Source organism: Mycobacterium sp. smrl_JER01, from assembly GCF_048513595.2.
Lineage (GTDB): Bacteria > Actinomycetota > Actinomycetes > Mycobacteriales > Mycobacteriaceae > Mycobacterium.
In genome coordinates this window covers 3,606,280-3,663,186 of sequence record NZ_JBLXXK020000001.1, presented here as the reverse complement: position 1 = coordinate 3,663,186, position 56,907 = coordinate 3,606,280, and the positions used below count along the sequence as shown (strand labels likewise).

Annotated in this window: 54 protein-coding genes and 1 pseudogene (2 of these 55 cut by a window edge); 41 read left to right on the top strand and 14 right to left on the bottom strand. The window is 68.4% G+C overall.

Annotation, left to right across the window (positions count from 1 at the left end; all coding sequences use genetic code 11):
* From ctaC to ACNUDN_RS17255, 4 genes are all read left to right on the top strand, one after another.
* Window positions 1–545, top strand: the 3' portion of a protein-coding gene (gene ctaC, locus ACNUDN_RS17270; protein WP_419123036.1) for an aa3-type cytochrome oxidase subunit II. It extends 490 nt beyond the left edge of the window; the window shows 545 of its 1,035 coding nt (coding positions 491–1,035); its start codon lies off the left edge, out of view; the stop codon is at window positions 543–545.
* Between the two features lie 9 nt (window positions 546–554).
* Window positions 555–974 carry a cytochrome c oxidase subunit 4 gene (locus tag ACNUDN_RS17265; protein ID WP_419123035.1) on the top strand — a complete coding sequence of 140 codons (420 nt, stop codon included), beginning with the start codon at window positions 555–557 and terminating at the stop codon, window positions 972–974.
* 170 nt (window positions 975–1,144) lie between these two features.
* Window positions 1,145–2,029, top strand: a complete 885-nt coding sequence (locus ACNUDN_RS17260) for an MmpS family transport accessory protein (RefSeq protein ID WP_419123034.1) — start codon at window positions 1,145–1,147, stop codon at window positions 2,027–2,029.
* Window positions 2,030–2,044: 15 nt separating this feature from the next.
* Window positions 2,045–2,725: a DUF2561 family protein gene (locus ACNUDN_RS17255; RefSeq protein WP_419123033.1), complete on the top strand. Its 681-nt coding sequence runs from the start codon at window positions 2,045–2,047 to the stop codon at window positions 2,723–2,725.
* Between the two features lie 297 nt (window positions 2,726–3,022).
* On the opposite strand, the gene qcrB is transcribed toward ACNUDN_RS17255, so the two are convergent.
* Genes qcrB through ctaE form a run of 4 tightly spaced genes read right to left on the bottom strand, consistent with a single transcriptional unit; the run spans window position 3,023 to window position 7,413 of the window.
* Window positions 3,023–4,696: a cytochrome bc1 complex cytochrome b subunit gene (gene qcrB / locus ACNUDN_RS17250; RefSeq protein WP_419123032.1), complete on the bottom strand. Its 1,674-nt coding sequence runs from the start codon at window positions 4,694–4,696 to the stop codon at window positions 3,023–3,025.
* Complete coding sequence (gene qcrA, locus ACNUDN_RS17245) at window positions 4,693–5,949, bottom strand: cytochrome bc1 complex Rieske iron-sulfur subunit (protein WP_419123031.1); 1,257 nt, start codon at window positions 5,947–5,949, stop codon at window positions 4,693–4,695. Before qcrA ends, qcrB begins: the two co-directional genes overlap by 4 nt.
* Window positions 5,946–6,767 carry a cytochrome bc1 complex diheme cytochrome c subunit gene (gene qcrC, locus ACNUDN_RS17240; protein WP_419123030.1) on the bottom strand — a complete coding sequence of 274 codons (822 nt, stop codon included), beginning with the start codon at window positions 6,765–6,767 and terminating at the stop codon, window positions 5,946–5,948. The genes qcrA and qcrC overlap by 4 nt, the downstream gene beginning before the upstream one ends.
* Window positions 6,768–6,801: 34 nt before the next feature.
* A complete protein-coding gene (gene ctaE / locus ACNUDN_RS17235; protein ID WP_419123029.1) occupies window positions 6,802–7,413 on the bottom strand; it encodes an aa3-type cytochrome oxidase subunit III in 612 nt (203 codons plus the stop codon).
* Between the two features lie 69 nt (window positions 7,414–7,482).
* On the opposite strand from ctaE, the gene trpD reads away from it, so the two are divergent.
* The gene (gene trpD / locus ACNUDN_RS17230) at window positions 7,483–8,577 is read left to right on the top strand and encodes an anthranilate phosphoribosyltransferase (protein ID WP_419123028.1); all 1,095 of its coding nucleotides are present in this window, start codon (window positions 7,483–7,485) and stop codon (window positions 8,575–8,577) included.
* On the opposite strand, the pseudogene ACNUDN_RS17225 reads toward trpD, so the two are convergent.
* A pseudogene (locus tag ACNUDN_RS17225) lies at window positions 8,515–10,305 on the bottom strand (DEDD exonuclease domain-containing protein); the annotation flags it as partial. The gene trpD and the pseudogene ACNUDN_RS17225 overlap by 63 nt on opposite strands.
* Before the next feature lie 154 nt (window positions 10,306–10,459).
* Here ACNUDN_RS17225 and ACNUDN_RS17220 point away from each other — a divergent pair.
* From ACNUDN_RS17220 to ACNUDN_RS17205, 4 genes are all read left to right on the top strand, one after another.
* Window positions 10,460–10,702, top strand: a complete 243-nt coding sequence (locus ACNUDN_RS17220; RefSeq protein ID WP_419123026.1) for a hypothetical protein — start codon at window positions 10,460–10,462, stop codon at window positions 10,700–10,702.
* A 151-nt stretch (window positions 10,703–10,853) separates the two neighbouring features.
* Window positions 10,854–11,990 carry a peptidoglycan hydrolase RipC gene (gene ripC, locus ACNUDN_RS17215; RefSeq protein WP_419123025.1) on the top strand — a complete coding sequence of 379 codons (1,137 nt, stop codon included), beginning with the start codon at window positions 10,854–10,856 and terminating at the stop codon, window positions 11,988–11,990.
* Window positions 11,991–12,038: 48 nt separating this feature from the next.
* Window positions 12,039–12,839, top strand: a complete 801-nt coding sequence (locus ACNUDN_RS17210) for a peptidase (protein ID WP_419123024.1) — start codon at window positions 12,039–12,041, stop codon at window positions 12,837–12,839.
* On the top strand, window positions 12,836–13,972 hold the full coding sequence (locus ACNUDN_RS17205) for a glycosyltransferase family 4 protein (RefSeq protein WP_419123023.1): 1,137 nt from the start codon (window positions 12,836–12,838) through the stop codon (window positions 13,970–13,972). Before ACNUDN_RS17210 ends, ACNUDN_RS17205 begins: the two co-directional genes overlap by 4 nt.
* A 6-nt stretch (window positions 13,973–13,978) precedes the next feature.
* Here ACNUDN_RS17205 and ACNUDN_RS17200 read toward each other — a convergent pair whose 3' ends face one another.
* Complete coding sequence (locus tag ACNUDN_RS17200) at window positions 13,979–15,781, bottom strand: AMP-dependent synthetase/ligase (RefSeq protein ID WP_419123022.1); 1,803 nt, start codon at window positions 15,779–15,781, stop codon at window positions 13,979–13,981.
* A gap of 95 nt (window positions 15,782–15,876) precedes the next feature.
* Between ACNUDN_RS17200 and ACNUDN_RS17195 the strand changes: the two genes are divergently transcribed.
* From ACNUDN_RS17195 to ACNUDN_RS17175, 5 genes are all read left to right on the top strand, one after another.
* On the top strand, window positions 15,877–16,266 hold the full coding sequence (locus tag ACNUDN_RS17195; protein WP_419123021.1) for a polyketide cyclase / dehydrase and lipid transport: 390 nt from the start codon (window positions 15,877–15,879) through the stop codon (window positions 16,264–16,266).
* A gap of 73 nt (window positions 16,267–16,339) precedes the next feature.
* Complete coding sequence (locus ACNUDN_RS17190; RefSeq protein WP_419123020.1) at window positions 16,340–16,777, top strand: SRPBCC family protein; 438 nt, start codon at window positions 16,340–16,342, stop codon at window positions 16,775–16,777.
* The gene (locus ACNUDN_RS17185) at window positions 16,770–18,059 is read left to right on the top strand and encodes an ArsA family ATPase (RefSeq protein WP_419125195.1); all 1,290 of its coding nucleotides are present in this window, start codon (window positions 16,770–16,772) and stop codon (window positions 18,057–18,059) included. Before ACNUDN_RS17190 ends, ACNUDN_RS17185 begins: the two co-directional genes overlap by 8 nt.
* Window positions 18,056–18,457, top strand: coding sequence for a hypothetical protein (locus ACNUDN_RS17180; RefSeq protein WP_419123019.1), 402 nt, complete (start codon window positions 18,056–18,058; stop codon window positions 18,455–18,457). The genes ACNUDN_RS17185 and ACNUDN_RS17180 overlap by 4 nt, the downstream gene beginning before the upstream one ends.
* 87 nt (window positions 18,458–18,544) lie before the next feature.
* A complete protein-coding gene (locus ACNUDN_RS17175) occupies window positions 18,545–19,270 on the top strand; it encodes a lysophospholipid acyltransferase family protein (RefSeq protein ID WP_419123018.1) in 726 nt (241 codons plus the stop codon).
* A gap of 41 nt (window positions 19,271–19,311) precedes the next feature.
* Here the strand turns inward: ACNUDN_RS17175 and ACNUDN_RS17170 are convergent, their stop codons facing one another.
* Window positions 19,312–20,595 carry a glycosyltransferase 87 family protein gene (locus tag ACNUDN_RS17170; protein ID WP_419123017.1) on the bottom strand — a complete coding sequence of 428 codons (1,284 nt, stop codon included), beginning with the start codon at window positions 20,593–20,595 and terminating at the stop codon, window positions 19,312–19,314.
* Between the two features lie 84 nt (window positions 20,596–20,679).
* Between ACNUDN_RS17170 and ACNUDN_RS17165 the strand changes: the two genes are divergently transcribed.
* Genes ACNUDN_RS17165 through ACNUDN_RS17155 form a run of 3 tightly spaced genes read left to right on the top strand, consistent with a single transcriptional unit; the run spans window position 20,680 to window position 23,530 of the window.
* On the top strand, window positions 20,680–21,570 hold the full coding sequence (locus ACNUDN_RS17165; RefSeq protein WP_419123016.1) for a hypothetical protein: 891 nt from the start codon (window positions 20,680–20,682) through the stop codon (window positions 21,568–21,570).
* 1 nt (window position 21,571) lies between these two features.
* Window positions 21,572–22,090 (top strand): polyadenylate-specific 3'-exoribonuclease AS, encoded by a 519-nt coding sequence (locus tag ACNUDN_RS17160; protein WP_419123015.1) that lies wholly within the window; start codon window positions 21,572–21,574, stop codon window positions 22,088–22,090.
* Between the two features lie 33 nt (window positions 22,091–22,123).
* On the top strand, window positions 22,124–23,530 hold the full coding sequence (locus tag ACNUDN_RS17155) for a class II 3-deoxy-7-phosphoheptulonate synthase (protein WP_419123014.1): 1,407 nt from the start codon (window positions 22,124–22,126) through the stop codon (window positions 23,528–23,530).
* A gap of 50 nt (window positions 23,531–23,580) precedes the next feature.
* Here the strand turns inward: ACNUDN_RS17155 and ACNUDN_RS17150 are convergent, their stop codons facing one another.
* Entirely contained in the window at window positions 23,581–24,858 is a 1,278-nt protein-coding gene (locus ACNUDN_RS17150) for a protein kinase domain-containing protein (protein ID WP_419123013.1), read from the bottom strand.
* 92 nt (window positions 24,859–24,950) lie between these two features.
* Between ACNUDN_RS17150 and ACNUDN_RS17145 the strand changes: the two genes are divergently transcribed.
* Window positions 24,951–25,352 (top strand): Rv2175c family DNA-binding protein, encoded by a 402-nt coding sequence (locus ACNUDN_RS17145; RefSeq protein WP_419123012.1) that lies wholly within the window; start codon window positions 24,951–24,953, stop codon window positions 25,350–25,352.
* On the opposite strand, the gene ACNUDN_RS17140 is transcribed toward ACNUDN_RS17145, so the two are convergent.
* From ACNUDN_RS17140 to ACNUDN_RS17125, 4 genes are all read right to left on the bottom strand, one after another.
* Entirely contained in the window at window positions 25,273–26,859 is a 1,587-nt protein-coding gene (locus tag ACNUDN_RS17140) for an alpha-(1->6)-mannopyranosyltransferase A (protein WP_419123011.1), read from the bottom strand. The two genes, ACNUDN_RS17145 and ACNUDN_RS17140, sit on opposite strands and share 80 nt — an antisense overlap.
* A gap of 4 nt (window positions 26,860–26,863) precedes the next feature.
* Window positions 26,864–27,943, bottom strand: a complete 1,080-nt coding sequence (gene idsA2 / locus ACNUDN_RS17135; RefSeq protein WP_419123010.1) for a bifunctional (2E,6E)-farnesyl/geranyl diphosphate synthase — start codon at window positions 27,941–27,943, stop codon at window positions 26,864–26,866.
* Between the two features lie 85 nt (window positions 27,944–28,028).
* A complete protein-coding gene (locus ACNUDN_RS17130; RefSeq protein ID WP_419123009.1) occupies window positions 28,029–28,718 on the bottom strand; it encodes an LppM family (lipo)protein in 690 nt (229 codons plus the stop codon).
* Between the two features lie 31 nt (window positions 28,719–28,749).
* The gene (locus tag ACNUDN_RS17125; protein WP_419123008.1) at window positions 28,750–29,340 is read right to left on the bottom strand and encodes a GNAT family N-acetyltransferase; all 591 of its coding nucleotides are present in this window, start codon (window positions 29,338–29,340) and stop codon (window positions 28,750–28,752) included.
* A 240-nt stretch (window positions 29,341–29,580) separates the two neighbouring features.
* Between ACNUDN_RS17125 and ACNUDN_RS17120 the strand changes: the two genes are divergently transcribed.
* The 20 genes from ACNUDN_RS17120 to ACNUDN_RS17025 all read left to right on the top strand — a co-directional run bounded on the left by ACNUDN_RS17120 (window position 29,581) and on the right by ACNUDN_RS17025 (window position 51,290).
* A complete protein-coding gene (locus ACNUDN_RS17120; protein ID WP_419123007.1) occupies window positions 29,581–29,982 on the top strand; it encodes an SCO2097 family morphological protein in 402 nt (133 codons plus the stop codon).
* A gap of 328 nt (window positions 29,983–30,310) precedes the next feature.
* Complete coding sequence (locus tag ACNUDN_RS17115) at window positions 30,311–30,745, top strand: division/cell wall cluster transcriptional repressor MraZ (RefSeq protein WP_419123006.1); 435 nt, start codon at window positions 30,311–30,313, stop codon at window positions 30,743–30,745.
* Window positions 30,720–31,856: a 16S rRNA (cytosine(1402)-N(4))-methyltransferase RsmH gene (rsmH, locus tag ACNUDN_RS17110; protein ID WP_419123005.1), complete on the top strand. Its 1,137-nt coding sequence runs from the start codon at window positions 30,720–30,722 to the stop codon at window positions 31,854–31,856. The genes ACNUDN_RS17115 and rsmH overlap by 26 nt, the downstream gene beginning before the upstream one ends.
* Before the next feature lie 2 nt (window positions 31,857–31,858).
* Window positions 31,859–32,962, top strand: a complete 1,104-nt coding sequence (ftsL, locus tag ACNUDN_RS17105; protein ID WP_419123004.1) for a cell division protein FtsL — start codon at window positions 31,859–31,861, stop codon at window positions 32,960–32,962.
* A gap of 32 nt (window positions 32,963–32,994) precedes the next feature.
* Window positions 32,995–34,887, top strand: coding sequence for a peptidoglycan D,D-transpeptidase FtsI family protein (locus ACNUDN_RS17100; protein ID WP_419125194.1), 1,893 nt, complete (start codon window positions 32,995–32,997; stop codon window positions 34,885–34,887).
* Window positions 34,888–34,950: 63 nt separating this feature from the next.
* The gene (locus ACNUDN_RS17095) at window positions 34,951–36,486 is read left to right on the top strand and encodes a UDP-N-acetylmuramoyl-L-alanyl-D-glutamate--2,6-diaminopimelate ligase (protein ID WP_419123003.1); all 1,536 of its coding nucleotides are present in this window, start codon (window positions 34,951–34,953) and stop codon (window positions 36,484–36,486) included.
* Complete coding sequence (locus ACNUDN_RS17090; protein WP_419123002.1) at window positions 36,483–38,006, top strand: UDP-N-acetylmuramoyl-tripeptide--D-alanyl-D-alanine ligase; 1,524 nt, start codon at window positions 36,483–36,485, stop codon at window positions 38,004–38,006. Before ACNUDN_RS17095 ends, ACNUDN_RS17090 begins: the two co-directional genes overlap by 4 nt.
* Window positions 38,003–39,082, top strand: a complete 1,080-nt coding sequence (gene mraY / locus ACNUDN_RS17085; protein WP_419123001.1) for a phospho-N-acetylmuramoyl-pentapeptide-transferase — start codon at window positions 38,003–38,005, stop codon at window positions 39,080–39,082. The genes ACNUDN_RS17090 and mraY overlap by 4 nt, the downstream gene beginning before the upstream one ends.
* A 1-nt stretch (window position 39,083) precedes the next feature.
* The gene (gene murD / locus ACNUDN_RS17080; protein ID WP_419123000.1) at window positions 39,084–40,535 is read left to right on the top strand and encodes a UDP-N-acetylmuramoyl-L-alanine--D-glutamate ligase; all 1,452 of its coding nucleotides are present in this window, start codon (window positions 39,084–39,086) and stop codon (window positions 40,533–40,535) included.
* Window positions 40,536–40,548: 13 nt separating this feature from the next.
* On the top strand, window positions 40,549–42,150 hold the full coding sequence (gene ftsW / locus ACNUDN_RS17075; protein ID WP_419122999.1) for a putative lipid II flippase FtsW: 1,602 nt from the start codon (window positions 40,549–40,551) through the stop codon (window positions 42,148–42,150).
* Entirely contained in the window at window positions 42,147–43,298 is a 1,152-nt protein-coding gene (gene murG, locus ACNUDN_RS17070; RefSeq protein WP_419122998.1) for an undecaprenyldiphospho-muramoylpentapeptide beta-N-acetylglucosaminyltransferase, read from the top strand. The genes ftsW and murG overlap by 4 nt, the downstream gene beginning before the upstream one ends.
* Window positions 43,295–44,737, top strand: coding sequence for a UDP-N-acetylmuramate--L-alanine ligase (gene murC, locus ACNUDN_RS17065; RefSeq protein ID WP_419122997.1), 1,443 nt, complete (start codon window positions 43,295–43,297; stop codon window positions 44,735–44,737). Before murG ends, murC begins: the two co-directional genes overlap by 4 nt.
* A complete protein-coding gene (locus ACNUDN_RS17060; protein ID WP_419122996.1) occupies window positions 44,737–45,696 on the top strand; it encodes a cell division protein FtsQ/DivIB in 960 nt (319 codons plus the stop codon). Before murC ends, ACNUDN_RS17060 begins: the two co-directional genes overlap by 1 nt.
* Before the next feature lie 178 nt (window positions 45,697–45,874).
* Window positions 45,875–47,047, top strand: coding sequence for a cell division protein FtsZ (gene ftsZ / locus ACNUDN_RS17055; protein ID WP_419122995.1), 1,173 nt, complete (start codon window positions 45,875–45,877; stop codon window positions 47,045–47,047).
* Window positions 47,048–47,060: 13 nt separating this feature from the next.
* On the top strand, window positions 47,061–47,771 hold the full coding sequence (gene pgeF / locus ACNUDN_RS17050) for a peptidoglycan editing factor PgeF (RefSeq protein ID WP_419122994.1): 711 nt from the start codon (window positions 47,061–47,063) through the stop codon (window positions 47,769–47,771).
* Window positions 47,768–48,595 (top strand): YggS family pyridoxal phosphate-dependent enzyme, encoded by an 828-nt coding sequence (locus tag ACNUDN_RS17045; protein WP_419122993.1) that lies wholly within the window; start codon window positions 47,768–47,770, stop codon window positions 48,593–48,595. The genes pgeF and ACNUDN_RS17045 overlap by 4 nt, the downstream gene beginning before the upstream one ends.
* Window positions 48,592–49,236, top strand: coding sequence for a cell division protein SepF (locus tag ACNUDN_RS17040; protein ID WP_419122992.1), 645 nt, complete (start codon window positions 48,592–48,594; stop codon window positions 49,234–49,236). Before ACNUDN_RS17045 ends, ACNUDN_RS17040 begins: the two co-directional genes overlap by 4 nt.
* Window positions 49,237–49,482: 246 nt before the next feature.
* Window positions 49,483–49,773, top strand: a complete 291-nt coding sequence (locus ACNUDN_RS17035; protein ID WP_419122991.1) for a YggT family protein — start codon at window positions 49,483–49,485, stop codon at window positions 49,771–49,773.
* A 194-nt stretch (window positions 49,774–49,967) separates the two neighbouring features.
* Window positions 49,968–50,774 (top strand): DivIVA-like cell division protein Wag31, encoded by an 807-nt coding sequence (gene wag31 / locus ACNUDN_RS17030; protein ID WP_419122990.1) that lies wholly within the window; start codon window positions 49,968–49,970, stop codon window positions 50,772–50,774.
* Window positions 50,775–50,804: 30 nt separating this feature from the next.
* Window positions 50,805–51,290: a hypothetical protein gene (locus tag ACNUDN_RS17025; protein ID WP_419122989.1), complete on the top strand. Its 486-nt coding sequence runs from the start codon at window positions 50,805–50,807 to the stop codon at window positions 51,288–51,290.
* Window positions 51,291–51,300: 10 nt separating this feature from the next.
* Here ACNUDN_RS17025 and ACNUDN_RS17020 read toward each other — a convergent pair whose 3' ends face one another.
* The gene (locus tag ACNUDN_RS17020) at window positions 51,301–51,972 is read right to left on the bottom strand and encodes a phosphoribosyltransferase (RefSeq protein WP_419122988.1); all 672 of its coding nucleotides are present in this window, start codon (window positions 51,970–51,972) and stop codon (window positions 51,301–51,303) included.
* A 102-nt stretch (window positions 51,973–52,074) separates the two neighbouring features.
* Here ACNUDN_RS17020 and ACNUDN_RS17015 point away from each other — a divergent pair, with 102 nt between their 5' ends.
* A complete protein-coding gene (locus ACNUDN_RS17015; RefSeq protein WP_419125193.1) occupies window positions 52,075–53,424 on the top strand; it encodes a TIGR01777 family oxidoreductase in 1,350 nt (449 codons plus the stop codon).
* On the opposite strand, the gene ACNUDN_RS17010 is transcribed toward ACNUDN_RS17015, so the two are convergent.
* Complete coding sequence (locus ACNUDN_RS17010) at window positions 53,406–54,128, bottom strand: type 1 glutamine amidotransferase (RefSeq protein WP_419122987.1); 723 nt, start codon at window positions 54,126–54,128, stop codon at window positions 53,406–53,408. The genes ACNUDN_RS17015 and ACNUDN_RS17010 overlap by 19 nt on opposite strands.
* A 338-nt stretch (window positions 54,129–54,466) precedes the next feature.
* Here ACNUDN_RS17010 and ACNUDN_RS17005 point away from each other — a divergent pair, with 338 nt between their 5' ends.
* Window positions 54,467–55,282, top strand: coding sequence for an alpha/beta fold hydrolase (locus ACNUDN_RS17005; protein ID WP_419122986.1), 816 nt, complete (start codon window positions 54,467–54,469; stop codon window positions 55,280–55,282).
* Between the two features lie 120 nt (window positions 55,283–55,402).
* Window positions 55,403–56,907 carry the 5' portion of a GMC family oxidoreductase gene (locus ACNUDN_RS17000; RefSeq protein ID WP_419122985.1) on the top strand. Its footprint extends 34 nt past the window's final position, so 1,505 of the gene's 1,539 nt are visible here — the first part of the coding sequence; its start codon is at window positions 55,403–55,405; its stop codon lies off the right edge, out of view.

Here is a 56,907-nt window from a genome sequence, read left to right as displayed (position 1 = left end):
GAGAAGCCATGGCGTCGCGTCCCGAGGGCGGCGACGGGCACGGCGGGGATCAGGTCGGTGCGATCTACGGCGCCAACCCCGAGGACCGCTCGTACCTGAACTTCAACGAGATCGAGACCCTGGGCACGTCGACCGAGATCCCGATTCTGGTGGTTCCCGTCGGCAAGCGCATCGAATTCCAGATCGCCTCGGCCGACGTGATCCACGGATTCTGGGTGCCGGAGTTCCTGTTCAAGCGGGATGTGCTGCCCAACCCCCGGGAGAACAACTCCGACAACATCTTCCAGATCAGTGAGATCAACCAGACCGGCGCGTTCGTCGGGCGGTGCACCGAGATGTGTGGCACCTACCACGCGATGATGAACTTCGAGCTGCGGGTCGTGGAGCCCAACGACTTCAAGGCGTATCTCGACCAGCGCAGCGCAGGCCGGTCGAACGCCGAGGCGCTGGAGGCCATCAACCAGCCGCCGCTGGCGGTCACCACACAACCGTTCGACACCCGTCGCGGAGAGCTGGCGCCCCCGTTGCCCCAGGCGAGCAGGTAAGGACAGCAGATGCATATCGAAGCCAGGTTGTTCGAGTTCCTGACGGCGTTCTTCGCGCTGTCCACCGTGGTTTACGGCGTGCTGACGCATATGTTCGCCAACGGCGTCATCGAGTGGGCGGGCACCACAGCGCTCGCACTGACCACCGGGTTGACCTTGATCACGGGCACGTTCTTCCGGTTCGTGGCCCGCCGCCTCGATACCCGGCCCGAGGACTACGAGGACGCCGAGATCGCCGACGGCGCCGGTGAGCTCGGCTTCTATCCGCCGCACAGCTGGTGGCCGATCTTCATCGCGCTGGCCGGTTCGATCACCGCGGTCGGTATGGCGATGTGGCTGCCGTGGTTGATCGTGGCTGGTGTCTGCATGGTCCTGGCCACCGTGAGTGGATTGGTGTTCGAATACCACACGGGACCTGAGAAGCACTGACCCGGTGCCGGCGCCGTGACGCGAACAAGGTCACAATCAGGGCATGAGTTCGTCGTCATGGGGCTTCGAGCCGTCCGATCGGGTGCTGGCGTTGGGTAGTGTTGCCGAGGCGCCATGAGCCGCTGCGGCAACCGCCGGCGCCGAGAAGCAGTCGAGAAGGATAGACGTAGATGAGCGGGCCGAATCCTCCCGGGCGGGACTCTGGCGACTCCGGTCTCCCGGACGAGGAGCCGGCTGGTCGGCAGGCCCCCGATGACGCCACCCAGGCAGCCGACACCCCCGACACCGGTCAAACCGACTTCTACTCCCGCGCCTACTCGGCACCCGAGTCCGAGCAGTTCGTCAGCCCGCCCTACGTACCCGCCGATGCGGCTCTGTTCGACTATGACAGCTACGACGCCGGCACCGCTGATCCGGTCGATAGCGGCCCTCCTCCGCGCTGGCCGTGGGTGGTCGGTGTGGTCGCCATCGTCGCCGCGATTGCCCTGGTGGTGTCGGTGTCGGTGCTGGTGACGCGCTCCGACACCGACAACCTCGCCACCCCCGAGACGACGACCAGCAGTCCGGTGCCGCCTGTGCAGGACGCGATCACCACCACGACTCCACCGCCTCCACCGCCACCCCCGACCACCGAGCCGCCGCCACCCCCGCCGCCGGAGACTGTCACCGTGACCGAGCCGCCTCCTCCACCGCCGGAGCCCACCGAGGCGCCTCCTCCGCCGCCACCACCCGCCACCACCGAGCCGCCGCCACCACCGCCGCCGACCACGACGACGCCGGCCGGCCCGCGACAGGTCACCTATTCGGTGACCGGCACGAAGGCGCCGGGCGACATCATCACCGTCACCTACATCGACGCGTCGGGACGCAGCCGCACCCAGCGCAACGTCTACATCCCGTGGTCGCTGACGGTCACCCCGATCTCTCAGTCCGAAGTCGGTTCGGTTCAGGCCTCCAGCCTGTTTCTGGTGAGTCGACTGAACTGCTCCATCACCACCAGCGACGGGACGGTGTTGTCCTCCAACACCAGCAATTCCGCGCAGACCAGCTGTTAGGCACCGACACCGCCGATGTCGAATCGCAATGACACGTCCGCAGCGCCGGTGGGCTTCGAGATATCCGCGCTCGACCGCACCGACCGCATCCTGCTCGGTGGCTGCATCGTCGCCTGGCTGGCTGCCCTTGGTGCCGGCGTCGCCGCGGCTGTGGCGCTGGTCGATCTGGCCCGCGGGCACACCGAATCAGCCGCCGACTCCGGTACACCGTGGGTGCTCTACACCATCATCGGCGTCTCTGCCGCGGTGATCGTCGTTGCCGTACCGCTGCTGCTACGTGCCCGCCGCGCCGCGGACCGGGATGTCGCCCCGTCGCCGCCGGCGGCGGCCGACCAACCGGTGCCGCCGGCGGCGGCCGACGAACCGGTGCTGCCGGTGCGGGGCGTGGACGCGCCCACGGAGAAGCTGCGCGCCGCGCGCCCGACCGAGGTCAGCGGTCCGTTGCCGCGTCCGCAGCGGACACCTGCAGCAGCGGTGTCGCCGGTCACCGACCGGGTTTGGTTGCGCTGCACCGCGTCCCTGGTCTGCGCGATGGGGGTGGCCACCCTGCTCATCGCGGTGGCCACCTACCTGATGGCGGTGGAGAGCGACACCGTCGCCTGGGTGCTCTACGGCGTTGCCGGAGTCGTCACGGTCGCCATGGGTGCCATCCCGTGGTATTACCTGCGTGAATTGCGCCCGGACACCGAAGACTGAACCTCGCGGCCGGCAGCACCGATTGCCGGGTCGATTGCCGCAGGACGCGTGGTCGCCCCCGGCGTGCCTGCGGGGGAGGGCTGGCCGTCCGGGGGCTGCCGCGTCAGCGTGGTGGGCCCGCCGTACACGCGATACCCGCATCGAGCCCCAGCGGTACGCGCCTTGAGACGGCCCCAGCGGTGCACACGATGAGACGGCCTGGTAGGCGCGACGAGGCCGCCCGGGGCATGCCCACAAAGAAATGATCCGCCCCGGCCAAGCCGGCCGGGGCGGATCATTTCCGATCTGATCTACCTGTCAGTGGTGTCCGTTCCCGTTCGACGAACCATGCCCATTGGACGAGCCGTTCGTCGCGCTGCTGCGCTCCTGGTGCTCGCGCAGGGCCGTCAGCGCCCGGTGCTCGGCGGCGTGTGCCGCATCGGTGAGCGCCTCGTGCTCGGACAGCGGGTCGCCCTTGAGGAAGCTGCCGGTGCCCGGGGCGCCTGCCGAACCCAGCTTGTTCATCCGCTTGGGCAACGCTGCGCCCTGGTACTCCAGCGGGATCGCGTGACCGTGCTCGTCCACAGGGCCGAGCGGCTGGTGCAACTCGACGTAGGCGCCGTGCGGCAACCGCTTGATGATGCCGGTCTCGATTCCGTGCTCCAGCACCGCGCGGTCACTGCGCTGCAGGGCCACCGCCCAGCGGTAGGTCACGAAATAGACGATCGCGGGCAACAGCACCATGGCCACGCGGCCGATCCACGTCGTCGCGTTGAGCGAGATGTGGAACTTCAGCGCGATGATGTCGTTCATGCAGGCGAAGGTCAGCACGATGTAGAAGGCGATCGCGGCCGCGCCGACCGCGGTGCGGGTCGGAGCGTCACGCGGGCGCTGCAGCAGGTTGTGGTGAGCGTCATCACCGCTGAGCTTCTTCTCGATGAAGGGGTAGAGCGCCAGCAGGGTGAAGATCAGGCCCATCGCCACCGCGACCCACACGCCCTGCGGAATGGTGTGCCCGAATGGGTAGAACTCCCACGCCGGCCACAATCGGATGAGGCCGTCGGTCCACATCATGTAGAAGTCCGGCTGGCTACCCGCGGACACCTGGGACGGTTTGTACGGGCCGATCGTCCATACCGGGTTGATCTGGAGCAGACCACCCATCAGGCCGAGAATGCCGACCGTCATCGCGAAGAACGCACCCGACTTCACCGCGAACACCGGCATGACGCGCACGCCGACCACATTCGTCTCGGTGCGGCCCGGGCCGGGGAACTGGGTGTGCTTCTGGAACCACACCAGCGCCAGATGGACGCCGATGAGCGCCAGGATGATCCCTGGGATCAGCAGGATGTGCAGCGCGTACAGACGCGGAATCAGGATCTCGCCGGGGAAGTCGCCGCCGAACAGCGCCCAGTGCAGCCAGGTGCCGACGATCGGGATACCCATCGTGATGCCGGACAGTGCGGCACGAACACCGGTACCCGAGAGCAGGTCGTCGGGCAGGGAGTATCCGAAGAAGCCCTCGAACATCGCCAGGATCAGCAGCAGCGAGCCGATCACCCAGTTCGCCTCGCGGGGGCGGCGGAACGCGCCGGTGAAGAAGATACGGGCCAGGTGCACCATGATCGACGCGGCGAACAGCAGGGCCGCCCAGTGGTGGACCTGACGGACGAACAGACCGCCGCGCACCTCGAAGCTGATGTCGAGTGTCGTCTCGTAGGCGCGTGACATCGCCACCCCGCGCAACGGCTGATAGACGCCGTCATAGGTGACGTGGGCCATCGACGGATCGAAGAACAGCGTCAGGTACACGCCCGTGATGAGCAGAACGATGAAGCTGTACAACGCGATCTCGCCGAGCAGGAACGACCAGTGCGTCGGGAAGACCTTGTTGAGCTGCCGACGCACCGCAGCCGACGGGTGGTATCGCGAGTCGATCGCGTCGCCCTGTTTGGCCGCGATCTCGGCTGCGTCTAGACGTGGGCTCATGACTTCCGCTCCCAGAATGCCGGTCCGACGGGTTCGATGAAGTCGCCGTTGGCGACCAAGTAGCCGTCCTGGTCGATGGTGATCGGCAGCTGCGCCAGCGCGCGTGCCGCCGGACCGAAGATCGGCTTGGCGAAGTGCAACGCGTCGAACTGCGACTGATGACACGGGCACAGGATGCGGTAGGTCTGCTGCTCGTACAGCGAGGACGGGCAGCCCAGGTGCGAACACACCTTGGTGTAGGCGAACAATTCACCGAAGTTGAAGCTCTCCTGGCCGCGGCGCTTGACCACTCGCGACATGTCGCCGGGCTTGATGCGGATCAACATGACCGGGTTCCGCACGCCCATCGAGATCTCGAAAATATGGTGCTCGGATTCGACCGTGGTTCCGTCGCCGTCGGATTCGCGCCACGGGTACACCGTCTCCATGCCGCCGGCGTCGATGTCCTCCGGGCGCATCTTGATGAACGGGGATTCGCCGGGCTTTCCGGTCGCCCGGGCCAGGAAGATGGTCTCGCCTTCGAACCGCGGGGTCCATCCCGAGGTCCACAGCTCGGCCTTCATGCCCTCGGCGGTCGGGACCACCGGCTTCCACGGGTTCTTGATGAGGCCACCGATGAACGCGACCGCGGTACCGAGGCCGAACGCACCGAACCCGATGCCCAGCGAAAGGCCGATCATCTTGCGCCGCTTGAGCGTCGAGCCATCCAGGGCGTTACCGAGGTTGGCCGCCACGGTCTTGCGGTGCAGTTCCGGGGAGGCCCCGTCGTGGCGGTCCTGGATCGAGATTTCCTCGGGGATGAACTTCTTCTGGAACAGCACCGCGCCGACACCGATGGCAAGCACCGACAGGCCGAAGGTCAGACCGTAGAGCGGGGTGGTCAGCGAGTACACGAATTCGCCGCCGGAGCCGAACGGCTGGTACTCCCAGGGCCAGAACAGGAAGATCAGCAACAGCGCCAGACCGGAGAAACCGGCGAGCAGGAACCAGTACGCGACCGCACGCTCGGCGCGCTTCTCGGCTTTGGTGCCCGGCACCGGCCAGCGCGGTTCCTTGTAGACGATCTCGACGCCGTCGAGTTTGCCGCCCAGCTCCAGAAGCTCTTCCTGAGACATCTGCGCCAGCTCGGCGTCGGTGGGCTGTCCCGGTTCGCCCTTGTGGCCGGGAACGTCAGTGCCCTTCACATCACCCGTCGCACCGCCGGTCGCACCGCTCTTCGCGTCGCGGTTGGCGTCGTCGTGCCCGTCACTCATGCCCGTGCTCCGATCCAGAGAGCGGCGGCGATGATAGCCACCATACCGACGATCCACGCGACCATGCCTTCGGACGTCGGTCCGAAGCCACCCAGCCCGAGACCTCCGGGCGTGGGCGTCTCAGCCGCTTCGCGCACGTAGGCCACGATGTCGCGCTTCTCTTCCGGAGTCAGCTGCCGATCGGAGAACTTCGGCATGTTCTGCGGGCCGGTCAGCATCGCGGTGTAGATCTGTGCTTCGTTGGCGTCGCCGAGGTCGGGTGCGTACTTACCCGACGACAACGCGCCGCCCTTGCCGGTGAAGTTGTGGCAGGACGCGCAGTTCAACCGGAACAGGTCACCGCCGCGGGCGACGTCGTTCCCGATCAGCGACTGGGAAGCGATCTGCCCGTTCTCGTCGCGGGGGACGACCGGGCCGCCGCCGTTGGCCTGGATGTAGGCGCCCAACGCGTCGGTCTGGGCCTCGTCGAAGTGCGGTGGCTTGGCCGGGGCCTGCGCCTCACCGCGCATCGCGGGCATACGTCCGGTGGACACCTGGAAGTACACGGCTGCCTCGCCGACGCCGATGAGGCTCGGGCCGCGGTCCGCGACGCCTTGCAGGTTCACTCCGTGGCAGGTGACGCACGAGGTGTCGTACAGCTCCTGACCGGTGCGCAGCATCGCCGACGCCGCTTCGTCGGCGACCGCGACCTGCGGTGACGGAGTCAACGTGGCCGCCAGTCCACCGGCCATCACCAATCCGCTCAGCAGCAGCAGGGCTGCCGTGACACGGCGGCGTAACCGTCGGCGCGACTTGCTGGTCATTGAACCCCTTCTCATCGCTTGGTTCCCGTGGTTTTCCGGTCAGGTCGAGTCATCGCACGAAGTAGATGACGGCGAACAGCGCGATCCACACGATGTCGACGAAGTGCCAGTAGTACGACACCACGATCGCGGCGGTGGCCTGCGCGGGCGTGAATTTGCTCATCCGGGTGCGGATCAACAGCAGGACGAACGCGATCAGGCCACCGACGACGTGCAGACCGTGGAAACCGGTCGCGAGGTAGAAGACGGTGCCGTAGGCGCTGCTCGAGATGGTGGTGCCGTGATCAACCAGGTGGATGTACTCATAGGCCTGACCGCAGACGAAGAAAAAGCCCATCGCGAAGGTCAGCGTGTACCAGCGGCGCAACCCGAACACGTCGCCACGCTCGGCGGCGAACACCCCCATCTGGCACGTGAACGACGAGGCGATCAGCACCAGCGTGACCGGCACGGCCAGCGCGAGATTCAGCTCGGTGGGTTCCGGCGGCCAGTCACCATGGGCCTGCGCGCGCGCCGTGAAGTACATCGCGAACAGTCCAGCAAAGAACATCAACTCGCTGGAAAGCCAGACGATGGTGCCGACACTGACCATATTTGGCCGATTCAGCGAATGCACGCGCGACGTGATTGCGGTTCCCGACGTCCCTACAGCGCTCGTCACAGGAGCAAGTATGACGCTTTGTAGTTGTTGAACTCCACCCGGGTCGAGCAATTCGTCATAATCGTGTCCGTGCCTACCCCTTCGCCTCAGTCCCTTTCGCCGCAGAACGCCGCTGGAACTGTTCCCACGTGGCCCCAGATTCTCGGCAGGCTGACCACCATGCAGGGGTTGCTGCCCGGTCAGGCCGGGTGGGCGATGGACCAGATCATGACCGGGTCCGCCACACCGGCGCAGATCGCGGCGTTCGGCGTGGCGATGAAGATGAAGCGCCCGACCTCGGCCGAGGTCGCCGAGTTGGCCGACATCATGCTCAAACACGCGCGGCGGGTGCCGACAGAGGGCATCGGTACCGCGACCGTCGACGTGGTCGGGACCGGTGGCGACGGTGCCAACACGGTCAATCTGTCCACCATGGCCGCCATCGTGGTTGCCGCGGCCGGTGTGCCCGTCGTCAAGCACGGTAACCGTGCCGCGTCCTCGTTGTCCGGTGGCGCAGACACCCTGGAAGCACTGGGGGTGCGGATCGATCTGGGCCCCGACGAGGTCGCCCGGTGCGTCGCCGAGGTCGGCATCGGCTTCGCGTTCGCCCCTCAGTTCCATCCCTCGCTGCGGCATGCCGGCGTGGCGCGTCGGGAGATCGGTGTCCCGACGGTGTTCAACCTGCTGGGTCCGCTGACGAACCCGGCGTCGCCGCGGGCGGGCCTGATCGGCTGTGCGTGGAGCGACCTGGCCGAGGTGATGGCCGAAGTCTTCGCCACCCGCGGTGCGAGCGTGCTGGTCGTCCACGGTGACGATGGGCTCGACGAGCTGACCACGACGACGACGAGCACGATTTGGCGGGTTCAGGCGGGTACCGTCGACCGGCTCAGGTTCGACCCTGCAGCGTTCGGGTTCGCCCGAGCCGACATCTCCGAACTCGTCGGTGGCGACGCCGAGGCCAACGCCGAGTCCGCCCGCGCGGTGCTCGGCGGCGCCACCGGCCCGGTGCGTGATGCGGTGGTGCTCAACGCGGCGGGTGCGCTGGTGGCGCATGCCGGGCTATCCAGCGACGCCAAGTGGGTCCCGGCCTGGGAGTCCGGTCTCACGCGGGCCAAGGATGCGATCGACTCCGGGGCGGCCGAACAGTTGCTCGCGCGTTGGGCGCGGTTCACCCAGGACCTCTGAACCGTCGCAGTGTTCGGCGAGTTGCTCGGCAGCCACCCGCGCCGAGCGTGCGGTCGCGGCCCATGTCGAGAATCTCCCCGCGGCGCCGACCGGAGAGCAGTAGCCGGTGTCGGCGCGCACGATCCGTACGCCCGGCTGTGCCAGCCAGCGCGCGATCAGGGCGGTCTCCTCGACCAGTGCGCCGCCCAGCGGGCCGGTGGTCGGCAGCACCGTCTGCGCCGCGACGGTCAGGGCGTCGACCACCGGCATGGGCGGTACACCGCGGGCCGCGTTGCCGGCGGCCGCCAGCTGCCCGTGCCGGACGACCGCCAGCCGCCAGCCCCGGTTCCCGTCGGGTTTGGCGGCCACCAGTTCCGGGATCGCCGACAGCGCCCGAAGCCGCTGGCCCCGCCACAGCACATCGATCGTGGCGGCCGTGCGGTCGCGCAGCCGGGCGGCGCTCTCGTACCGGTTGCGCTCGGCGAGGTCGGCGATCTGGGCCACTGCTGCCGAGAGCGGCCGGCTGCACCGGCCGTCGATGAGCGCCAGCGCGACGTGCGCGGCGGCGGCGTACGCCCCGGCATCGGCTCCCCTAACGGCCGGGCACGGCGAGACCTCACGTTCCGGGCAGGCCGGTCCGTGGACCGCGGACCGGCCCAGCCGGTTGGTGCAGGTTCGGATACCGGTGAATCGCGCCATCAACGCCGCGGCTTCGGAGGCATCGGATCGGGTCCGGAACGGGCCCACCGCGCTGTCGGTGGCGGGCGAACGCACCGTCGAGAACCGCGGGAAGGCTTCGGCGGTCAGGATCACCCACCACCAACGGTGCGGAAACTTCGACCGACGGTTGTAGGGCGGTGCGTGGGCGGCCAACAACCGCAGTTCCCGGACGCCGGCCTCCAGGTCATGGGCACACTCCACGTGCTCCACCGCGGTGGCCAGCGCGGTCATCTCCTTGATGCGGGTGCGGGGATCGGCGCCGTTGAAATACTGCGAGACCCGACGCCGCAGGTCGACCGCCGTGCCGACGTAGAGCACCTCCGCGGACGGGCCGCGGAACAGATATACACCCGGGGTGCGCGGCAGAGCCCGGGCCAGGTGACGCTTGCCGCGCTGCGCGGGTGTGACATCAGGCAGATACGAGCGCAATTCGGCGTAGGTGTGCACCCCCTGATTGCCGACCCGCTCGATGAGCCCGTGCAGCACGTCGACAGTGGCGCGGGAATCGTCGAGGGCGCGGTGGGTCGGGGTGGTGGAGGCGCGAAACAATCGCGCCAGCGCCGAGAGACGCACGCTGGGGGCCTCGTCACGGGTGAGGACCCGGCGGGCCAGCGTGACCGTGCACAGCACCGGAGGTTTCGGCCAGGGCAGCTGATTGCGTTCGGCGGCCGCGCGCAGGAACCCGATGTCGAAGCCCGCGTTGTGGGCCACCAGCACCGCGCCCCGGCAGAACTCCAGGAAAGCGGGGAGCACCGCGTCGATCTTCGGGGCGTCGTACACCATCGCCGAGGTGATGCCGGTGAGCGCGACGATCTGCGGTGGTATGGCGCGTCCGGGGTCGACCAGCGTCGCGAACTCGCCGAGAATCTCGCCGCCGCGCACCTTCACCGCGCCGATCTCGGTGATCGCGTCGTGCCGCTCGCCGGAGGCCCGTCCGCCGGTGGTCTCCAGATCGACGACGACAAACGTGGTCTCCCGAAGTGTGGGGTCAGCCGAGGCGTCCACGTCGGCGAAGCTGAGCTGACCCATGCGCCGAAGGTAAGCGCCCGCGGTGACAAGTCCGCAGAGGCGGCGCCGAACGCCGTGAGGCCGTGTCGGGTGCCGTGTCCCAGCCCGTGTCCGATGCCGCTGTCGGTGGCCGCGGTTACCGTGCGCCTGACTGCGATCGAGAGGAACAGGTGCGATGGCACAGGACCAGGGCCCGGCGGGCGAACGTCCCGATACCGGGACTGTGAGGATCGACTGCGACGACTGCGCCGTCCGTGGGCCGGGCTGCCGGGATTGCGTGGTGAGCGTGTTGCTCGGAGTGCCGGAGACGTTACGTGTCGACGAACGCCGTGCGCTGGAAGTGCTGGCCGAAGTGGGTCTGGCGCCGAAGCTGCGGCTGGTCCCGATCCACCGGCGGGGCGACTCCGGGGTGGCGTGACGACACGCGGCCGCGCTCATTTGGGCGTGTCCGGGAGGCGACTGTTAAATTTGCGTCTTCTGTTGGACAAGGCCGATGCCGTTTCGTAACCTATCTGAGACCTAAGAGAGTTCGAGGCGGCTCGTTACGGCAGTTGAAGGACACATAGATCTTGAGGCTCGACCGCGCGCACAGGAGCACCAGTCTTACTCGGCAACTCTTCATCAGTGCGATAGCCGGCTTGGTCGGTATCGGTGTCATGCTCACCGGACATGCGTATGCCGACCCTGCCGAAGATGCGCTGGCCAAGTTGACCGAGCTCTCACGGCAGGCCGAGCAAACCACCGAGGCGATGCATTCGGCCCAACTGGATCTCGACAACAAGCTGGCCGTCCAGCAGGCGGCGGACGCCAAGCACGCCAGCGATATGGCCGCCTTGGAGGCGGCCAGCAGCCGGCTCTCCGACTTCCAGGGCAAGGTCGACAACCTGGCCGCCGCGCAGTACATGGGTGGACGGCCGTCGGGCTTCGAGGCCATGTTGACCGCCTCTTCACCGCAGGGCCTGATCGATCAATTGTCGATCCAGCGGGTGATGGCAACCGAGATGCAGGCGCAGATGACCAGCTTCCGGGAGGCCGGCCGGCAGGCCGAGGTCGCCGAGCAGGCCTCGGCCGCGTCGGCTGCCGAGGCCAAGACCGCCGCCGAACAGGCCGCCGCCGTTCGGGCCGATCTGCAGTCCAAACAGAGCCAGCTGCAGGTCCAGATCGCCATAGTCAAGGCCCAGTACGAGGCACTGACCCCCAACCAGCGCGAAGCGCTCGCCGCGGCCCCGCCGCCGCCCCCGGTGCCCGCCGCCGCGCCCGGTCCGCCGCCGCCGGGCGAGGATCCCGCCGTCCTGGCCGCGCCGCCGGCGCCGCCCCTGCCCGGAGCCATCCCGCCCGGAGATGTTGCACCGCCCGGATCGCCGGTGGCCACGACGGTCATCCAGGCCGCGCTGAGCCGTATCGGCTCTCCCTATTCCTGGGGCGGCTCCGGTCCCGGCGCGTTCGACTGCTCCGGTCTGGTGATGTGGTCGTTCCAGCAGGCCGGTATCGCGTTGCCGCACTCCAGCCAGGCGCTGGCCCGTGGTGGACAGCCGGTGTCCAGGGAACAGATGCAGCCGGGCGACCTGGTCACCTACTACTCCGATGCATCCCATGTCGGGATCTACATCGGCGACGGCATGATGGTGCACGCGTCCACCTACGGCACACCGGTGCGTGTTGCGCCGGTGGACAACGCGCCCATCTACAACGTCCGCCGGTACTGAGCGCTGTCCGTCAGCTCTGAGCACTCTCGCTCCGCGGCACGACGCCGGGTGGGCGTCGTGCTCGGTGCCGAGTTCATCTGCGCCGCGCTGCTGGTGGCGGGCCCCGGTGCGGGACCCGCCGGTCCCGGCGTCGCAGCAGTTCACGACGCCCAGGCGTTCCAGACGCACCCGTCCCAGACCCAGGAGACGTCCCCGGCAGTCGCGCACACCGTGCGGACACCGGACGGCCGGTCGGCACAGTTGATCGATCTGGGCGCCCCCGGTGGGGACGCATTGCTGGAGCGCATCGCCACCGAACTGCCCGCGGCGACGTCGGCGGTCACGGCGTTCTGGGGACCGCGGTGGCGAGAGGACATCGCCATCGTCGTGGCGGGTTCGCCCGAGCAGTTCGCCGTCCTGGCGGGTGGGGATGCCGACATCGCCGCCACCACCACCGTCGATCGAATCACGTTCTCGCCCAGGGCGGCCGGGATGAGCCAAACCGATCTGCGGACGGTACTGCGCCACGAACTGTTCCACTACGCAGCCCGCGCCGACACCGCCCCCGACGCGCCGGTGTGGCTCACCGAGGGTGTCGCGGACTTCGTGGGCAGACCGGCGCCGGCCGTGCCGCCGACTGCTCCTCCGACACCGCCGACGGACGCCGAGTTGGCCACGCCCGGGCCCGGACGGTCGGCCGCCTACGACAGGGCATGGGAGTTCGCGACCTACATCGCCCACACCTACGGTGTGGACAAGCTGCGTGCGTTCTACATTGCCGCGGGTGGTCACGACCGCACCGACGCCCGCACCGCCGCCCGGGACGTGCTGGGCGCGGACCTCGTCGGATCCCGGGGTGCCGCCCGGTGACCCGGACCTTACTGGTGACCAACGACTATCCGCCCCGGCGCGGTGGTATCCAGTCCTACCTGGAAGCCCTGGTCGGGAATCTGGTGGCGTCGGGCGCGCACCACCTGACGGTGTACGCCCCGACGTGGAAGGGAGCCGAGGACTACGACTCGGTGGCCGCGGACCTCGGTTACGAGGTCATCCGGCATCCGGGAACATTGATGGTGCCCGAGCCGACCGTGGCGATCCGCATGCGGCGGCTCATCCAGGACCGCGACATCGACACCGTGTGGTTCGGCGCCGCGGCACCGCTGGCACTGCTGTCCCCGTTGGCCCGGGCCGCAGGCGCGGACCGGGTCATCGCCAGCACACACGGCCACGAAGTCGGCTGGTCGATGCTGCCGCTGGCGCGAACCGCGTTGCGCCGCATAGGGAACGACACCGATGTCGTCACCTACATCAGCTCCTACACGAGGGGACGGTTCGCGGCGGCGTTCGGTGCGAACGCGGCGTTGGAGCATGTGCCGCCAGGGGTGGATACCGACCGTTTCGTCCCCGACGAGGTCGCCAGGGCCGAACTGCGTGCCCGGTACCGCCTCGGGCAGCGCCCGGTGGTGGTGTGTGTATCACGACTGGTTCCTCGCAAAGGCCAGGACATGTTGATCAGGGCGTTGCCGGCCATCCGGCAACGGGTTCCCGGAGCCGCACTGGTCATCGTCGGAGGGGGGCCGTACCGAACCTCGTTGCACCGACTGGCCCACACCTTCGGCGTGTCCGAGGATGTGGTGTTCACCGACGGTGTTCCCGCCGACGAACTGCCTGCCCATCACGCGATGGCCGACGTGTTCGCGATGCCGTGCCGCACCAGGGGTGCGGGGCTGGACGTCGAAGGACTCGGGATCGTCTACCTGGAGGCCTCCTCGACCGGGGTTCCGGTGGTGGCGGGTCGGTCCGGTGGAGCCCCGGAGACCGTCGTCGACGGCGAGACGGGCCTCGTCGTGGACGGCTGGAACGTCGGTGCGATCGCGGCCGCCGTCACAGACCTGCTGGCCGACCCGGCCCGTGCCGCCGCGATGGGCGCGGCCGGCAGGCAGTCGGTGCTGGACAACTGGAAGTGGAGCAGGCAGGCCGAGAAGCTGGCCCGCCTGCTCTAGCCCGTCTCAGTCCTTGGCGTAGAGACCCTCGATCTCGGCGGAGAACTTGTCGGCGACGACCTTGCGCTTGACCTTCAGCGTCGGTGTCAGCTCACCGGTGAGAACGGTGAAATCGACCGGCAGGATCCGGAACTTGCGGATCGCCTCCGCTTTGGACACCGCCTGGTTGGCGTTCTTCACGGCCAGATCGATCTCGCCGACCAGGTCGGGGTCGTCCATCAGGTCCGCGACCGAGGCGGCCGCCGACTTCCCGTGGTGCTGTTTCCACACCTCGAAGGCTTCGGGGTCGATCGCGATCACCGCAGCGATGAACGGTTTGGCGTCACCGACAGCCATTGCCTGACTGATCAACGGGTGGGCACGCAGCTGATCCTCCAGGATCGCGGGGGCGACGTTCTTGCCTCCGGCGGTCACGATGATCTCCTTCTTGCGGCCCACGATGGACAGGAATCCCTCGTCGTCGACGCTGCCCAGGTCACCGGTGTGGAACCAGCCGTTGACGATCGCCTCGTTGGTGGCGGTCTCGTTGCGCCAGTAGCCCCCGAACACCACACCGCCGCGGACCAGCAGTTCGCCATCGTTGGCGATCGCCATGCTGTTGCCCGGCAACAACTTTCCGACCGAGCCGACCTTCAGCTCGCCGATCCGGTTGGCGGTGATCGCGGCGCTGGTTTCGGTCAGGCCGTACCCCTCGTAGATGGTCAGGCCGATACCGCGGTAGAAGTGTCCCAAGCGGGCGCCCAGCGGCGCCCCGCCCGAGATGGAGGCACGGCAGTCGCCGCCGGTGGCCGCCCGCAGCTTGGTGTAGACCAGCCGGTCGAAGACGGCGTGCTTGATCCGCAGCAGCAGCCCCGCACCGCCGGTGTCCTGGGCCTTGCTCCACTCGATGGCCGTCTGTACCGCCCGGGTGAAGATGGCACCCTTTCCGGCGTCTTGTGCGTTCAGTTCGGCGGTGTTGTAGACCTTCTCGAACACCCGGGGGACCGACACGATGACCGTGGGTTTGAACTGGCCGAACATCGGGACCAGGTTCTTGATGTCGCTGGTGTAGCCGATGGTGACCCCGTTGGCGAACGCGGTCATCGACAACGCGCGGGCCAGCACGTGCGCCAGCGGCAGGAACACCAGCAGCCGCTCGCCTTTGCGCAGCAAGCTCGGGAAGCAATCCGTCGCCCCGCGGGTCTCGTAAAGCAGGTTCGAGTGTGTCAGCTGGCAGCCCTTGGGCCGTCCGGTCGTGCCCGAGGTGTAGATCAACGTGGCCGGATCGGCGCTGCGGATGGCCGCCAGCCGGCGGTCCACCTCGGTGGGGTCCACGGCGGCACCGGCGATGGTCAACTCATCGAGGGCCGCCGGCGCGGTGGTGTCGATGACGGCCACCTTGCGCAACGCAGGCAACTCAGCGAGCAGTTCCTTGACCATCAACGCGTGCGCCTCGAGTTCGACGAACGCCAGCACCGCGCCCGAGTCCTCCAGCACCCAGCGCACCTGCTCGGGCGAAGATGTCTCGTAGATGGGGACCGTCACCGCACCGATCGACAGGATCGCGTAGTCGAGGATCACCCATTCGTAGCGCGTCGCCGACAGCAGTGCGACCCGGTCACCCGGCTGCACACCTTCGGCGATCATCCCCAGCGCCGCCACCCGGATCTGCTCGGCGGCCTGCCTGCATGTCACATCCACCCAGGCACCGTCCACCTGGCGCTGGAAGATCACGTGGTCGGGGTTGTCGCGCTCGTGGGAGTAGACGACGGCGGCGACATTGTCCAGCTCGCCGACGGTGAAGGATGCGGGAACGCTGAACTCACGCACGATGGTGCCCCTCTCGAGATAACGGCGGCAGTGCCGCGTACAGCGTAGACGGCCAAGGTGGGCCGGTGCCGCGGCATATGTGAAGCTTGTCAGCCATGAACAGCATCCAGATCGCCGACGAGACCTTCGTCGCCGCCGATCCCGTCGCCGTCGGTGAGGCCGTCGCCGACAGGGCGAGCTGGGCGCGTTGGTGGCCGGATCTGCGGTTGACGGTCGTCGAGGACCGCGGCGAAGCCGGACAGCGCTGGACGGTGACCGGCGCGCTGACCGGGACCATGGAGGTCTGGCTGGAGAAGATGCTCGACGGCGTGATCCTGCACTACTTCCTGCATGCCGAGCCGTCCGGTGCGGCGGCCCGGGACCTCGCCCGGATGAATCTGCCGAAGATCAATCACCGCAGGCGAGTGGCGGGCAAGGAGATGGCGTTCGAGGTCAAGCGGCGGCTGGAGGCGCATCGACCGGTCGGAGTGTCCCGGCTGGCCTGAAGTATGGCGACCTCACCCGGCGCAGAAGAGTAGATTTCTGGCCAGCGACCAGACCATAGCGGGGAAGGTTCCAGTGGCGGACAAAACGGCGCAGACCATCCATATCGATGCCGATCCCTCGACAGTGATGGACGTCATCGCCGACATCGGCTCCTATCCGGATTGGGTCGCGGAGTACAAGGAAGCCGAGGTCCTCGAGGTCGATGATCAGGGTTACCCGAAGGTGGCCAGGCTGGTTCTCGACGCCGCGGTGCTCAAAGACAGTATGGTGCTGGCCTACCAGTGGCCCGCCGATCGCAATTCGGTGACCTGGTCATTGGTCTCCAGCAACTTGCTCAAAGCGCTCGACGGTGCATATCGCTTGGCGCCGAAGGGATCTGGCACCGACGTGACCTACGAGCTGTCTGTCGACCTGATGATTCCGATGATCGGCCTGCTCAAACGCAAGGCCGAACGGCGTCTCACCGACACCGCACTGAAGGATCTGAAGAAACGAGTCGAGGCTGACTGAGCGTAGAGCCGTCGCGGACGCGGACGCAGCGCCCCCCGAGGGGACCCGGATCAGTCTGTTCGTCGGCAAGGGCGGCGTGGGCAAGTCGACGCTGGCGGCGGCCACAGCCGTGCGCGCCGCGCAGGCCGGGATGCGGGTCCTCGTGGTGTCCACCGATCAGGCCCACTCCACCGGGGACGTGCTGGGTGTCGACCTGGTTCCCACCGGACGGCGCGAACCGACGCGGGTGCTGGCCGACCTGCATACCGAAGGTTCCGGTGGTGGGTTCCTCGACGCGCTGGCGCTCGACACACTGGCCCTGCTCGGCGAACGCTGGCGTGCGATCGCGCGTCCGCTCGCCGAGAAGTTCCCCCAGTCCGATATCGGAGATGTTGCGCCAGAAGAGCTTTCGGCGTTGCCCGGGGTCCAGGAGGTGCTCGGCCTGCACGAGGTCGGTGAGCTCTCGAGGTCCGGGCAGTGGGATCTCGTGGTGGTCGACTGCGCTTCGACGGCGGACGCGATGCGCATGCTGACCTTGCCGGCGACCTTCGCCCTGTACCTGGAACGCGCCTGGCCCAGACATCGCCGACTGTCCGGAGCCGACGACGCCCGTTCGGCGGCGGTGGTCGATCTGCTCGAGCGGATCGCGACGGGAACCGATCAGCTGGGCACTCTGCTCACCGACGGGTCGCAGGTCGGCGCACACCTGGTGATGACGGCCGAACGGGTGGTCGCCGCCGAGGCCGCCCGCACCCTGGGCGCGCTGTCGCTGATGGGAGTCCAGGTGGTCGAGCTCATCGTCAACCAGCTGCTGGTGCAGGACGATTCGTTCGAGTACCGCAATCTTCCCGCCCATCCGGCGTTCGACTGGTACTGCGAGCGGATCTCCGAGCAACAGGCGGTGCTCGATGAGCTCGACCGGGTGATCGGCGATGTGCAACTGGTCATGGTGCCGCATCTGTCCGGCGAACCGATCGGGGCCAAGGCGCTGGGCGAACTGCTCGAATCGGCGCGCCGCCGGGACGGGGCACCGCCGCCGGGCCCGTTGCGGCCCGTGGTGGACCGGGAATCGGGCAGCGGGCTCGAAGCCGTCTACCGGTTGCGGCTCGACCTGCCACAGGTCGACTCGTCGGCGCTGTCGTTGGGTAGGGTCGATGAGGACCTGATCATCGGCGCCGGCGGGATGCGGCGCCGGGTTCGCCTCGCATCGGTGCTGCGGCGGTGCATCGTCCTCGATGCCCAGCTGCGTGGCAGCGAGCTGACGGTGCGATTCCGACCGAATCCGGAGGTGTGGCCGCGTTGAGTGGGGCTCACTCGGACCTGGGTCCGGAACTGCGCCAGCTCGCCCAGTCGATCCTGGACAAGCTCGACCCCGCGGTCCGCCTGGCTGCGGCCCGCGCCCAAGGGGCCTCCGACGGTCCTGGACGGTGTCAGCAGGTGTGGTGTCCGGTGTGTGCGCTCGCGGCTCTGATCTCGGGGGAGCAGCATCCGCTACTCACCGTGGTCGCCGACCACAGTGTCGCGCTACTGACGCTGGTCAAGGCGATGCTCGACGATATCGACACCTCGGGTGGTCCACCCGGCCCAGACCACCCGGATCCCCCGGATCCCCCTCCGGACCGGCCGGGTCCGGGCGGCCCGGACAGCCCGACCTCGCCCCCGGGTCGCTACCAGCACATTCCGGTGAGCGTCGAAGAATAGGCGCAGCTGTGGTCGCAGGCACAGCACGTGGGTAAAGTTGTCGCAGAGCATATTGACCGCGCCGCGGTCGGTTGATCCGGAGGGTCCATGTGGTACTGGCTGTTCAAGTTCATCTTCATGGGACCGTTGCTGACCCTGCTGGGGCGACCGAAAATCGAAGGGCTGGAGCATGTTCCGCAGTCCGGCGCGGTGATCTTGGCCAGTAATCACCTGGCCGTCGCGGACAGCTTCTATCTGCCTCTGGTGGTCAGTCGGCGCATCACCTTCCTGGCGAAGGCAGAGTATTTCACCGGCACCGGCATCAAGGGCTGGTTCACCCGCTGGTTCTACACCGTGGCCGGTCAGGTGCCGATCGACCGCACCGACGCAGACAGTGCGCAGGCAGCATTGACCACGGCCGAACGGATCCTCGACCAGGGGAAGCTGCTCGGGATGTACCCCGAAGGAACCCGGTCGCCCGACGGGCGGCTCTACAAGGGCAAGACGGGGTTGGCCCGGCTGGCGCTGCAGACGCAGGTCCCGGTGATTCCGGTGGCGATGATCGGCACCGACGTGGTGAACCCACCCGGCAGCAAGATGTGGCGGTTCGGACGTGTCCAGGTGAAGTTCGGCGCGCCGATGGACTTCAGCCGCTTCGAGGGCCTGGCCGGAAACCGCTTCATCGAGCGCGCGGTGATCGACGAGGTGATGTACGAGCTGATGCGGTTGTCAGGTCAGGAGTACGTCGACCTTTATGCGGCTGACGTCAAAGAGGGAAAAGCTGAGGCGGCCGGGATGCCGCCGACTCGTATGCCCGAGGCAGCCGCGGGCTGAGACCCGCCGGGGGTCCTCGGTGGAGGGGCCGGTAGAGGGGCTTACGCCTGGACCGCACCGGCGGGGGTTTGCGTGGAGTCCTGGTCTGGTGTGTCGGGTCCGCGGCGAGTGGCCACAGTGCCGGCGACGACGATGACCGCCAGCGCCCACCAGAGGTAGGAGCCGCCGGCCAGCTGACGCCACAACGGGGCCGTGGTCTCGCGGTGTTCGGGCAGCAATGTGATCGGCGTCCACACCATCAATGCCAGCCCGGCGGCCGACACCACCCCGAGCGCGACGTGTCGCAGGCGTACCGCGAGCACCGCGGTCACCAGTACGGCGGGCAGCGCCCACACCCAGTGATGGGACCAGGAAACCGGGGAGACGACGAGTCCGAACATGGCCACGCAGATCAGCGCCAGCACCGGCTGTTGGGCGCGCAGAGCACGCTGGGCCGCCCACACCGTGCCGGCGAGAACCGCGAAGCACAGCGCCACCCACAGCACGAAGCGCGCATCCTCACCCAGACCGAGCCGGGCCAGCGCACCGGCGATGTTCTGGTTGGTGTTGAGGGTCGCGGTGCCGATGCGGTCGGTGTTGCGCACTGTCTCGGTCCAGTACTCCCACGAATCCCGCCAGGCAAGGGCGAACCCGGCCAGCGTCGCCACCACCGTGGATGCGGCGGTCACCAGCAGCGCCCGGGTGTCCCGACGCAGCAGGAAGTAGAGCAGGAACACCGCCGGCGTCAGCTTCACCGCGATCGCCACACCGAGCAGCATCCCGCGCGGCCACGGTGTCCGCCGCGGCACGCAGTCGGCGATCACCAACGTCATGAGCACGACGTTGATCTGGCCGAAGTCGAAATTCGACCGCAGCGGCTCCAGATACAGCACCGCGGGCGCGACGATCGCGGCTGCCAGCCAGCACCGGCGTACCCACGCCGGCTCACCGCTGATCCGGGTTTGCGGCCACACGTCGAGGCGGGTCAGCACGATCACGGTGGAGACCACCAGCAGGATCAGCGTGGTCACGGTGATGGCCACGCTGGCGGCCTCCAGTGAGAGCAGCGCGAACGGCGCGAAAGCCGCGGCAGCCAGCGGCGGATAGGTGAATGGCAGCTCCAGTCCGCCCCGGGTCTGGAACATGGCCCCGTCGGCGTAAAGCGGTTGACCGTCGAGCCAGGCGCGTCCGCCCATGCGGTAGACGTCGATGTCGATTCGGTAGGGGATGTGACCGAGGAGGCGCCACCCCGCCGCGATCAGGGCTGCCAGGGTCAGGAGCTGGAACAGCCGCCACGCCAACGTGGGCATCCAACCGGCCCCGCTGGGCGAACGCCACTTACTCATGTCGGGGAACAGACTATCGGGGCCGACCGGCGCGTCGGCAGGTATCCCGGGCTCGACACCTGCAGGTCGGCGTAAGTTTTCTGAGTGCCTCCGGACCTCGACGTCGATTTGGCCCTCTCGACACACATCCCGCCGTCGCGCCTACCGCTGGTCTGCTGCCTGGTCGCGTTCATTCTGACGTTCTTCATCACCCGGACGATCGTGCGGTACATCCGAAGCCACGCCGACAGCGACGCACCCCGGAAATGGTGGCAGCCGCGCAACATCTCCGGCGGGGGTGGACTGCACATCCACCACGTCGTGATCGGTGTGATTCTGGTCATGGTCTCCGGGGTGACGATGGTGACGCTCGCCGTCGACGGTGGGGTACCCGAGTTCACCGTTGCCTCGATCCTGTTCGGGATAGGTGCGGCGCTGGTGCTCGACGAGTTCGCCCTGATCCTGCATCTGTCGGACGTGTACTGGGCCGAGGACGGTCGCACCTCGATCGACGCCGTGTTCGTCGCGGTGGCCGTCGCGGGTCTGCTCATCCTCGGTTTCAATCCGTTGTCGTTCTTCGACGTCGGCATCTGGCAGAGCGACCATTCGGTGGTCGCCCGTGCCGTCGTCGTCGGGGCAGCGGTGCTGACCCTGGCGCTGGCAGTGGTCGTACTCCTCAAGGGCAAGGTGTGGACCGGGCTGATCGGTATGTTCATCACGCCGCTGCTGATCGTGGGTGCGATCAGGCTGTCACGCCCGCACGCCCCGTGGGCACGCTGGCGCTACACCAAGCGCCCGCGCAAGATGCATCGGGCACTGGAGCGGGAGCGGTGGCTGCGCCGCCCGGTGGTGCAGGCCAAACTGTGGCTGCAGGATGCGATCTCGGGGATGCCCAAGTTCCCCGACGACGCACTGGTCGATCAGCAACTCGACCGCGAGATCCATGCCGCGCCCGCACCGGGCGATCCAGAGCACGCTGCACAGAAAGCCTCATGACTTGCGGTACTTCTACGACACGGAGTTCATCGACAACGGCCGCACCATCGAGTTGATCTCCATCGGGGTCGCCGCTGAGGACGGCCGCGAGTACTACGCGATCTCCACCGAGTTCGATCCGGAGCGGGCGGGGCGGTGGGTGCGCAAGCATGTGTTGCCCAAGTTGCCGTCGCCGGCGTCGCCGCTGTGGCGTTCACGGCGTCAGATCCGCGCCGAACTGGAGGATTTCTTCGGCATCGACGGTGACGAGCCGATCGAACTGTGGGCCTGGGTGGGGGCGTACGACCATGTGGTGTTGTGCCAGTTGTGGGGTCCGATGACGGATCTGCCGCCCGCAATTCCGCGGTTCACCCGTGAGCTGCGCCAGTTCTGGGAGGAACGCGGCAGTCCGCGGATGCCACCTCGGCCGCGCGACGCTCACGACGCTCTCGTCGACGCCAAGCACAACCTGTTCCGCTACCGGTTGATGACCGGGTCGCCGCCGCCCGGACCGGCCGGTGGCCGGCCGCCCGCATCGTGAAAAGCGGGTGTGCGGCGCGGTTACCATAAACGGGTGAACTGGACCGTCGACGTACCGATCGACCAGCTGCCCGCGCTGCCGCCGCTGCCCGAGGATCTGCGGCGGCGGCTCGACGCGGCGCTGGCGAAGCCGGCTCTGCAGCAGCCGTCCTGGGACGCCGGACAGGCTGCGGCGATGCGCAAGGTGCTCGAGAGTGTGCCGCCCGTCACCGTTCCTTCCGAAATCGAGCGACTCAAGTCTCAACTGGCCGACGTGGCCCGAGGGGAGGCGTTCCTGCTGCAGGGCGGCGACTGTGCCGAGACGTTCGTCGACAACACCGAACCGCACATCCGTGCCAACATCCGCACGTTGCTTCAGATGGCAGTGGTACTGACCTACGGCGCGAGCATGCCGGTGGTCAAGGTGGCCCGGATCGCCGGGCAGTACGCCAAACCGCGATCCTCCGATGTGGACGCGCTGGGCCTGAAGTCCTACCGCGGCGACATGGTCAACGGTTTCGCTCCCGACGCCGCAGTGCGCCAGCATGATCCGTCGCGTCTGGTACGTGCCTACGCCAATGCCAGCGCCGCGATGAACCTGGTGCGGGCGTTGACGTCGTCGGGGATGGCGTCGCTGCACCAGGTGCACGATTGGAACCGGGAGTTCGTCCGCACCTCGCCGGCGGGTGCCCGCTACGAGGCGCTGGCCGGTGAGATCGACCGCGGACTGCGCTTCATGAGCGCCTGCCGGGTCGACGACCGCAACCTCGACACCGCCGAGATCTATGCCAGCCATGAGGCTCTGGTGCTCGACTACGAGCGCGCAATGTTGCGCATGAACATCGCCGACCCCGCCGATCCGGCGGCCGACGGCCCACCGAAACTGTATGACCTGTCGGCGCATTATCTGTGGATCGGTGAGCGCACCCGGCAGCTCGACGGTGCGCACATCGCGTTCGCCGAGGTCATCGCGAACCCCATCGGCATCAAGATCGGGCCGACCACCTCGCCCGAACTGGCCGTCGAGTACGTCGAGCGACTGGATCCCAACAACGAGCCGGGCCGGCTCACTCTGGTCAGTCGGATGGGCAATCACAAGGTGCGCGATGTGCTGCCGCCGATCATCGAGAAGGTGCAGGCCTCGGGCCATCAGGTCATCTGGCAATGCGATCCGATGCACGGCAACACCCACGAATCGTCGACCGGCTACAAGACGCGCCACTTCGACCGCATCGTCGACGAGGTCCAGGGATTTTTCGAGGTGCACCACTCGCTGGGCACCCATCCCGGTGGGATTCACGTCGAGATCACCGGTGAGAACGTCACGGAGTGTCTCGGTGGGGCACAAGATATTTCCGACACCGATCTGGCCGGGCGTTACGAGACCGCATGTGACCCGCGGCTGAATACGCAGCAGTCGCTGGAGTTGGCGTTTCTGGTGGCGGAGATGCTCCGCGGTTAGACAGGGGCGGAGATGCTCCGCGGTTAGACAGGGGCGGAGATGCTCCGCGGTTAGGCCGGGAGCAGGCTGCTGAGGTTGCTGCCCAACGTCCAGGCCCCGGCGGCGGCCAGACCGGCCAGGGTGATCACCGCGACCACCCAGAAGAACAGCATCCGTCTGGAACGTTGCCGCGCCCAATAGAACTCCGCGAGGTCGATGCCGGCGAATCGTCCGGAGGCACCGCGGTATTCGCCGTCATGATCAGCGCCGCCGTCATCAGCGCTGCCGTAATCTGCACCGTCGAAGTCGCCGTCCGTGACCGGCGCCGGGAGTTCGTCGCGGGTGAAAACCTTGGTGTCGCGGCGCCCCGGCGCGGCTGGGACAGGTTTGCCGAGCTTGGCGGTGGTGTCGTGCCCGGATCTGTCCGTCGGGGTGCTCGCGGAATTGTGCGCTGCCGAGTTTCGGGGCGCGGGCACCCGGAAGTAGGGCAGGTCGAGTTCGCGGACGACCGTCTCGAGCTGGTCGGCCATCTCGGCGGCGTCGGCGAAGCGTCCGCTCGGGTCGCGCGAGGTGGCACAGCGCACGAGGTCGTCGAATTGTCTTGGCACACCCTGGATCGCGGCGCTCGGTGGCGGGACGTCGCGGTCCATGCGCTGATACGCGACGGCAAGCGCGCTGTCGCCGGTGAACGGTGTGCGCCCGGTCAACAGTTCGTAGACCAGGACGCCGACGGAGTAGACGTCGCCGCGCGAGTCCGTGTCCCCGGTGGCGACCTGCTCGGGGGACAGGTATGCGGCGGTACCCAGGATGACGCTGGTGGAAGTGATCTTGGCTTCGGCCACCGCGCGCACCAACCCGAAGTCGGCGATCTTGACGTCTCCGTCGTCGCTGATCAAGACGTTCTCGGGCTTGATGTCGCGATGCACCAGACCTGCGGCGTGGGCGGCCGCCAGGCCTCCGAGCACCGGGCGCAGTACCGCGGCGACGGCGTGGGGGGGCATCGGGCCGCGCTCGCGCAGCAGTTCGCGCAGTGTCCCACCTTCGACGAGTTCCATCACCAGGTAGGGCGGTTGTCCGGCCGGGGTTCCGGGGCCCTGGTCGTACACCGCCACCAGACCCGGGTCTTTGAGCCGGGCCACGGCGCGGGCCTCGCGCTGGAACCGGGTCAGAAAGTGTTCGTCGCCGGCGTAGCGCGCATCCATGATCTTCAACGCGACCGGACGGTCGAGTCGCAGGTCCAGCCCCCGGTACACCCCGGACATGCCGCCGGTCGCGATGAGCGAGTCCACCCGGTATCGACCGTCCAGCACGGCCCCGGTGAGCGGGCTGGCTTGCTGGTAGGTCTCCATCGGCTTCATGGTACGAGTCACCGAGGGCGGTGCCGGTTCACTGTCCTGCGACCTGCCGTCGAACTCGTCCCACTGGTCCTAGACTCTGTGCGATGAGCAGCATTCCGACTGCCGACGATGTTCTGGACCCCGGCGAGGCCGTCTACGATCTGCCCGCGGTGTCGCAGCTTCTGGGCATTCCGGTGACCAAGGTTCATCAGCAGCTTCGAGAAGGCCACCTGGTCGCGGTGCGCCGCGACGGGATCGTGGTGGTGCCGAAGGTTTTCTTCGATTCCGGACATGTGGTCAAGAGCCTGCCGGGCCTGTTGATGGTGCTGCACGACGGGGGCTACAGCGAGACCGAGATCGTGCGATGGCTATTCACCCCGGATCCGTCGCTGACGATCAGCCGGGACGGCTCGACCGAGCGGCAGGCTAACGCCCGCCCGGTGGATGCGCTGCATTCGCATCAGGCCCGTGAGGTGGTTCGCCGCGCCCAGGCGATGGCGTACTGACTGCTCGGGTCAGGGTGTCGGGCGCCTTGTAGAGCCAGTACCAGGCTGCTGCGGCGCACACGGACGCCAGCAGCACGTGTGCCCAGGAGTACATGCCGTGCGCGCCGTCGGGCCGCCAGATCACAGTTATCCAGGTCGAGAAGCCGGCGATCAGGGCGATGGAACGCCGCGACGTCGCCAGCGCGGCGACGACGGCCAGCGGCCAGGTGTAGTACCAGGGCAGCGCGGCGGGCACGAACAGGACGACCACGGCCATCAACAGCGCGATGCCCACCAGCGCGTCGCGGTCGGTGTGGCGATAGCGCCACCACAGCAGCGGCGCCGAGACGGCGATGATCGCGATCCCGATGATGCGGGTGATCTCCAGTACCGCGTAGAAGTTGACCGGAACGACCAGTCCGACGACGGTGTTGGTCAGGTTCGCGACGGCGGTCGGGATGGTGAGCCAGTTGATGATCTTCACCGAACCCGCCAACGCGGTCAGCCAGCCGAGCCCGACCCCGGCGGCCAGCGACAACACCGCGAACACCGCGACGAACACCGCCACCGATGCCGCTGTCGCCGCGCAGAAGGCCTGCGCGGGCGAATAGCCGCGGCGCTCACGCAGCCGGCGCGCCCACACCCACACCATGAACGGAAGCGCGAGGCCGGCGGTGGCTTTCACGGCGACGGCCACCGCGATCAGGGTGACACCGGCGATGTTGCGTCCGGCGAAGCACAGGGCGATGCCTGCCATCATCAGCCCGACCATGAGCATCTCGTTGTGCACGCCGCCCATCAGGTGGATGATCACCAGCGGGTTCAGCACGCAGATCCACAGTGCGCAGGCGCCGCTCGCCCCGACATGGCGAGCCACCCGGGGCGCCGCCCAGATCAGCAGTGCCAGTCCGGGCAGCATGCACAACCGCAGCAGCATGGTGCCCGCGACGACGTCGTCACCGACCAGGATGGTGACGAACTTCGCCACCAGGATGAAGGCCGGACCGTAGGGGGCGGTCGTCGTGGTCCAGATCGGACTGACGTTGTCCAGTAGGGAGTTGGGATTGTCCACCGGGCCGACGACGTAGGGGTCGAAGCCGTCGCGCAGCAGCGCCCCCTGGGCCAGGTACGAATAGGTGTCACGGCTGAACACCGGGACGCTGAGCAGCAGTGGCGCCAGCCAGAATCCGGTGGTCGCGATCATCGTGTGCTCGGTGGCGGTGCGGTCGATGACCCGACGGCCCAGCCACAGCCACGCCATCAGCATCAGCGACACACCGCTCCACAGCAGCACCGAGGACACCACCAGGCCGTGCCCGAAACGCAGCCACGACAGGTGCAGCGATTCCAGCACCGGGTCGTGCAGGCGAGTGCTGCCCGCGCCGAGTGCACCCGCGGTGATCAGCATGGCGCCGAGCGCGCCGACCAGCGCCGGGCGGCCCTGCGGGGCCACAGCGAAATCCTTGAGGCGCCGCAGGTGGTCCGTCGGACCGGTTCGCGGGGACTGGGGAGGTGCGGGTGTCGTCATGCTCCTAGGCGGACCGGTTCGCGGCCAATCTGGCGAGTTCGGCCAGGCCGGACCTGGCCTGCACGTCGACGGGGGCGGCGTCGAGGATCTCCAGGGCCCGCCGGGTCAGGGTGTCGATGCGGTGCTCCACGGCGGCCAGCGCGCCGACCGATTCGATGACCTGGCGTACCTCGGTGACCTGGACGTCGGTCAAATCGGTGCCGATGCTGGTGCGCAACAGTTTGGCCCCGATGGGGTCGTGCTTCTCGGCCAGCTCGACCGCTTCGGCCAGCAGCACGGTGCGCTTGCCGGACCGCAGGTCGTCGCCGGACGGTTTGCCGGTGACCGTCGGGTCCCCGAACACCCCGAGCACATCGTCGCGCAGCTGGAACGCCACCCCGAGGCTGGTCCCCAACTCGTGGAAAGCCGAGAGCACCTCCGGGCAGTCCGCGGCGGCCGCGGCGCCCAGTTGCAGTGGGCGCGAGATGGTGTAGGACGCCGTCTTGTAGATGTTGACGGTCAGCGCCGACTCCACGGTTTCCGCGCCGCTGGCTTCGTTGACGATGTCCAGGTACTGGCCGCCGAGGACCTCGGTGCGGATGGCGGCCCACACCCTTTGCACGCGCCGGTGCGCATCGACGTCGATCTGGGCGCCCGCGACGATGTCGTCGGCCCACACCAGTGCGACGTCACCGAGCAGGATCGCCGCCGAAAGGCCGAATTGTTCCGGCGAGCCGAGCCAGTTGTTGCTGCGGTGGCGTTCGGAGAAGATCCGGTGCACGGTCGGCAGCCCGCGGCGGGTGGCCGACGCATCGATGACGTCGTCGTGCACGAGCGCGCACGCGTGCAGCAATTCGAGGGCGGAGAACAGCCGCAACACCTCGGGACCGGGTTCGGACCCGGCGACCGCGCGGAAGCCCCAGTAGGCGAACGCCGGTCGCAGACGTTTGCCGCCGCGTAGCACGAATTCCTCGACGGCTTCGGTCAACACCGCGTAGCCCGCGCCGATGTACGCGGCGTCGCGGCGGCGTTCCCGCAGATAGTCACGCAGCTGTTCGGTGACGGCCGCTGCCAGCTCCACGGCTGACGGTGCCCCTGCATCCACGCTCAGCGGGCGCCCCTTTCTCCTCGTGCACTCGTCCCCGAGTGCTCAGAGTAGAGCCTGCGGGCCGGATGTGAGTACGTAAGGGCTACCGCGACGGTTCCTGCGCCGCGCCGGGACGCGGGGATCGGTCACGGGTGGTGTAGGCCAGCCAACCGACGATGCCGGCGACCACCAGTGATGCGATGCCCAACCAGATCGCCGCGCCGGTGAACGAGCGTGCGCTGGGGTCGGTGTAGCGCGCCTGGGCGTTCATCGTGCTGACCACGCCGGGCCGCAGCTTCCATTCCACGACCGATGACGAGACCTGCTCACCGTTGGTGGAGGTCACCTCGCCGGGAAAGGCCACCGACAGCGACACGTCGGCCTCCGGGTCGCTGAGCGAGGTCAGATCGGCCCTTCCCTCCAGGATCACCAGGTCGCCGGCGCGCCGCAGCGAGATATCCACGCCGGCGGCGTCGCGGCTCATGCTCGCGAGTTGGGGCAGTTCGGCGAAGGTGAGGTCGGAGAACACCGCCTGGGAACCCACGTAGTCGTCGCGGCTGTACTCGGACACCGCGACCTTCTGGGTGAACGGCAGGTTGTTCAGCAGCTGCGGGCCCTTGTCGTTGTCGTCGCGCGGAATGGCGGCCGCGACGATCTGACCCGACACCCGGTCGTCGGGGGAGACGGTGATCGAGGCCCGGACGCGCACGCAGCCGATGAGCGAGGGCGCGACGACCAACAGCAACAGCACCAGCGCGAGGAGTCGTCGACGGGTGCGGTGACGGGTCAGCACCCGGTCATCGTGCCAGATCAAAGCGCCGAGATCACAGCGGTAGGGATCGGCCGAGGATCGCGAACGGGCGCGGATCTCCGGCGAAGTGGTAACCGCGGATCACGTCGGTGAAGCCGAGGCGACGGTAGAGCCGCCAGGCGCGGTTGTCCTCTCCGTTGATCTCAGGGGTGGACAGCAGTACCTGCTGTTCGGTGCGGCTGTCCAGCAGGCGCCGGATCAGTGCCTCGCCGAGTCCGCGGCCCTGAGCCCGCGGGTGAATGTGCAGCTCGGTCAGCTCGAAATAGCTGGTCATCAGCTCGGCGATGCGCCCGCGGTCGGTGCCGCTGCGTTGCAGCCCAGAGACCACCTGCTGCTGCCACCACTGGTCGGGGGCTCCGCAGTAGCCGTAGGCGATGCCGAGCATCGGCGCATCGGCGGGCGGTTCCGCGGGGTCGGTGTCGTCGGGGACCTCGATGGCCGCGACGGCCTTCCATCCGCGCCTACGGATGTGTTCGAGCCACATCGACGCGCGCTGGTTCTCGGTGCCGCGGGGGTAACGCATGGCGTCGACGTAGATCGCCAGCGCGTCCCGGAGGCGCTGCTGCATATCGCCCGGCGACAGATCGATCAGACGTGTCGCCAAGTGTCCGCCCCTCCTGAAGGTGATGGTGTGACGACCCCCATTATCGGGCGGGCCACCCGATGGGCGAGGCCGTGGCCGGGGCGGGGCGGGGTACGTCATAGAATCGGGCAGTGAACTAGGTGGTACCGCTCAGATTCAGCTCGTATCATTACTGTTTAAGTACCCGTCCACACGGGCACCGAGGATTTTGTACCGGACTTCGAACGACTGCGACGCCCCCACGGCAAGAGGGAGGGACGAATGCCACTCTCCGATCATGAGCAGCGCATGCTCGACCAGATCGAGAGCGCACTCTACGCCGAGGACCCCAAGTTCGCGTCCAGCGTTCGCGGCGGGAATCTCCGGGCCCCGTCGACCCGGCGGCGCCTGCAGGGTGCCGGGCTGTTCGTGGTCGGGTTGGCGATGCTGGTTTCAGGCGTCGCATTCAAGGCCACCATGATCGGCAGTTTCCCGATCCTGTCGGTGATCGGCTTCATCGTGATGTTCGCAGGCGTGGTGTTCGCGATCACCGGGCCGCGGGTGGCCAAGGGTGGTGACCAGCTGGCCGGAGAGAGTGGGCCGGCCCGGCAGAAGCGTGCCAAGGGCGGCGGATCGTTCACCAGTCGGATGGAGGACCGTTTCCGTCGTCGCTTCGACGAGTAGCGTTCGGTTCTGAGTAGGGGCAGCCCCATGGGCTGCCCCTTTTTTTGACCCACGGCCACTTTTTCGCCCCACAATGCCCCACCACGCCGCGGGGCTGCACACGATCTGCGCTGAGCTGGGGTTTCATCCTGTTCGGCGGGACACGATGCGGTCGAGGCGTCGTGGTTGGCCGGCGCCGGCACCGTTACTTGCGGCAAAAGTGGGGGACGGGGGGAAACTCGCGAGAGCAATTGGAGCAAAGTGGGGGATTGTGGGGTAAAGTGGCGGACAACGGAGCGACCGGGGTTCCGTTCGAGGCAAGGCTGAGCAAGGTCTGCGAGGTGACGAGATGTTCTTCGGCACCTACACGCCAAAGCTCGACGACAAGGGGCGACTGACGTTGCCCGCCAAGTTCCGCGACGCGCTGGCAGGAGGGTTAATGGTCACCAAGAGCCAAGATCACAGCCTGGCTGTCCATCCGCGGGCCGAATTCGAGGAGATGATCTCCGAGATCTCGAACAAAGCCAAGCGCGGTAACCCCCAGGCTCGCGCTTACCTGCGCAACCTGGCCGCCAGTACCGACGAGCAGTACCCGGATGCACAAGGCCGCATCACGCTGTCCGCCGAACACCGCCGCTACGCGAACCTGACCAAGGACTGCGTGGTGACCGGGTCGATCGGGTTCCTGGAGATCTGGGACGCCCAGGCGTGGCAGGAATACCAGGAGCTTCACGAAGAGAACTTCTCCGCGGCCAGCGATGAAGCACTCGGCGACATCCTCTGATCTGGCCACCGGCCCGCAGGCCCGTGCAGTGCGGCCTCTGCCCGAACCGGCCCTGACGTACTTCCCCGACGTCAGGTCCGCGATCTCGGACAGGGACCCCACTGCAGGGGCCGCCCCGATCCCTCTGAGTGCAGCGATGGTGGATGACCAGCCTCATATCCCGGTCCTGCTCGACCGATGCGTCGAGTTGTTGGAACCGGCGCTCACCCGTACCTCGCCCGACGGTGCGGGGGCGACTCTGATCGACGCGACCCTGGGCGCCGGGGGGCATTCCGAGCGCTTCCTCACCCAGTTCCCCGCGCTGCGACTGATCGGTCTGGATCGCGATCCCGACGCACTTCGGCTGGCCGGTGCGCGACTCGAACCCTTCGGCGAGCGCGTCGAGCTGGTGCGTGTCCGCTATGACGGCATCGAGCAGGCGGTTGCCGAAAGCCGATGCGCGGCAACCGGAGTCGATGCCGTTCTGTTCGACCTGGGAGTGTCCTCGATGCAGCTCGATCAGGTGGAGCGAGGGTTCTCCTACTCGATCGACGCGCCGCTGGACATGCGGATGGACTCCGGCTCGGATCTGACCGCGGCGCAGATCCTGAACACCTACGACGAGAAGGCCCTGGCCCGGGTGCTGCGAGAGTACGGCGAGGAGAAGTTCGCCGGCCGGATCGCCGCGCACATCGTGCGCCGTCGTGCCCACACTCCGTTCTCGACGACCGGTGAACTCGTTGAGCTGTTGTACCAGGCCATCCCGGCGCCGGCACGACGTACCGGTGGACACCCCGCCAAGCGCACCTTCCAGGCGCTGCGCATCGAGGTCAACGCCGAGCTCGAGTCGCTCCGTCTGGCGATCCCGGCCGCCTTGGGGGTGTTGCGTCGACACGGTCGCATCGCGGTGATGGCCTACCAGTCGCTGGAGGACCGGATCGTCAAGACCGAGTTCGCGGCGGCGACCGCGTCCCGTACCCCGCCCGGGTTGCCCGTCGAGTTGCCGGGGCACGGACCCAGGTTCGTCGCCTTGACCCGCGGTGCCGAGCGTGCGGACGCCGAGGAGATCGAACGCAATCCGAGAAGCGCTCCGGTCCGGTTGCGCGCGTTGGAAAAAGTTGGGGGACAGTAGCGATGAAGGCGAAGAAGCCGACACGCAAGACCGCGGTGGCCGCGGGACGCACCCGACAGAGGACGCAGCCCCGGGACAAACGCCGGGCCCGCGAGAGCAACCGGGTGCCGGCCGAAGCGCAGCCCCGCGGCCGCAAACCGACGCGTGACCCGCGACCGCAACGTTCGGCGCCGCGCACCACACCGATCGCCCGTCCCAAGGACGTGCCGGCCCGTCCGAAGAGCGCGAGCCAGGCAAAGGCCCGCGCCAAAGCGCGCAAGGCGAAGGCGCCCAAGGTTGTTCGGCCACCGCTGCGTCAACGGATTCTGGTACGGCTGGCGTCGATCGACCTGAGCCCGCGGCGGTTGATCGCGCGGGTGCCATTCGTCGTCCTGGTGATCGGGTCCCTCGGGCTCGGTCTCGGGGTGACGCTGTGGCTGTCCACCGACGCCGCCGAACGTTCCTATCAACTCGGAAGCGCACGTCAGGTCAACCAGGCGTTGATGCAGCAGAAGGAAGCCCTGGAACGCGACGTGCTGGAGGCGCAGGCAGCTCCGGCGCTGGCCGAGGCCGCACGTAACCTCGGCATGATCCCGTCGCGTGACACCGCCCATCTGGTGCAGGACCCGGCCGGTAACTGGGTGGTCGTCGGCACTCCGAAGCCGGCGGAAGGGGTTCCGCCGCCACCGCTGAACGCACCGCTGCCCGAACCGGCGCCACCGGCGCCGCCCGCACCCCGCGTCGTCGAACCTCGTGAGGTTCCGGTCCGGGTGCCTTCGGCCGCCGTACCGCAGCTGGTTCCCGGTGCGGTCCCGGTGCCGGGGCCGTTGACTCCCGGCGTGGTCACCAACGCCGAGGTGCCGCACGCGGTGTCGGGTCAGTTGCCGGCGCCCGGCCCGGTCACGCCCCCACCCGCGGTAGCGCTGGACACCGTGCCGCAGGCACCGATGGACACCGTGCCGCAGGCACCGATGGACACCGTGCCGCAGGCACCGATGGACACCGTGCCGCAGGCGCCGATGGACACCGTGCCGCCGGTGCTGACACCTGACGCTGTGCCTGCGCCCACGGCGCCCGGACTCGAGCAGACGGCGCCACTGGCGCCCGTGCCCGGGGCTCCCGCGTGACCCGCGACAAGCGACGTTCGTCCGGGAAGGCGCTGGCGAAGGTGCCGACTCAGGAGCACTCGGCCCGGGCCCGGCGTACCCGGCAGGCGACACCCCAGAACGGTTTGCGCAGTGCGTCGTTCGTGTTCCGGCACCGCGCCGGCAACGCGGTGATCTTCCTTCTGCTGGTGGTGGCTTCCGCACAGCTGTTCACCCTGCAGGTGCCGCGCGCCGAGGGGCTGCGCGCCGAGGCCGCCGGCCAACTGAAGGTCACCGATATCGATCCGGCGCTGCGGGGTGCGATCGTCGACCGCAACGGCGACAAGCTGGCCTTCACGATCGAGGCGCGAGCGTTGACGTTCCAGCCGGTCCGGGTGCGCAAGCAGCTGGAGGAGGCGTTCGAGAAGAGCAAGGAGCTCGCGTCCGCGGAATCGCCCGACCCCGACGCCCGGTTGCGTGACATCGCTGCCGAGGTATCGGCACGGTTGGGCAACAAACCCGACACCGCAACGGTTCTGAAGAAGTTGCGCAGCAACGAGACGTTTGTCTACCTCGCTCGCGCGGTGGACCCGGCGATCGCCGACGCCATCACCGCGAAGTTCCCCGAGGTCGGCTCCGAGCGTCAGGACCTGCGCCAATACCCCGGTGGTGTACTGGCCGCCAATATCATCGGCGGCATCGACTGGGACGGGCACGGGTTGTTGGGCCTGGAGGATTCCATGGACTCGGTGCTCGCCGGCACCGACGGGTCGGTCACCTATGATCGCGGCTCCGACGGTGTGGTCATCCCGGGCAGCTATCGCAACCGCCACGACGCCGTCAACGGGTCCACCGTCTCGCTGACCATCGACGACGACATCCAGTTCTACGTGCAGCAGCAGGTGCAGATGGCCAAGGACGCCTCGGGCGCCAAGAATGCCTCGGCAGTGGTGCTCGACGCCAAATCCGGTGAGGTGTTGGCGATGTCGAACGACAACACCTTCAACCCGGCGCAGGATCTCGGCCGTCAGCAGGATCGGCAGTTGGGCAACCTGCCGGTGTCCTCCCCGTTCGAGCCCGGCTCGGTGAACAAGATGATCACCGCCGCAACGGTCATCGAGCAGGGGTTGTCCACCCCCGACGAGGTGCTCCAGGTTCCCGGTTCGATCAACATGGGCGGCGTCACCGTCCGCGACGCCTGGGAACACGGCGTGATGCCCTACACCACCACCGGCGTCTTCGGGAAGTCCTCGAACGTGGGCACCCTGATGCTGGCGCAGCGCATCGGCCCCGAGCGCTATGCCGAAATGCTGAGGTTGTTCGGTCTCGGTCAGCGCACCGGCGTCGGTCTGCCCGGCGAGAGCTCAGGTCTGGTTCCGCCGATCGATCAGTGGTCGGGCAGCACCTTCTCCAATCTTCCCATCGGACAGGGTCTGTCGATGACACTGCTGCAGATGACCGGCATCTACCAAGCCATCGCCAACGACGGGGTGCGTGTCCCGCCGCGCATCATCAAGGACATCGTCGCCGCGGACGGCACCCGCACCCAGGAGCCCCGCCCGGAGGGCATCCGGGTCGTATCGGCGCCGACGGCGCGGACCGTGCGTGACATGTTCCGGTCGGTGGTGCAGCGTGACCCGCGCGGCATCCAACAGGGCACCGGCCCGCAGGCCGCCGTCGAGGGATATCAGATCGCGGGCAAGACCGGCACGGCCCAGCAGATCAACCCGGCCTGTGGCTGTTACTACGACGATGTCTACTGGATCACCTTCGCGGGCATGGCCCCGGCGGACGAACCGCGGTATGTCATCGGCGTCATGCTCGATGCGCCGCACCGCGCCGCCGACGGGTCGCCGGGCTCCTCGGCCGCGCCGCTGTTCCACAACATCGCGTCATGGCTGCTGCAGCGCGAGAACGTACCGCTGTCGGCGGACCCGGGGGCGCCGCTCACACTTCAGGCCGGTTGACATCCGGCGTCGGCCGGCGCGAATGCGAAGGCAGCCCGGCGAGATCGGTACTGTGTCATGGCCATGAACCTGCGCCCGAGCGATCCCACCGGTGTGCCCCTCGGCGTGCTGGCCGATCTGGTCTCTGCCCGTCGGGTTGACGGCAGCGCGGTGCGTGACGTCCGGATCACGGGTGTGACGTTGCGGGGACAGGACGCGCGCGGCGGTGATCTGTTCGCCGCACTTCCGGGTTCGCGGGCTCACGGCGGCCGGTACGCCGCCGATGCGGTGGCGCGCGGCGCGGTCGCGGTGCTGACCGACGACACCGGCGTGCACGAGATTGCCGCGCATTGTCCAGGCGGCGACCTCGGCGTACCGATCCTGGTCCATCCGCATCCCCGGGCTGTGCTCGGCGAAGTCGCCTCCGTGGTCTACGGACGACCGTCGGAGCACCTGCAGGTCATCGGCGTCACCGGTACGTCGGGCAAAACCACCACCACCTACCTGGTGGAGGCGGGCCTGCGGTCGGCAGGGCGTGTCGCCGGGCTGATCGGCACGGTCGGGGTCCGCATCGACGGGCGTCAGCTTCCTGGCGGCCTGACCACACCGGAGGCGCCGGAGCTGCAGGCGCTGCTGGCGGTCATGCTCGAGCAGGGAGTCGACACCGTGGTCATGGAGGTGTCCAGCCACGCGCTCACGTTGGGCCGGGTCGACGGGGTGTCGTTCGCGGTCGGCGGGTTCACCAACCTGTCCCGGGACCATCTGGACTTCCACTCGACGATGCAGGACTATTTCGATGCCAAGGCGCGGTTGTTCGATCCGCTGTCGCCGACCCGTGCAGCGCGCTCGGTGGTGTGCGTCGACGACGAGTGGGGACAGGCCATGGTCCGACGCGCTCACCGACCGGTCACTGTCAGCGCGACCGGTCCCGCCGACTGGCAGGTGGAAAAGATCCGGGCCGCCGGGGGTGGCGCGCAGGATTTCGTGGTGGTCGACCCGGCGGGCGTGCATCACGGCGTCGAGATCGGGCTGCCGGGCGGATACAACGTGGCCAACGGCCTGCTGGCGATCGCGCTGCTGGACGCCGTCGGTGTGTCACCGGAACAGGCCGCCCCGGGCGTGCGGGAAGCTTCGGTTCCGGGTCGGCTGGAATCGGTGAACAGGGGTCAACAGTTCCTCGCCGTGGTCGACTATGCCCACAAACCCGGGGCGCTGGGTGCGGTGCTACAGACCCTGCGCCAGCAGTGCACCGGCCGGCTCGCGGTGGTGTTCGGTGCCGGCGGTAACCGTGACCAGGGCAAGCGTGAACCGATGGGGCGGGTGGCTGCCGAGTTGGCCGACCTGGTGGTCGTGACCGACGACAACCCGCGTGACGAGGATCCCGCTGCCATCCGGGCGGCGATTCTGGCCGGCACGGCGGATGCGTGCGGCGAGGTCGTCGAGATCGGCGACCGGCGAGCCGCGATCGAGTACGCGGTGGCGTGGGCGGCAGCCGGGGACGTCGTGCTGATCGCGGGTAAGGGGCACGAGGCCGGACAGACCAGCAAGGGTCAGACGCATCCGTTCGACGACCGCGTCGAACTGGCCGGCGCGTTGGAGGCACGGGAGGTACGCGGGTGATCGAGATGTCTTTGGCTCGGGTCGCCGAGATCGTCGGTGGCCGGCTGGCCGACGTGTCCGCGCAGGACGCGAGCCGGACGGTCGTCACCGGAACCGTCGAATTCGACTCCCGCGCCGTGACGCCGGGCGGGCTGTTTCTGGCGCTGCCGGGAGCGCGCGCCGACGGACACGATTTCGCGGCGAAGGCGGTCGCGGCGGGAGCGGTCGCGGTACTGGCGGCCCGCCCGGTGGGAGTCCCGGCGGTCATCGTCGATCCGGTGGCCCCGGACTCCGGCGCGACCGGGACCTCGAGTGTTCTCGAACACGACGCCGACGGCTCGGGCGCCGCCGTGCTCGCCGCGCTGGGCCGGCTGGCGGCCGCGGTGGCCAGGGAGCTGGTCGCGAGCGGGCTGACCATCGTCGGCATTACCGGCTCATCGGGAAAGACGTCGACCAAGGACCTGATCGCCGCGGTGCTGGCACCGCTCGGGGAGGTCGTCGCCCCGCCCGGGTCGTTCAACAACGAGCTCGGCCACCCGTGGACGGTGTTGCGGGCCGGCCCCTCGACCGACTACCTGGTGCTGGAGATGTCGGCGCGTCACCCGGGCAATATCGCCGCGCTGGCCGATATCGCGCGTCCCGCGATCGGGGTGGTGCTCAACGTCGGGACCGCCCACCTGGGGGAGTTCGGTTCGCGCGAGGCCATCGCGGCTACCAAATCCGAACTGCCGCAGTCAGTTCCGGAGTCCGGTGTGGTGATCCTCAACGCCGACGATCCGGTCGTCGCGGCGATGGCGGCCAAGACGGTCGCCCGGGTGGTGCGGGTCGGTCGCGGCGCCGACGGACTCGACCTGCGCGCCGACAACGTCGTCCTGGATCCGCTGGCGAGGCCGAGCTTCACCCTGCATGCCGGCTCCGATGAGGTTTCGGTGACGCTCGCGGTGCACGGTGATCATCAGGTGTCGAATGCGCTGTGCGCGGCTGCGGTCGGACTGGCCTGCGGGGCGACGGTGGAGCAGGTGGCCGCCGCGCTCGCCGCGGCGGGTCCGACGTCGCGGCGACGGATGCAGGTCAGCGAGCGGGCCGACGGCGTGACGATCATCAACGACGCCTATAACGCGAATCCGGATTCGATGAGCGCCGGGTTGAAGGCACTGGCCTGGATGAGTCGCGGGGGTACGCCCAAACGCCGCAGCTGGGCGGTGCTGGGGGAGATGGCCGAGCTCGGCGACGACGCGATAACCGAGCATGACCGCATCGGACGGCTGGCGGTGCGCTTAGATGTCTCTCGACTCATCGTCGTCGGATCCGGGAGGCCTATGAGCGCCATGTTGCACGGCGCCGTGATGGAAGGGTCGTGGGGATCCGAGGCCACGCCGGTGGCCGACGCCGCGGCCGCGCTGGAGCTCCTGCGCGCCGAGCTGCGCCCGGGCGACGTGGTCCTGGTCAAGGCGTCCAATTCCGCCGGGCTGGGCCCGTTGGCCGACGCGCTGATGGATGCACCGGTCGAGGATGTGGCGACCCGAGACGGTGACCGATGAGACAGATCCTCATCGCGGTCGCCATCGCGGTGGCGGTGTCGATACTGCTCACACCGGTGTTGATCCGGTTGTTCACCCGGCAGGGGTTCGGCCACGAGATCCGCGCCGACGGCCCGCCCAGCCACCACAAGAAGCGCGGCACCCCGTCGATGGGCGGTGTCGCGATCGTCGCCGGGATCTGGGCCAGCTACCTGGGCACGCATCTGGTCGGGGTGCTCATCGACGGGAAGGGTCCGTCCGCGTCCGGATTGCTGGTCCTCGGGCTGGCGACGGCGCTGGGCGCCGTCGGCTTTCTCGACGACCTGATCAAGATCCGCCGGTCCCGTAATCTCGGCCTCAACAAGACCGCCAAGACCGTCGGGATTCTGGTCGCAGCGGTGCTGTTCGGGGTGCTGGCTCTGCAGTTCCGCAACGCCGACGGGCTGACCCCGGGCAGTCCCGACCTGTCCTATGTGCGTGAGATCGCCACCGTCACGCTCGCCCCCGCGGTCTTCGTGCTGTTCTGCGTCGTGGTGGTCAGTGCCTGGTCGAACGCGGTGAACTTCACCGACGGTCTCGACGGCCTGGCCGCAGGCGCGATGGCGATGGTGTGCGCGGCCTATGTGCTCATCACGTTCTGGCAGTTCCGCAATGCGTGCGCGACCAGCCCGGGGGTCGGCTGTTACAACGTGCGCGACCCGCTGGACCTGGCGATCATCGCGGCTGCCACCGCCGGTGCCTGTATCGGCTTCCTGTGGTGGAACGCGGCCCCGGCGAAGATCTTCATGGGCGACACGGGGTCGTTGGCGCTGGGCGGGATCATCGCGGGGCTGTCGGTCACCAGCCGCACCGAGATGCTCGCGGTCGTGCTCGGCGCGCTGTTCGTCGCCGAAGTCACCTCGGTGGTGGTGCAGATCCTGGCGTTCCGCACCACGGGGCGGCGGGTGTTCCGGATGGCGCCGTTCCATCACCACTTCGAGCTGGTCGGGTGGGCCGAGACGACCGTGATCATCCGGTTCTGGTTACTCACCGCCATCGCGTGCGGGTTGGGTGTCGCGCTCTTCTACAGCGAGTGGCTGACCACCGTCGGGGCCTGACGTGGAGCCATTGCACCCCGGGGCGAACGTCCTGGTCGCCGGCGCCGGCATCACCGGCCGCGCGGTGCTGGCCGCGCTGACCCCCCTGGGGGTCCGGTCGACGCTCACCGATGACAGCCCGACGGCGCTGACGGCGCTCGCCCAGCAAGGGGTCGAGGTGCTCGATGCAGCCCACGCCGTCGACCGCATCGCCGATTTCGACCTGGTGGTCACGAGCCCGGGATTCGCACCCACCGCTGCGGTGCCGGCGGCGGCCGCTGCGGCGGGTGTTCCGATCTGGGGCGATGTGGAGCTGGCCTGGCGGCTGGACCGCGCGGGACGGTTCGGCCCGCCGCGGCAGTGGCTGGTGGTGACCGGCACCAACGGCAAGACCACCACGACGTCGATGCTGTACGGAATGCTGGTGGCCGCCGGGCGACGGGCGGTGTTGTGCGGCAACATCGGCGACCCGGTCCTGTCCCGGCTGCACGAGCCCGCCGAGGTCCTTGCCGTCGAGCTGTCCAGCTTCCAGTTGCACTGGGCCCCGTCGCTGGCCCCGGAGGCGGGTGTGGTGCTCAACGTGGCCGAGGATCACCTGGACTGGCACGGCTCGATGGCCGCGTACGCCCAGGACAAGGCCCGGGCGCTGACCGGTCGGGTTGCCGTCGCCGGCCTGGACGACGCGGTGGCCGCTGCCTTGCTGGATAGCTCTCCAGCCTCGGTCAGGGTGGGCTTCCGCCTGGGGGAGCCCGCGCCCGGTGAGTTGGGTGTGCGCGACGGGTTGCTGATCGACAACGCGTTCGGTGATGCCGTGGCGCTCGCCCGCGCCGACGCGGTGCCGGTGGCCGGCCCGGTGGGTGTGCTCGACGCGCTGGCCGCGGCCGCGCTCGCCCGGGCGGTCGACGTTCCGCCGGCGGCCATCGGCGCTGCCCTGGCGGCGTTTCAGGTAGGGCGGCACCGCGCGCAGGTCGTCGCGGTGGCCGGCGGCGTCACCTACGTCGACGACTCCAAGGCCACCAACCCGCACGCCGCGCAGGCCTCGGTCACCGCGTACCCGCGGGTGATCTGGGTCGCCGGTGGAATGCTCAAAGGGGCCTCGGTCGACGACATGGTCGCCGCGACCGCCGACCGCCTGGTCGGAGTGGTGCTCATCGGCCGGGACCGCGCGCTCGTCGGCAAGGCGTTATCGCGACACGCACCCGATGTCCCCGTCGTGGAGGTTGTGACGGGGGAGGATTCTGTGGTGCTTGAGAAGGATGAGTCAGATGTTGCTCGTGTGACTCGAGTGGTTCAGGCCGCCGGTCAGCCCCTGGCCGACGCGGTCATGACCGCCGCGGTCGAGGCCGCGCGCGGCCTCGCCGAGCCCGGAGACACGGTGCTGCTCGCTCCGGCGGGCGCGTCGTTCGACCAGTTCACGGGCTACGGCCACCGCGGCGACGCGTTCGCCGCCGCGGTGCGCGCCGCCGTCAGGTGACGAGCAGACGCCGATGACCAGCATCTTGCACCGGCTGCGCAACCGTCGCGCCAACCCGGCGGCCGATCCCGAGGCCGTCACCGCGGCCAAGAGCGCCTCCGACGCGGCGGTACGTATCCCACGGACCCGGGTGGGCGCCTGGCTGGGCCGTCCGATGACGTCGTTTCACCTCATCGTCGCGGTGACCGCGCTGCTGATCACCATGGGTCTGACCATGGTGCTGTCGGCGTCCGGGGTGTACTCCTACGACCAGGCCGGTTCGCCATGGTTGGTGTTCGCCAGACAGGCGATGTGGACGCTGAACGGGCTGTTCGCGTTCTACGTCGCGTTGCGCACACCGGTGGCGGTCATGCGCCGGTTCGCGTTCGCCGGTTTCGCGTTCACGATCGTGTTGCTGATCCTGGTGCTGATCCCGGGCATCGGCACCCTGTCCAACGGATCGCGCAGCTGGTTCGTGGTGGCCGGTTTCTCCATGCAGCCCTCGGAACTCGCCAAGATCGCGTTGGCCATCTGGGGTGCGCACCTGCTGGCCGCGCGCCGGATGGAGCAGGCCACGCTGCGCGAGATGCTCGTTCCGTTGGTGCCGGCCGCGGTGATCGCGCTCGCGCTGATCGTCGCGCAGCCTGATCTCGGGCAGACCCTGTCGATGGGCGTCATCCTGCTGGGGCTGCTCTGGTACGCGGGCCTGCCGCTGCGGGTGTTCCTGAGTTCGCTGGGCGCGGTGCTGGTGTCCGGTGTGGTGCTGGCACTCGCCGAGGGGTACCGGTCCGCCCGCGTGCAATCCTGGCTCAACCCGGCCGCGGATTCGCAGGGCGCCGGGTATCAGGCTCGCCAGGCCCGGTTTGCTTTGGCCAACGGCGGCGTGTTCGGCGACGGCCTCGGGCAGGGCACCGCGAAGTGGAACTACCTGCCCAACGCCCACAACGACTTCATCTTCGCCATCATCGGTGAGGAACTCGGATTCGTCGGCGCCGTGGGGCTGCTGCTGTTGTTCGGGCTGTTCGCCTACACCGGTATGCGCATCGCACGCCGTTCGGCCGACCCGTTCCTGCGGTTGGTCACCGCGACGGCCACGCTGTGGATTCTCTCGCAGGTGTTCATCAATGTCGGCTATGTGGTGGGTCTGCTGCCAGTCACCGGTCTGCAGCTGCCGCTGATCTCGGCCGGTGGTACCTCCACCGCCACGACGCTGCTGATGATCGGCGTCATGGCCAACGCCGCCCGCCACGAACCGGAGGCCGTCGCCGCGCTGCGGGCGGGTCGTGACGACCGGGTCAACCGGTGGCTGCGGCTGCCGCTGCCGGCGCCGTACGTGCCGTCACGCACCGAGGCGCTGCGCGACCGGCTGCGCAAGCGTCCCGGCCGGGCTGCCACACCGGCCGGCAAGAGGGCTGCCGAGAGAAGAACGGCCGCCGACAAGAAGACGGTTGCCGACAGCAAGAGGAGAACCGGCACGAAGACGAGGACCCCGGCCGCACGAGCCGGGGGTGCCCGGTCCCGGCGTGCCGATGGCGACCACCCGGTGCGCTCCGGCAGGCCGTCCGCCGGTTACGGTGAAGCACGGCGTGATCAGGGCCGGCGAGGTCGAACATTGGAAGGTCAGCGTTACGGGTGACGGGTTTCTCGGTCCCGGCGGGGCAGGAGCGCACCGTATCTGTCGTGCTTGCCGGCGGCGGCACGGCGGGCCATGTCGAACCCGCGATGGCGGTCGCCGACGCTCTGGTGGCACTCGACCCGACTGTGCGGATCACCGCGCTGGGCACCCAGCGGGGCCTGGAGACACGGCTGGTGCCGCAACGTGGCTATGACCTGGAGCTGATCACCCCGGTGCCGTTGCCGCGCAAGCTTTCCGCCGATCTGTTCCGGTTGCCCGCACGGGTATGGCGCGCGGTGCGGCAGACCCGCGCGGTGCTCGACGATGTCCGCGCCGACGTGGTCATCGGCTTCGGCGGCTACGTGGCCCTGCCGGCCTACCTTGCCGCCCGCGGGCCGCGTCGTCGGGTTCCGGTGGTGGTGCACGAGGCCAATGCCAGTGCCGGGTGGGCCAACAAGGTCGGCGCACGGGTGGCCCGGCGGGTGCTGGCCGCGGTGCCCGACCCCGGTCTGGGGCGGGTCGAGGTCGTGGGAGTGCCGGTGCGCGAGACGATCACGTCGTTGGACCGGATGGCGTTGCGGCAGCAGGCGCGCGCTCATTTCGGGTTCGCGCAGGATGCCCGGGTGCTACTGGTGTTCGGCGGATCCCAGGGTGCGCAGTCCCTCAACCGCGCGGTCTCGGGTGCTGCGCAAGCGCTTGCCGCGCAGGGGATTTCGGTGCTGCATGCGCACGGTCCGAAGAACGTGCTGGACCTGCCCACACCGCGGCCCGCCGACCCGCCGTATGTCGCCGTGCCCTATCTGGACCGGATGGACCTGGCATATGCCGCCGCCGATCTCGCGGTCTGCCGGTCCGGCGCGATGACGGTCGCCGAGGTCAGTGCGGTCGGTCTGCCCGCCATCTACGTCCCGCTTCCCATCGGTAACGGTGAGCAGCGGCTCAATGCCCAGCCGGTGGTGGCGGCCGGAGGCGGCCTGGTGGTCGACGACCGGGCGCTCACCTCGGAATTCGTGGCCGGAACGGTACCCGGCCTGCTCAACGACGCGGAGGCGTTGAACGCGATGACCGCGGCCGCGAAGCTGGCCGGCCACCCTGACGCGGCCCGACGGGTGGCAGAGGCCGCGCTGGAGGTGGCGCACTGCTCCGACGCCGGGCGGAGACGTCGATGACGCACACGGATCTACCCGCCGACCTGGCGCGGGTGCACATGGTCGGTATCGGGGGGGCGGGCATGTCGGGCATCGCCCGCATCCTGCTCGACCGCGGCGGGCAGGTCTCGGGATCCGATGCCAAGGAATCACGCGGGGTGATCGCCCTGCGGGCGCGCGGCGCCCAGGTCCGCATCGGGCACGATGCGTCCGCGCTCGACATGCTCCCCGGCGGTCCCACCGCGGTCGTCACCACCCATGCCGCCATCCCGAAGACCAATCCCGAACTCGTCGAAGCGCACCGGCGGGGTATCCCGGTCATCCTGCGGCCCGCCGTGCTGGCCAAGCTGATGGCCGGCGACACCACGTTGCTGGTGACCGGTACCGCCGGCAAGACGACGACGACCTCGATGGTGATCGTGGCGTTGCAGCACAGCGGTTTCGACCCGTCGTTCGCCGTCGGCGGCGACCTGGGAGAGCCTGGCACCAACGCCCACAACGGCAGCGGTGCCTACTTCGTCGCCGAGGCCGACGAGAGCGACGGGTCACTGGTCCAGTACGAACCCGACATCGCCGTCGTGACCAATGTGGAAGTCGACCACCTCGACTTCTTCGGTAATGCGCAGGCCTACACTGCGGTCTTCGACCAGTTCGTCGAACGCATCAAACCCGGTGGCACGCTGGTGGTGTGTGCCGACGACCCAGGCGCGGCGGCATTGGGGGCGCGCGCCGAGGCATCGGGCATCCGGGTGTTGCGGTACGGCAGCGCTGCCGGTGTGGATGCCGGTTTGGTGGAGTGGGAGCAGCGGGGTACCGGCGCGGTGGCCGAGATCCGTTTGGCTCGCGAGACCCGGACGCGCAGAGTGCGGCTCGGGGTGCCCGGTCGGCACATGGCGCTCAACGCGCTTGCGGCGCTGCTGGCAGCGGTGCAGGCCGGCGCCGCGGTGGACGCGGTGCTCGGTGCGCTCGCCGAATTCGAAGGTGTGCGGCGCAGATTCGAGCTGGTCGGTACTTGCGCCGGAGTCCGTGTCTTCGACGACTACGCTCACCACCCGACGAAGGTGTCGGCCGCGCTGACCGCGGTGCGCACGCTCGCCGAGGAATCGGGCGGTCGGGCGATCGTGGTGTTCCAGCCGCATTTGTACTCGCGCACACAGGCTTTCGCGGGGGAGTTCGGGGCGGCGCTCAGTGCCGCCGACGAGGTCTTCGTCCTGGACGTCTATGCCGCCCGCGAGCAGCCACTGGCCGGCATCAGCGGCGCCACGATCGCCGACGCGGTGACCGCCCCGGTGACCTACGTCCCGGACTTTTCCGCGGTGGCCGCCCGTGTCGCCGCCGCCGCGCGACCGGGCGACGTGGTGGTGACGATGGGCGCCGGAGACGTCACCCTGCTGGGCCGCGAAATTCTGGCCGAACTCGGCCTCGGAGCGAACCCGGGGCCCGCGGGAGCGGCGGGTTGATGACGGGGCCGACCGAGGACACGGGGCCGACCGAGGACACGGGGCCGACCGAGGACACGGGGGTGCCGTCCGACGCCGAGAGTCCGAACCCCGAGATCCTGAACGACGAGACCTCCGATGACGAGGCCGCCGCCGACGAGGATTTCGAAGGCCCGCGGCGACGGGCCCGTCGCGAGCGCGAGGAGCGCCGGGCCGCGCAGGCCAGGGCGACCGCGATCGAACAGGCCCGCAGGGAGGCCAAACGCAAGGTGCTGGGTGCGCAGGCGCCCCAGGCCGCGACGCTCGGCCGCGGCACGGTCCGCGGACTGAAGGTGCTGATGTGGACCGCCGTGCTCGCGGTCGTGGTGGTCGGCCTCGGGCTGCTGCTGTACTTCACACCCATCATGTCCGCGCGCACTGTCGTGGTCACCGGATTGGGCGCGGTGACCCAGGAGGAGGTCGTCGCCGCGGCGGAGGTGGCGCCCGGTACGCCGCTGCTTCAGGTCGACACCGATGCGGTCGCCGAGCGGATCGCCGGAATCCGGCGGGTGGCCTCGGTGCGGGTGCAGCGCCAGTACCCCTCGACACTGCGGGTGACTGTGGTCGAACGGGTGCCGGTGGTGGTCAGGGACTACGCGGACGGGGTGCATCTGTTCGACAGGGACGGCGTCGATTTCGCGACAGCGCCGCCCCCGCCCGGGATCCCGTATCTGGATGCCGACAATCCCGGGCCCAGCGACCCGGCGACCATGGCGGCGCTGGAGGTCATGACATCGCTGCGCCCCGAGGTGGCCGCCCAGGTCGGTCGGGTCTCGGCGCCGTCGGTGGCGGCCATCACGCTGACCCTGGTCGACGGCCGCACCGTGGTGTGGGGGACCACCGACCGCACCGAGGAGAAGGCGATCAAGCTGGCGGCGCTGCTGACCCAGCCCGGTCAGGTCTACGACGTGTCCAGTCCGGATCTGCCGACCGTCAAATGACCGGCCCCGAATTTTGTCGTGTCGTATCGGCGCGCCTGCCCGGTTGGCGCGTGGAGCACCCCTAACGTTCTGGTTGCGCGGAACAACTTGACATAACTCTAAGCCTCTTGTTGAGGTTGAGGGTTTGCTTCAGCGGTTATCCGTTACCAGACAGGCAACCAGGCAGGAAGGGCACCCAATGACCCCCCCGCATAACTACCTCGCTGTGATCAAGGTGGTCGGCATCGGCGGCGGTGGCGTCAACGCCGTCAACCGGATGATCGAACAAGGTCTCAAAGGCGTCGAGTTCATCGCGATCAACACCGACGCCCAGGCGCTGCTGATGAGCGACGCCGACGTCAAGCTGGACGTCGGTCGCGATTCCACCCGCGGTCTGGGTGCCGGAGCCGACCCCGAGGTGGGTCGCAAGGCCGCCGAGGACGCCAAGGACGATATCGAGGAGCTGCTGCGCGGCGCCGACATGGTGTTCGTCACCGCCGGTGAGGGCGGTGGCACCGGCACCGGTGGCGCGCCCGTCGTGGCGTCGATCGCCCGGAAGCTCGGAGCGCTGACCGTGGGCGTGGTGACCCGGCCCTTCTCGTTCGAGGGCAAGCGGCGCAGCAACCAGGCCGAGAACGGCATCCAGGCGCTGCGTGAGAGTTGCGACACGCTGATCGTGATCCCCAACGATCGTCTGCTGCAGATGGGTGACGCCGCGGTGTCGCTGATGGACGCGTTCCGCAGTGCCGACGAGGTGCTGCTCAACGGCGTGCAGGGCATCACCGACCTGATCACCACTCCGGGCCTGATCAACGTCGACTTCGCCGACGTCAAGGGCGTGATGAGCTCTGCTGGGACGGCGTTGATGGGTATCGGCTCGGCGCGGGGAGACGGCCGCGCCCTCAAGGCCGCCGAGATCGCGATCAACTCACCGCTGCTGGAAGCGTCGATGGAAGGCGCCCAGGGCGTGCTGCTGTCGGTCGCCGGCGGCAGCGATTTGGGGTTGTTCGAGATCAACGAGGCCGCCTCGCTGGTCCAGGACGCCGCGCATCCGGATGCCAACATCATCTTCGGCACCGTCATCGACGACTCCCTCGGTGACGAGGTCCGCGTCACCGTCATCGCCGCGGGCTTCGACGCGGCCGGTCCGGGGCGCAAGCCGGTGACCGGCGAGGCGACCGCCGCGGCGACGTCGGCGCAGCAGATCGCGCCTGGTAAAGCGGGTCGAGTCGGCTCGTCGATGTTCGAGCCGGCCGATCCCGCCAGCGTTCCGGCCGGGCACACCAACGGCGCCACGGTACGCATCGGCGGCGGCGACGACGGGGGCATCTCCGACGATGACGTCGATGTGCCTCCGTTCATGCGCCACTAGTCCGCCCGCGGTCGTGGCCTTCAGGGTCAGGCGGGTGAGCACCACCCGCGCCGGGGGTGTCTCCAAACCACCGTTCGCGACCTTCAACCTCGGTGATCACGTGGGTGACGATCCGCATGCGGTCGTGGCCAACCGGAGGCGCCTGGCCACCGCGATCGGCCTCGATGGCGGCATCGTCTGGATGAACCAGGTGCACAGTGCGAACGTCGCTGTCGTCGAGCGCGGCGATACGACCGTGGAGGCCACCGACGGGCTGGTCACCACCACACCCGGCCTCGCTCTCGCGGTGGTGACCGCCGACTGTGTGCCAGTGCTCATGGCCGATGCTCGGGAGGGGGTCGTCGCGGCGGTTCACGCGGGCCGGGTCGGCGCCGCCGCCGGCATCGTCGCGCGCGCACTGGAGACCATGACCGCCGCCGGAGCCGCTGTCGAAGACGTGTCCGTGCTGCTCGGGCCCGCGGTCAGCGGCCGCAACTATGAGGTGCCCGAGGAGATGGCCGCCGAGGTCGAACAAGCGTTGCCAGGCAGTCGCACCACCACCGGTCGCGGCACGGCCGGCCTCGATCTGCGTGCCGGTATCGCGGCGCAGTTGCGCTCGCTGGGGGTGCAAGCCATCGACGTGGATCCGCGGTGCACGTTCGACGATCCCACTCTGTTCAGTCATCGGCGCGACGCCCCCACCGGAAGGTTGGCGTCCCTGATCTGGTTGGAGCCCCGACAGTGACCGCCGAACGGGACGCCGAATTGAGCCGGGCGCTGGCCGCCTTGCGGGCCCGGGTCGCGCGCGCCGCCGAGGGCGCCGGTCGTGATCCTGCCGACATCGAACTGCTCCCGGTCACGAAGTTCTTTCCCGCGACTGACGTGGTGAGCCTGCACCGGCTGGGCTGTCGGGCCTTCGGCGAATCACGCGATCAAGAAGCGGCCGCGAAAGTCGAGGAGGTCGCCCGGGCCGTCGGCGACGCGCCGATCCGGTGGCACATGGTCGGACGCATCCAGCGCAACAAGGCGCGATCGGTGTCTCGGTGGGCCTACGCGGCTCACTCGGTGGACAACCCGAAGGTCGTCGCAGCGCTGGACCGAGCCTGCGCCGAGGCGCTCGACGACGGGGTCCGCACCGATCCGCTGCGCATCTATCTACAGGTGAGCCTCGACGGCGACGAGGCCAGGGGTGGTGTGGATGTCGCGGCGCCGGAGCGCATCGACGATCTGTGCGCAACCATCGACGGTGCCCGTGGTCTGACACTCGTGGGGCTGATGGCGATTCCGCCGCTGGGCGCCGATGCGGGCGAAGCATTCCGGCGGCTAGAGCAGGAGCGTGACCGGGTACAACGCCGATACGAGCAACGCCTGGGGATCTCGGCGGGGATGTCAGGCGACCTCGAGATGGCGGTGCGACACGGATCCACTTGTGTGCGTGTCGGTACCGCGCTTCTGGGATCGCGACCGCTAACGTCACCGGAAGTAGTCACACCAGTCACACCTTCATCACAGACACCAGATTCGCCGGAATCAGCTGAGTCTTCACCGCCAGAAGGGTCCTCACAATGAGCACACTGCACAAAGTCAAGGCCTACTTCGGTATGGCGCCGATGGACGACTACGACGACGACTACTACGAGGACGACGACCGCGTTCCGGCCCGGGGTTACCGGCGTCCCCGCGAGGACCGCTTCGAGGATGAGGGCTACCCGCGCGGCTACGACAGTCTGGGGGATGAACGCCGTCGAGACTACGACGAACCGCCGGCCTACCGGGGCGGTTTCGACGACGCCCGCTTCGAGGCGAGGATGCGCCCTCCGCGCGAATTCGACCGCACCCCACCACGTTTCGGTGCAATGCGTGGTTCGACTCGCGGCGCCTTGGCAATGGACCCACGGGGCATGGCCGAACTGTTCGAGGCCGGCAGCCCGCTGGCGAAGATCACCACGCTGCGGCCCAAGGACTACAGCGAGGCGCGGACCATCGGGGAGCGCTTCCGCGACGGCACCCCGGTGATCATGGATCTCGTCTCGATGGACAACGCCGATGCCAAGCGTCTGGTCGACTTCGCCGCGGGGCTGGCCTTCGCGCTGCGGGGCTCGTTCGACAAAGTCGCCACCAAGGTCTTCCTGCTCTCACCGGCTGACGTGGATGTGACCGCCGAGCAGCGTCGGCGCATCGCCGAAGCCGGCTTCTACGCCTACCAGTAAAACGCCGCCTACCAGTAAAACGCCGCCTACCAGTAGAACGCCGCCTACCAGTAGAACGCCGCCTACCAGTAGAACGCCGCCTACCAGTAGAACGCCGCCTACCAGTAGAACGCCGCCTACCAGTGGCGGCCTGTGACGCCGCGGGTAGGCTGGCGTGGTCGCGCGGGCGTGGTCGGCTCGAAGCGACTTCAGGCTTTTCAAGCCTGTAGTCAAAGTCACACATCTGCCTGAGTGAGGTCGGCTTAGTTGGCGCTGTTCTTCGAGATCCTGGGTTTTGCGCTGTTCGTTTTCTGGCTGCTGCTCATCGCCCGGGTGGTGGTCGAGTTCATCCGTTCGTTCAGCCGGGACTGGCATCCACGCGGAGCCACCGTGGTGATCCTGGAGATCATCATGACGGTCACCGATCCGCCGGTGAAGCTGCTACGCCGGATCATTCCGCAGCTCACGATAGGTGCGGTGCGTCTCGATCTGTCGATCATGGTGCTGCTGCTGATCGCGTTCATCGGAATGCAGCTGGCCTTCGGCGCGGCCGCCTGACGCGACCGCCGGACCAGGGCCGATCGGCGAGACGGGTGATTCTCAGGCGCGACCGCAATGGTGAATTTCGGTATTAATTATCGACCTCGCCTGCAACCGCCGGGTCTGGTGTGACAGGATGGACGCCAGTTACGTTCCAGCAAGGCTCTACACTCCGAGATCAGTTGACGGTCCAGACTTCAAGGGGGCAGACAATGCCGCTCACTCCTGCCGACGTGCACAACGTGGCATTCAGCAAGCCACCCATCGGTAAGCGCGGCTACAACGAGGACGAGGTCGATGCGTTCCTCGATCTCGTCGAGAACGAGCTGTCCCGCCTCATCGAGGAGAACAGCGACCTGCGTCAGCGGGTCGCCGAGCTGGATCACGAGCTGGCGTCGGCCCGCGCCGGCGAAGGGGGCGGGCAGCCGACCCAGACGCTGCCAGTCTACGAGCCCGAGCCCGAACCCGCACCGGCGCCGGTGTACGAAGCTCCGCCCGCGCAGCCCGCAGCGCCGGCCACCGAGGATCAGCATCTGCGCGCGGCGAAGGTCCTCAGCCTGGCACAGGACACCGCCGACCGCCTGACCAACAGCGCCAAGGCCGAGTCGGAGAAGATGCTCGCCGACGCCCGCGCCCAGGCCGACGCGATGGTCACCGAGGCACGCCAGACCGCCGAGACCACCGTGACCGAGGCGCGCCAGCGCGCCGACGCCATGCTCGCCGACGCTCAGAACCGCTCCGAGACCCAGCTGCGCCAGGCACAGGAGAAAGCCGACGCTCTGCAGGCCGATGCCGAGCGTAAGCACTCCGAGATCATGGGCACCATCAACCAGCAGCGCACGGTGCTGGAAGGTCGGCTCGAACAGCTGCGCACCTTCGAGCGGGAGTACCGGACCCGCCTCAAGACCTACCTGGAATCCCAGCTGGAGGAGCTCGGCCAGCGCGGTTCTGCCGCACCGGTCGATTCCGGCGCCAACAGCGACGGCAGCTTCAACCAGTTCAACCGGGGCAACAACTAGTCACGTGGCCCTTCCACCTAGGCTCGGCCCATGCTGATCGTCGCGCTGGTGCTCGCCGTCATCGGATTGGCGGCGCTGGTGATGGCCGTCGTCACCAGCAACGAGCTGATCGCGTGGGTCTGTATCGCGGCCAGTGTCGTCGGTGTGGTGCTGTTGATCGTCGACGCGTTGCGCGACCGATCCAAGCAATCCGCACCGGTGACAGCGGAGTCCGATGAATCGGAGTACGTGGAGGATTACCCGGACGAAGCGCCCATCGCCGGGGACTACACCGCCGAGGCCGACACCGCCGGGGACTACGGCGCCGATGAGTACGGTGCTGATGAGTACGGTGCCGATGAGTACGGGGCCGAACGCGCCGACGACCGCGTGACCGCGGAGTCGGTCCCGGCCGGGGCGCAACCGGTGGACCCGGTGGACCAGGAACCCGCTGCTGACGACGCCGCCGACCTCAAGCTGGCTGATGAGGACTCGGCCGAGCCCACATCCGCCGACGGAGACACCTCCAAGAACTGATCTGCCGTAGTCACCGGGGCGGAGCTGACCCCTGGGTGGGGGTGGCGAGCAGCCTCCGGACCTCGTCGTCGCCGACCTGGTGAAAATCCACGTACACCTGCCCTACCGCATGGAAGTCCGCCGGTGCTGTAGAGCACACCACGTCATCGGCCGCGCGGGCCAGTTCGCGGCACACCGCGGCAGGGCCGACCGGAACGCCGACGATGACCTGCGCGGCGCCGGCCTGCCGCACGGACCGGGCGGCGGCGAGCATACTGGCCCCGGTCGCGATCCCGTCGTCGACGAGTATCACGGTCTGTCCCGTCACCGACAGCGGACCACGGTCGCCACGGTAGGCGTCCTCGCGCCGGTGCAGCTCGGTGGTTTCTCTGGCGATTGCCTCGTCCACCTGGTCATCGGTGACGCCGAGCGCGCGCAGCAACGTTGTGTTGAACACCATCCCGCCACCGGAGGCAAGCGCACCCATGGCCAGCTCCGAGCGGCCGGGCGCACCGAGTTTGCGTACCAGGCATACGTCGAGCGGGGCATGCAGAGCGTGTGCGACCTCCCACCCGATCGGCACCCCGCCGCGCGCCAGCCCGAGAACCAGCAGATGCTGCCGTCCGCGATAGGCCATCAGATCGTCGGCCAGCACCTGACCGGCCTCGTGGCGGTCTTGGAAAGTTCTGCTCGTCTCAGTCATGACACCGTGAGCCGGGAGTACCCGTGTCTACGGTGGGGCAATCCAATTCTGTCAGTGCACCGAATGACTGCAAATGCTGCGCGACGAGAGGGCCGGACCGCCATGGGCATCGAGTACGAATGCGTCGTCGACCACCCGCGTGAGGAGGTCTGGCAGTGGCACACCCGCCCCGGAGCGATGCGCAGGCTGGTCCCGCCCTGGCAGCCGATGTCGGTGGTGTCCGAATCTGCCTCGCTGGCCGACGGGGTTGCGGTTCTGGGGCTCCCCGGTGGATTGCGCTGGGTGGCGCGTCACGACCCGGCGGCGTATGTGCCGGGCTCTCGGTTCGCCGACGAGCTCTCCTCGCACGGACTGGCATCCTGGCCGCCCCGGGTGATCGGCCGGTGGCGCCACACCCACACATTCAGCGACGCCGGCGCAGCGACCAGGGTGCACGACAGCGTCGACGCGGTGGTGCCGGCGGCCGCCCTGCGCGCCACCTTCGCCTATCGCCACCGCCAACTCTCCGACGATTTGGCCGCGCATCGCCGGGCGTCGGTCGCCGGGGTAGAACCGCTGGTCATCGCGATCACCGGCGCCACCGGGCTGGTCGGCTCGGCGCTGAGTGCATTCTTGACCACCGGGGGCCACCGGGTGATCCGGTTGGTCCGCGGCCCGGCGCACGGCGGGGACGAACGGCGGTGGGATCCCCGTGATCCGGCGCCTGACCTGCTCACGGGGGTGGACGCGGTGGTGCACCTGGCCGGCGCCTCGATCGCGGGCCGCTTCACCGATGCGCATCGCGCCGCCATCCGTGACAGCCGCATCGAGCCCACACGTCACCTGGCTGCGGTGGCGGCGTCAGCCCCCGACGGACCCCGGATCTTCGTCAGCGCGTCGGCGATCGGGTACTACGGTTTCGACCGCGGTGACACCCAATTGACCGAGGACAGCAGTCGGGGTGACGGTTTCCTGGCCGACGTCGTGACGGATTGGGAGGCGGCGACCGCGCCGGCCGCCGATGCGGGACTGCGGGTGGTCATGGTGCGAACCGGCATCGTGCAGTCCGCGGCGGGCGGCACCCTTCGCCTGCTGCGCCCGCTGTTCGCGGCCGGCCTGGGCGGCCGCCTCGGCAGCGGCAGGCAATGGTTGTCCTGGATCGATCTCGACGACCTCATCGACGTCTATCACCGGGTGCTTTACGACGACCGGTTCAGCGGACCGGTGAACGCGGTCGGGCCGGACCCGGTGCGCAATACCGACTACACCAGGGAGCTGGCCGGGCTGCTGCACCGGCCGGCACTTCTTCCGGTTCCGGGGCTGGGACCCCGGGTGCTGTTGGGGCAGCAGGGTGCCAGGGAGCTGGCCGAGGCCAGCCAGCGCGTGGTGCCTTCGAAGCTGTTGGCCGCCGCGCATCCGTTCCGTCACCCGCACATCCGCGACGCGCTGGCCCATCAGCTCGGTCGGGAGTGACCAGCCACGTGGGTCAGGAAGCCACGCACCAGAGCCCGGATGCGCCCCGCCGTTTCCTCTGCCAGTTCTGTTGTGCGCGTGAGTAGTTCGTCGTGATCCAGTCCAGCCGCGACGATGTCGCCGTCGCGGTCGGCGGCCAGCCACCGTTTCAGCAGGTCGGTGTCCACCTCCGGGTGGAACTGCAGGGCCAGGGTACGGTCCAATACGAAGGCCTGCGACGCATTGGGTGTCCTCGCAATCTCGGTGGCCCCCGGTGGCAACGTCCACCGATCGAAATGCCACTGGAACCACGGTCCACCCGGCACCACCTCGGGTCGCTCGCTGAGCACGTCGTACCAGCCGATCTCGGGCCGCGGTGACCGCGATACCGTGCCACCGAACGTCTGGGCCAGGATCTGACCGCCGAAACATACTCCCAGCAGTGCGATTCCGGCGTCGGCGGCGTCGCGGAGCAGTTGCATCTCGGCACCCACCCAGGTCCTGCGCAGCGCGTCGTCATACACCGGCCACGATGCGCCCAGGGGGACGATGACGTCGTAGGGGTCCGGCTCGGGGAATGTCACCTCGCCGGCGGGGTTGTCGGAGCGCTCGGCGGGGACGACCTCGAACGTGTCCACGTCGAAGCCCTGCTCGGCGAATGCATCGCCGAGCAGGGCTTCGGTCGCCATGTGCTCATTGACCAGGAACAGCACCTTGGAACTCACCCGGTCATTATCCCGCGGCTGCGGGGGCGCGTCCGCGCGGGGCATTTGACTCTCCCCCTGGGGGAGACACCACGGTGAGGGTATGTCGATCACACCACACCGCGCCGCAACAGCGGCCACCCTGCGCGGCTCGCGCTGGGCGATGGTGCAACGCAGTGCGGGCCGAACCGCACGCCTCCCTCAAGATTTCGATGACAACCGATCACCCTCTCGCGGTGCCGATTTCCTGAACAACAGCTGAACAGTCGGTGCCGGGGTGGGCATTCGGCAGAACCGCTTTACTCAAAATGCAAAATGCAATATATTACAAGAAGTCGGATCGACCCCCGGAGGGCAACATGAGAATCAGACAAGCCGTCACGACGATGATCGTCGGTGCCGCGGTGACCGCGCTCGCAGCCGGTTGTGGCGGCGCGGCGGCCCAACAACCCGACTCGACGCCCAAACCCACGGTGGTGTTGGTGCACGGCGCGTTCGCCGACTCGTCGAGCTGGAACGGAGTGGTTCAGATCCTCCAAGAAGAGGGGTATCACGTTGTGGCGGTGGCCAACCCATTGCGCGGTCTGGCCTCCGACGCCGACTACGTCCGAAGCGTCCTGGACAGTGTGGGCGGTCCGGTGGTGCTGGCCGGGCACTCCTACGGAGGCACCGTCATCAGTGAGGCGGCCGATGGCCGGGCGGACGTGAAAGCCCTGGTGTACGTCGCCAGCTTCATCCTCGAACCGGGAGAGAGCACCTCGCAGCTGGCCGGGAAGTTCCCCGGCGCCGAACTGGGCACAGCGCTGAACGCGGTGCCCTACCCGCTTCCCGACGGACGCCAGGGCGAGGACCTGTATATCGAGCAGGGCCAATTCCAGAAGGTGTTCGCCGCCGACGTCTCGGCCGATGTCGTGGCACTGATGGGTGCCACCCAGCGGCCGATCGCCGCGGCCGCGCTCGAAGACCCGGCCACCAGGGCCGCATGGAAGGTCATCCCCTCCTGGAACCTGGTCGCCACGCAGGATCTGGCCGTTCCGGCCGCATCGCAGCGATTCATGGGGGAACGCGCCAACGCCCACACCGTCGAGGTCGAGGCGTCGCACGCGGTCACGGTCTCGCAGCCCGCGGCGGTTGCCACCTTGATCGGACAAGCCGCGGCGGCCGGCGCCGGGTGACGAATCGGAGGTCAACTCCCGCCCAGGCCGACGACCGGCCACCCGAACACATCGATCTATCTCTGAGTTGGAGACTCGCGGCCCGCGACGCGGTCCGACAAGCAGAAGGTGAGCACGTGCATGAATACCGATAGGGCTCGCACTTGCGAGCCGGCTGCCTACGACTACATCGTGGTCGGAGCCGGGTCGGCGGGCTGCGTCATCGCCACCCGGCTATCCGAAGATCCCGACGTGCGGGTTCTGTTGCTGGAGTCTGGTTCTGAGGACACCAGACCCGAGATCGCGAGCCCGCCGGCGTGGCCGGCACTGTGGGGATCCGATGTCGACTATTCCTATGACACCGTCCCACAGGCGGGGACGGCCGGGCTTCGGCACAACTGGCCGCGAGGCCACACGCTCGGTGGGAGCAGCAGCATCAACGCCATGGTCCACCTGCGTGGGCATCCTGCCGACTTCGATGGCTGGGACTGTCCCGGTTGGGATTACCGGTCGGTGCTTCCGTATTTCATGCGGATGGAGACGGTCGCGGGTGCCGACACCTCTGTACGCGGTGCCGACGGCCCCATGCGTCCGCGCCCCGTCGATCCGGCGGAGGCCAATCCGCTCTCCGAGGTGTTCCTGCGCGGTGCTGTTGCTGCCGGTCATCCGTTGACCGACGATTTCAACGGGTGGTGCGCCGAGGGCGCGGGTTGGCACGATCTGTCGATCCACGGTGGTGTCCGTCAGAGCGCTGCCAGCGCCTACCTGCATCCGGTACGCGGCCGGAGGTCCAATCTGACCGTCCAAACCGGTGCGCGGGCCACCCGGCTGGTTATCGACGGAAATCGTTGCCGAGGAGTCGAGTTCGTGAGCCAGGGTGGGCGGGCGATCGCGCATGCCGACGCCGAGGTGGTCATCAGCGCGGGAGCGGTGGACTCCCCACGACTGCTACTACTCTCCGGGGTGGGGCCCGCCCACGACCTCGAAGCGGTCGGTATCGAGGTGGTCCACAACCTGCCAGGGGTGGGTCGCAACCTGCACGACCACCCGTTGTGTGGTGTGGTCTACGAGGCGAGGCAACCCATACCGCCCGGGCGGGCCAACCACGCCGAAACCTCGATGGTATGGCGCAGTGACGGATCGGCTGCGGGGCCGGACATGCAAATCATGTTTATCCATGTGCCTTTTCACCCGCCGCATCTCTACGCGCCTGCGAACAGTTTCACGATGGCGATCGCCACCGTGCCCGAAGCGCGCGGTTCGATCCGTGTGCCGGGACCGGATCCGACGCTTGCGCCGCTCATCGACCCGAACTACCTGGGGGCGGAATCCGACGTGCGCAGGTTGCTCGACGGCATCGACGTGGCACGAGCGATCGCTGCCACCGAGCCGTTCACTGCCTGGCGTGGCCGCGAGGTGATGCCCGGAGCGGCTGTGCAAGACCGAAAAGCTCTGCGCAGCTTTGTTACTCAGGCGACCAGCACCTACTACCACCCGGTGGGGAGCTGCATGATGGGCGTCGGCCCCGACGCGGTGGTGGACACCGAACTGCGGGTGCACGGTCTCACAGGTGTGCGTGTCGCGGACGCATCGATCATGCCCAGGGTGGTGACGGTCAACACCAACGCGGCGACGATCATGATCGG

Excerpts from the sequence above, each read along its gene's own strand:
- ACNUDN_RS17265 (WP_419123035.1), top strand. The coding sequence starts at position 555 with ATGCATATCGAAGCCAGGTTGTTCGAGTTCCTGACGGCGTTCTTCGCG.
- ACNUDN_RS17260 (WP_419123034.1), top strand. The coding sequence starts at position 1,145 with ATGAGCGGGCCGAATCCTCCCGGGCGGGACTCTGGCGACTCCGGTCTC.
- ACNUDN_RS17255 (WP_419123033.1), top strand. The coding sequence starts at position 2,045 with ATGTCGAATCGCAATGACACGTCCGCAGCGCCGGTGGGCTTCGAGATA.
- qcrB (WP_419123032.1), bottom strand. The coding sequence starts at position 4,696 with ATGAGCCCACGTCTAGACGCAGCCGAGATCGCGGCCAAACAGGGCGAC.
- qcrA (WP_419123031.1), bottom strand. The coding sequence starts at position 5,949 with ATGAGTGACGGGCACGACGACGCCAACCGCGACGCGAAGAGCGGTGCG.
- qcrC (WP_419123030.1), bottom strand. The coding sequence starts at position 6,767 with ATGAGAAGGGGTTCAATGACCAGCAAGTCGCGCCGACGGTTACGCCGC.
- ACNUDN_RS17220 (WP_419123026.1), top strand. The coding sequence starts at position 10,460 with ATGGCACAGGACCAGGGCCCGGCGGGCGAACGTCCCGATACCGGGACT.
- ACNUDN_RS17195 (WP_419123021.1), top strand. The coding sequence starts at position 15,877 with ATGAACAGCATCCAGATCGCCGACGAGACCTTCGTCGCCGCCGATCCC.
- ACNUDN_RS17175 (WP_419123018.1), top strand. The coding sequence starts at position 18,545 with ATGTGGTACTGGCTGTTCAAGTTCATCTTCATGGGACCGTTGCTGACC.
- ACNUDN_RS17170 (WP_419123017.1), bottom strand. The coding sequence starts at position 20,595 with ATGAGTAAGTGGCGTTCGCCCAGCGGGGCCGGTTGGATGCCCACGTTG.
- ACNUDN_RS17150 (WP_419123013.1), bottom strand. The coding sequence starts at position 24,858 with ATGGAGACCTACCAGCAAGCCAGCCCGCTCACCGGGGCCGTGCTGGAC.
- ACNUDN_RS17145 (WP_419123012.1), top strand. The coding sequence starts at position 24,951 with ATGAGCAGCATTCCGACTGCCGACGATGTTCTGGACCCCGGCGAGGCC.
- ACNUDN_RS17140 (WP_419123011.1), bottom strand. The coding sequence starts at position 26,859 with ATGACGACACCCGCACCTCCCCAGTCCCCGCGAACCGGTCCGACGGAC.
- ACNUDN_RS17120 (WP_419123007.1), top strand. The coding sequence starts at position 29,581 with ATGCCACTCTCCGATCATGAGCAGCGCATGCTCGACCAGATCGAGAGC.
- ACNUDN_RS17115 (WP_419123006.1), top strand. The coding sequence starts at position 30,311 with ATGTTCTTCGGCACCTACACGCCAAAGCTCGACGACAAGGGGCGACTG.
- rsmH (WP_419123005.1), top strand. The coding sequence starts at position 30,720 with ATGAAGCACTCGGCGACATCCTCTGATCTGGCCACCGGCCCGCAGGCC.
- ftsL (WP_419123004.1), top strand. The coding sequence starts at position 31,859 with ATGAAGGCGAAGAAGCCGACACGCAAGACCGCGGTGGCCGCGGGACGC.
- ACNUDN_RS17095 (WP_419123003.1), top strand. The coding sequence starts at position 34,951 with ATGAACCTGCGCCCGAGCGATCCCACCGGTGTGCCCCTCGGCGTGCTG.
- mraY (WP_419123001.1), top strand. The coding sequence starts at position 38,003 with ATGAGACAGATCCTCATCGCGGTCGCCATCGCGGTGGCGGTGTCGATA.
- ftsW (WP_419122999.1), top strand. The coding sequence starts at position 40,549 with ATGACCAGCATCTTGCACCGGCTGCGCAACCGTCGCGCCAACCCGGCG.
- murC (WP_419122997.1), top strand. The coding sequence starts at position 43,295 with ATGACGCACACGGATCTACCCGCCGACCTGGCGCGGGTGCACATGGTC.
- ACNUDN_RS17060 (WP_419122996.1), top strand. The coding sequence starts at position 44,737 with ATGACGGGGCCGACCGAGGACACGGGGCCGACCGAGGACACGGGGCCG.
- ftsZ (WP_419122995.1), top strand. The coding sequence starts at position 45,875 with ATGACCCCCCCGCATAACTACCTCGCTGTGATCAAGGTGGTCGGCATC.
- ACNUDN_RS17040 (WP_419122992.1), top strand. The coding sequence starts at position 48,592 with ATGAGCACACTGCACAAAGTCAAGGCCTACTTCGGTATGGCGCCGATG.
- wag31 (WP_419122990.1), top strand. The coding sequence starts at position 49,968 with ATGCCGCTCACTCCTGCCGACGTGCACAACGTGGCATTCAGCAAGCCA.
- ACNUDN_RS17025 (WP_419122989.1), top strand. The coding sequence starts at position 50,805 with ATGCTGATCGTCGCGCTGGTGCTCGCCGTCATCGGATTGGCGGCGCTG.
- ACNUDN_RS17020 (WP_419122988.1), bottom strand. The coding sequence starts at position 51,972 with ATGACTGAGACGAGCAGAACTTTCCAAGACCGCCACGAGGCCGGTCAG.
- ACNUDN_RS17015 (WP_419125193.1), top strand. The coding sequence starts at position 52,075 with ATGGGCATCGAGTACGAATGCGTCGTCGACCACCCGCGTGAGGAGGTC.
- ACNUDN_RS17005 (WP_419122986.1), top strand. The coding sequence starts at position 54,467 with ATGAGAATCAGACAAGCCGTCACGACGATGATCGTCGGTGCCGCGGTG.